General features: G+C 47.8%; 55 protein-coding genes and 1 tRNA gene (1 of these 56 running past the window's edge). 14 read left to right on the top strand and 42 right to left on the bottom strand.

Features of this window, described 5'->3' with window-relative positions; all coding sequences use genetic code 11:
• The first annotated feature begins 82 nt into the window (after positions 1 to 82).
• Positions 83 to 167: transfer RNA gene (locus FCU94_RS10230), tRNA-Tyr, on the top strand.
• A gap of 123 nt (positions 168 to 290) precedes the next feature.
• On the opposite strand, the gene treC is transcribed toward FCU94_RS10230, so the two are convergent.
• The 5 genes from treC to gmhB form a co-directional block, all read right to left on the bottom strand.
• Entirely contained in the window at positions 291 to 1,973 is a 1,683-nt protein-coding gene (gene treC, locus FCU94_RS10235; protein WP_176288448.1) for an alpha,alpha-phosphotrehalase, read from the bottom strand.
• 75 nt (positions 1,974 to 2,048) lie between these two features.
• Positions 2,049 to 3,473 carry a PTS trehalose transporter subunit IIBC gene (gene treB, locus FCU94_RS10240; protein ID WP_176288449.1) on the bottom strand — a complete coding sequence of 475 codons (1,425 nt, stop codon included), beginning with the start codon at positions 3,471 to 3,473 and terminating at the stop codon, positions 2,049 to 2,051.
• 187 nt (positions 3,474 to 3,660) lie between these two features.
• The gene (gene treR / locus FCU94_RS10245; protein WP_176288450.1) at positions 3,661 to 4,608 is read right to left on the bottom strand and encodes a trehalose operon repressor TreR; all 948 of its coding nucleotides are present in this window, start codon (positions 4,606 to 4,608) and stop codon (positions 3,661 to 3,663) included.
• Between the two features lie 64 nt (positions 4,609 to 4,672).
• Positions 4,673 to 5,014, bottom strand: a complete 342-nt coding sequence (locus FCU94_RS10250) for an MliC family protein (protein ID WP_255199256.1) — start codon at positions 5,012 to 5,014, stop codon at positions 4,673 to 4,675.
• Positions 5,015 to 5,061: 47 nt separating this feature from the next.
• Positions 5,062 to 5,613, bottom strand: a complete 552-nt coding sequence (gene gmhB / locus FCU94_RS10255) for a D-glycero-beta-D-manno-heptose 1,7-bisphosphate 7-phosphatase (RefSeq protein WP_176288452.1) — start codon at positions 5,611 to 5,613, stop codon at positions 5,062 to 5,064.
• Positions 5,614 to 5,878: 265 nt separating this feature from the next.
• Between gmhB and metN the strand changes: the two genes are divergently transcribed.
• The 3 genes from metN to metQ are packed head-to-tail and all read left to right on the top strand — an operon-like array spanning position 5,879 to position 8,437.
• Positions 5,879 to 6,913: a methionine ABC transporter ATP-binding protein MetN gene (metN, locus tag FCU94_RS10260; RefSeq protein WP_176288453.1), complete on the top strand. Its 1,035-nt coding sequence runs from the start codon at positions 5,879 to 5,881 to the stop codon at positions 6,911 to 6,913.
• Positions 6,903 to 7,580 (top strand): methionine ABC transporter permease, encoded by a 678-nt coding sequence (locus FCU94_RS10265; RefSeq protein WP_176288454.1) that lies wholly within the window; start codon positions 6,903 to 6,905, stop codon positions 7,578 to 7,580. The genes metN and FCU94_RS10265 overlap by 11 nt, the downstream gene beginning before the upstream one ends.
• A gap of 47 nt (positions 7,581 to 7,627) precedes the next feature.
• Complete coding sequence (gene metQ, locus FCU94_RS10270) at positions 7,628 to 8,437, top strand: methionine ABC transporter substrate-binding lipoprotein MetQ (RefSeq protein ID WP_176288455.1); 810 nt, start codon at positions 7,628 to 7,630, stop codon at positions 8,435 to 8,437.
• A 59-nt stretch (positions 8,438 to 8,496) separates the two neighbouring features.
• On the opposite strand, the gene FCU94_RS10275 is transcribed toward metQ, so the two are convergent.
• From FCU94_RS10275 to FCU94_RS10290, 4 genes are all read right to left on the bottom strand, one after another.
• The gene (locus FCU94_RS10275; RefSeq protein ID WP_176288456.1) at positions 8,497 to 9,273 is read right to left on the bottom strand and encodes a substrate-binding periplasmic protein; all 777 of its coding nucleotides are present in this window, start codon (positions 9,271 to 9,273) and stop codon (positions 8,497 to 8,499) included.
• A 182-nt stretch (positions 9,274 to 9,455) separates the two neighbouring features.
• On the bottom strand, positions 9,456 to 11,042 hold the full coding sequence (locus FCU94_RS10280; RefSeq protein WP_176288457.1) for an AbgT family transporter: 1,587 nt from the start codon (positions 11,040 to 11,042) through the stop codon (positions 9,456 to 9,458).
• Between the two features lie 376 nt (positions 11,043 to 11,418).
• Positions 11,419 to 11,544 (bottom strand): type B 50S ribosomal protein L36, encoded by a 126-nt coding sequence (gene ykgO / locus FCU94_RS10285; RefSeq protein ID WP_176288458.1) that lies wholly within the window; start codon positions 11,542 to 11,544, stop codon positions 11,419 to 11,421.
• Entirely contained in the window at positions 11,545 to 11,805 is a 261-nt protein-coding gene (locus FCU94_RS10290; RefSeq protein ID WP_176288459.1) for a type B 50S ribosomal protein L31, read from the bottom strand.
• 114 nt (positions 11,806 to 11,919) lie between these two features.
• Here FCU94_RS10290 and tsaA point away from each other — a divergent pair, with 114 nt between their 5' ends.
• Both tsaA and FCU94_RS10300 read left to right on the top strand, forming a co-directional pair.
• Positions 11,920 to 12,615, top strand: a complete 696-nt coding sequence (tsaA, locus tag FCU94_RS10295) for a tRNA (N6-threonylcarbamoyladenosine(37)-N6)-methyltransferase TrmO (RefSeq protein ID WP_176288460.1) — start codon at positions 11,920 to 11,922, stop codon at positions 12,613 to 12,615.
• Positions 12,616 to 12,707: 92 nt separating this feature from the next.
• On the top strand, positions 12,708 to 14,423 hold the full coding sequence (locus FCU94_RS10300) for a proline--tRNA ligase (protein ID WP_176288461.1): 1,716 nt from the start codon (positions 12,708 to 12,710) through the stop codon (positions 14,421 to 14,423).
• 79 nt (positions 14,424 to 14,502) lie between these two features.
• Here the strand turns inward: FCU94_RS10300 and FCU94_RS10305 are convergent, their stop codons facing one another.
• Both FCU94_RS10305 and lpcA read right to left on the bottom strand, forming a co-directional pair.
• Positions 14,503 to 15,348 carry a class II glutamine amidotransferase gene (locus FCU94_RS10305; protein WP_176288462.1) on the bottom strand — a complete coding sequence of 282 codons (846 nt, stop codon included), beginning with the start codon at positions 15,346 to 15,348 and terminating at the stop codon, positions 14,503 to 14,505.
• Between the two features lie 70 nt (positions 15,349 to 15,418).
• Entirely contained in the window at positions 15,419 to 15,997 is a 579-nt protein-coding gene (gene lpcA, locus FCU94_RS10310) for a D-sedoheptulose 7-phosphate isomerase (protein ID WP_176288463.1), read from the bottom strand.
• A gap of 304 nt (positions 15,998 to 16,301) precedes the next feature.
• Here lpcA and fadE point away from each other — a divergent pair, with 304 nt between their 5' ends.
• Complete coding sequence (gene fadE / locus FCU94_RS10315; protein ID WP_176288464.1) at positions 16,302 to 18,755, top strand: acyl-CoA dehydrogenase FadE; 2,454 nt, start codon at positions 16,302 to 16,304, stop codon at positions 18,753 to 18,755.
• Positions 18,756 to 18,924: 169 nt separating this feature from the next.
• On the opposite strand, the gene FCU94_RS10320 is transcribed toward fadE, so the two are convergent.
• Together FCU94_RS10320 and dnaQ are read right to left on the bottom strand one after the other, a co-directional pair.
• Positions 18,925 to 20,175, bottom strand: a complete 1,251-nt coding sequence (locus tag FCU94_RS10320; RefSeq protein ID WP_176288465.1) for a TIGR03503 family protein — start codon at positions 20,173 to 20,175, stop codon at positions 18,925 to 18,927.
• 8 nt (positions 20,176 to 20,183) lie between these two features.
• Positions 20,184 to 20,921, bottom strand: coding sequence for a DNA polymerase III subunit epsilon (dnaQ, locus tag FCU94_RS10325; protein WP_176288466.1), 738 nt, complete (start codon positions 20,919 to 20,921; stop codon positions 20,184 to 20,186).
• 56 nt (positions 20,922 to 20,977) lie between these two features.
• On the opposite strand from dnaQ, the gene rnhA reads away from it, so the two are divergent.
• Positions 20,978 to 21,445: a ribonuclease HI gene (gene rnhA, locus FCU94_RS10330; protein ID WP_176288467.1), complete on the top strand. Its 468-nt coding sequence runs from the start codon at positions 20,978 to 20,980 to the stop codon at positions 21,443 to 21,445.
• On the opposite strand, the gene FCU94_RS10335 is transcribed toward rnhA, so the two are convergent.
• Positions 21,442 to 22,185 carry a class I SAM-dependent methyltransferase gene (locus FCU94_RS10335; RefSeq protein ID WP_176288468.1) on the bottom strand — a complete coding sequence of 248 codons (744 nt, stop codon included), beginning with the start codon at positions 22,183 to 22,185 and terminating at the stop codon, positions 21,442 to 21,444. The genes rnhA and FCU94_RS10335 overlap by 4 nt on opposite strands.
• Positions 22,186 to 22,223: 38 nt before the next feature.
• Between FCU94_RS10335 and gloB the strand changes: the two genes are divergently transcribed.
• The 3 genes from gloB to FCU94_RS10350 all read left to right on the top strand — a co-directional run bounded on the left by gloB (position 22,224) and on the right by FCU94_RS10350 (position 25,301).
• On the top strand, positions 22,224 to 22,982 hold the full coding sequence (gene gloB, locus FCU94_RS10340) for a hydroxyacylglutathione hydrolase (protein ID WP_176288469.1): 759 nt from the start codon (positions 22,224 to 22,226) through the stop codon (positions 22,980 to 22,982).
• Between the two features lie 70 nt (positions 22,983 to 23,052).
• On the top strand, positions 23,053 to 24,618 hold the full coding sequence (locus FCU94_RS10345; RefSeq protein WP_176288470.1) for a lytic transglycosylase: 1,566 nt from the start codon (positions 23,053 to 23,055) through the stop codon (positions 24,616 to 24,618).
• Positions 24,615 to 25,301: a YIP1 family protein gene (locus tag FCU94_RS10350; protein ID WP_176288471.1), complete on the top strand. Its 687-nt coding sequence runs from the start codon at positions 24,615 to 24,617 to the stop codon at positions 25,299 to 25,301. The genes FCU94_RS10345 and FCU94_RS10350 overlap by 4 nt, the downstream gene beginning before the upstream one ends.
• On the opposite strand, the gene FCU94_RS10355 is transcribed toward FCU94_RS10350, so the two are convergent.
• From FCU94_RS10355 to rpsB, 21 genes are all read right to left on the bottom strand, one after another.
• Positions 25,291 to 26,142 (bottom strand): endonuclease/exonuclease/phosphatase family protein, encoded by an 852-nt coding sequence (locus FCU94_RS10355; RefSeq protein WP_176288472.1) that lies wholly within the window; start codon positions 26,140 to 26,142, stop codon positions 25,291 to 25,293. The genes FCU94_RS10350 and FCU94_RS10355 overlap by 11 nt on opposite strands.
• A 52-nt stretch (positions 26,143 to 26,194) precedes the next feature.
• Positions 26,195 to 26,533 carry a nitrogen regulatory protein P-II gene (glnB, locus tag FCU94_RS10360; protein WP_176288473.1) on the bottom strand — a complete coding sequence of 113 codons (339 nt, stop codon included), beginning with the start codon at positions 26,531 to 26,533 and terminating at the stop codon, positions 26,195 to 26,197.
• A gap of 100 nt (positions 26,534 to 26,633) precedes the next feature.
• Positions 26,634 to 26,948, bottom strand: a complete 315-nt coding sequence (locus FCU94_RS10365; RefSeq protein ID WP_176288474.1) for a c-type cytochrome — start codon at positions 26,946 to 26,948, stop codon at positions 26,634 to 26,636.
• A 50-nt stretch (positions 26,949 to 26,998) separates the two neighbouring features.
• Complete coding sequence (gene tilS / locus FCU94_RS10370) at positions 26,999 to 28,318, bottom strand: tRNA lysidine(34) synthetase TilS (protein ID WP_176288475.1); 1,320 nt, start codon at positions 28,316 to 28,318, stop codon at positions 26,999 to 27,001.
• A 93-nt stretch (positions 28,319 to 28,411) separates the two neighbouring features.
• Positions 28,412 to 29,371, bottom strand: a complete 960-nt coding sequence (gene accA, locus FCU94_RS10375; protein ID WP_176288476.1) for an acetyl-CoA carboxylase carboxyl transferase subunit alpha — start codon at positions 29,369 to 29,371, stop codon at positions 28,412 to 28,414.
• 38 nt (positions 29,372 to 29,409) lie between these two features.
• Complete coding sequence (gene dnaE, locus FCU94_RS10380; protein ID WP_176288477.1) at positions 29,410 to 32,889, bottom strand: DNA polymerase III subunit alpha; 3,480 nt, start codon at positions 32,887 to 32,889, stop codon at positions 29,410 to 29,412.
• A 104-nt stretch (positions 32,890 to 32,993) separates the two neighbouring features.
• Positions 32,994 to 33,611: a ribonuclease HII gene (gene rnhB / locus FCU94_RS10385; RefSeq protein ID WP_176288478.1), complete on the bottom strand. Its 618-nt coding sequence runs from the start codon at positions 33,609 to 33,611 to the stop codon at positions 32,994 to 32,996.
• A gap of 6 nt (positions 33,612 to 33,617) precedes the next feature.
• A complete protein-coding gene (lpxB, locus tag FCU94_RS10390) occupies positions 33,618 to 34,760 on the bottom strand; it encodes a lipid-A-disaccharide synthase (protein WP_176288479.1) in 1,143 nt (380 codons plus the stop codon).
• A 91-nt stretch (positions 34,761 to 34,851) separates the two neighbouring features.
• Positions 34,852 to 35,640 (bottom strand): acyl-ACP--UDP-N-acetylglucosamine O-acyltransferase, encoded by a 789-nt coding sequence (gene lpxA, locus FCU94_RS10395; RefSeq protein WP_176288480.1) that lies wholly within the window; start codon positions 35,638 to 35,640, stop codon positions 34,852 to 34,854.
• Between the two features lies 1 nt (position 35,641).
• Positions 35,642 to 36,094 carry a 3-hydroxyacyl-ACP dehydratase FabZ gene (gene fabZ, locus FCU94_RS10400; protein ID WP_006881546.1) on the bottom strand — a complete coding sequence of 151 codons (453 nt, stop codon included), beginning with the start codon at positions 36,092 to 36,094 and terminating at the stop codon, positions 35,642 to 35,644.
• A 97-nt stretch (positions 36,095 to 36,191) separates the two neighbouring features.
• On the bottom strand, positions 36,192 to 37,223 hold the full coding sequence (gene lpxD / locus FCU94_RS10405) for a UDP-3-O-(3-hydroxymyristoyl)glucosamine N-acyltransferase (protein ID WP_176288481.1): 1,032 nt from the start codon (positions 37,221 to 37,223) through the stop codon (positions 36,192 to 36,194).
• A 7-nt stretch (positions 37,224 to 37,230) separates the two neighbouring features.
• Entirely contained in the window at positions 37,231 to 37,740 is a 510-nt protein-coding gene (locus FCU94_RS10410) for an OmpH family outer membrane protein (RefSeq protein ID WP_176288482.1), read from the bottom strand.
• Positions 37,741 to 37,755: 15 nt separating this feature from the next.
• Complete coding sequence (bamA, locus tag FCU94_RS10415; protein WP_176288483.1) at positions 37,756 to 40,167, bottom strand: outer membrane protein assembly factor BamA; 2,412 nt, start codon at positions 40,165 to 40,167, stop codon at positions 37,756 to 37,758.
• 38 nt (positions 40,168 to 40,205) lie between these two features.
• Entirely contained in the window at positions 40,206 to 41,564 is a 1,359-nt protein-coding gene (rseP, locus tag FCU94_RS10420; RefSeq protein WP_176288484.1) for a sigma E protease regulator RseP, read from the bottom strand.
• Positions 41,561 to 42,769, bottom strand: a complete 1,209-nt coding sequence (gene ispC, locus FCU94_RS10425; RefSeq protein ID WP_176288485.1) for a 1-deoxy-D-xylulose-5-phosphate reductoisomerase — start codon at positions 42,767 to 42,769, stop codon at positions 41,561 to 41,563. Before ispC ends, rseP begins: the two co-directional genes overlap by 4 nt.
• Before the next feature lie 42 nt (positions 42,770 to 42,811).
• Positions 42,812 to 43,654, bottom strand: a complete 843-nt coding sequence (locus tag FCU94_RS10430; protein ID WP_176288486.1) for a phosphatidate cytidylyltransferase — start codon at positions 43,652 to 43,654, stop codon at positions 42,812 to 42,814.
• A gap of 12 nt (positions 43,655 to 43,666) precedes the next feature.
• Complete coding sequence (locus FCU94_RS10435) at positions 43,667 to 44,422, bottom strand: isoprenyl transferase (RefSeq protein WP_176288487.1); 756 nt, start codon at positions 44,420 to 44,422, stop codon at positions 43,667 to 43,669.
• Between the two features lie 97 nt (positions 44,423 to 44,519).
• Entirely contained in the window at positions 44,520 to 45,077 is a 558-nt protein-coding gene (gene frr / locus FCU94_RS10440) for a ribosome recycling factor (RefSeq protein ID WP_176288488.1), read from the bottom strand.
• A gap of 101 nt (positions 45,078 to 45,178) precedes the next feature.
• Complete coding sequence (gene pyrH / locus FCU94_RS10445; RefSeq protein WP_176288489.1) at positions 45,179 to 45,910, bottom strand: UMP kinase; 732 nt, start codon at positions 45,908 to 45,910, stop codon at positions 45,179 to 45,181.
• A gap of 149 nt (positions 45,911 to 46,059) precedes the next feature.
• Positions 46,060 to 46,902, bottom strand: a complete 843-nt coding sequence (tsf, locus tag FCU94_RS10450; protein ID WP_176288490.1) for a translation elongation factor Ts — start codon at positions 46,900 to 46,902, stop codon at positions 46,060 to 46,062.
• Positions 46,903 to 47,033: 131 nt separating this feature from the next.
• The gene (gene rpsB / locus FCU94_RS10455; RefSeq protein WP_176288491.1) at positions 47,034 to 47,762 is read right to left on the bottom strand and encodes a 30S ribosomal protein S2; all 729 of its coding nucleotides are present in this window, start codon (positions 47,760 to 47,762) and stop codon (positions 47,034 to 47,036) included.
• A gap of 364 nt (positions 47,763 to 48,126) precedes the next feature.
• On the opposite strand from rpsB, the gene map reads away from it, so the two are divergent.
• The 3 genes from map to FCU94_RS10470 all read left to right on the top strand — a co-directional run bounded on the left by map (position 48,127) and on the right by FCU94_RS10470 (position 52,304).
• Positions 48,127 to 49,005: a type I methionyl aminopeptidase gene (gene map, locus FCU94_RS10460; protein WP_176288492.1), complete on the top strand. Its 879-nt coding sequence runs from the start codon at positions 48,127 to 48,129 to the stop codon at positions 49,003 to 49,005.
• A gap of 156 nt (positions 49,006 to 49,161) precedes the next feature.
• Positions 49,162 to 51,783 carry a bifunctional uridylyltransferase/uridylyl-removing protein GlnD gene (gene glnD, locus FCU94_RS10465; protein WP_176288493.1) on the top strand — a complete coding sequence of 874 codons (2,622 nt, stop codon included), beginning with the start codon at positions 49,162 to 49,164 and terminating at the stop codon, positions 51,781 to 51,783.
• A 137-nt stretch (positions 51,784 to 51,920) separates the two neighbouring features.
• Complete coding sequence (locus tag FCU94_RS10470; RefSeq protein ID WP_176288494.1) at positions 51,921 to 52,304, top strand: DUF3461 family protein; 384 nt, start codon at positions 51,921 to 51,923, stop codon at positions 52,302 to 52,304.
• A gap of 135 nt (positions 52,305 to 52,439) precedes the next feature.
• Here the strand turns inward: FCU94_RS10470 and pgpA are convergent, their stop codons facing one another.
• From pgpA to ribD, 7 genes are all read right to left on the bottom strand, one after another.
• Positions 52,440 to 52,946, bottom strand: a complete 507-nt coding sequence (pgpA, locus tag FCU94_RS10475) for a phosphatidylglycerophosphatase A (protein WP_176288495.1) — start codon at positions 52,944 to 52,946, stop codon at positions 52,440 to 52,442.
• A 6-nt stretch (positions 52,947 to 52,952) separates the two neighbouring features.
• The gene (gene thiL / locus FCU94_RS10480; RefSeq protein ID WP_176288496.1) at positions 52,953 to 53,924 is read right to left on the bottom strand and encodes a thiamine-phosphate kinase; all 972 of its coding nucleotides are present in this window, start codon (positions 53,922 to 53,924) and stop codon (positions 52,953 to 52,955) included.
• Between the two features lie 106 nt (positions 53,925 to 54,030).
• A complete protein-coding gene (gene nusB / locus FCU94_RS10485) occupies positions 54,031 to 54,498 on the bottom strand; it encodes a transcription antitermination factor NusB (RefSeq protein WP_045956438.1) in 468 nt (155 codons plus the stop codon).
• Positions 54,498 to 54,968 carry a 6,7-dimethyl-8-ribityllumazine synthase gene (gene ribH, locus FCU94_RS10490; RefSeq protein ID WP_005592769.1) on the bottom strand — a complete coding sequence of 157 codons (471 nt, stop codon included), beginning with the start codon at positions 54,966 to 54,968 and terminating at the stop codon, positions 54,498 to 54,500. The genes nusB and ribH overlap by 1 nt, the downstream gene beginning before the upstream one ends.
• Positions 54,969 to 55,166: 198 nt before the next feature.
• Entirely contained in the window at positions 55,167 to 56,276 is a 1,110-nt protein-coding gene (gene ribBA, locus FCU94_RS10495; protein WP_176288497.1) for a bifunctional 3,4-dihydroxy-2-butanone-4-phosphate synthase/GTP cyclohydrolase II, read from the bottom strand.
• Positions 56,277 to 56,338: 62 nt separating this feature from the next.
• Positions 56,339 to 56,992 carry a riboflavin synthase gene (locus tag FCU94_RS10500; protein ID WP_176288498.1) on the bottom strand — a complete coding sequence of 218 codons (654 nt, stop codon included), beginning with the start codon at positions 56,990 to 56,992 and terminating at the stop codon, positions 56,339 to 56,341.
• A gap of 2 nt (positions 56,993 to 56,994) precedes the next feature.
• A protein-coding gene (gene ribD / locus FCU94_RS10505) for a bifunctional diaminohydroxyphosphoribosylaminopyrimidine deaminase/5-amino-6-(5-phosphoribosylamino)uracil reductase RibD (RefSeq protein WP_176288499.1) crosses the window boundary here: on the bottom strand, positions 56,995 to 57,671 show its 3' portion. Its footprint extends 427 nt past the window's final position; 677 of the gene's 1,104 nt are visible here — the last part of the coding sequence; its start codon lies off the right edge, out of view; its stop codon occupies positions 56,995 to 56,997.

Genomic DNA, 57,671 nt, shown 5'->3' on the forward strand with positions numbered 1-57,671 from the left:
TTCTTGTGATTATCCTAGGGATAAATTGTGAGAAACGCTTGAACAATGTGTTGGGAAAACATTGCCAAGGATAAAACACCCTGGAGGGGTTCCCGAGTGGCCAAAGGGATCAGACTGTAAATCTGCTGGCACTGCCTTCGATGGTTCGAATCCGTCCCCCTCCACCATATAAGAAAACCAGCTCATCGAGCTGGTTTTTTTGTATCTATCATCTGGTGTTCTCTTTTCTTGCAACGCATAAAAAAAGCCCCGACTAGCGGGGCGTACGTTAACTAACACTTTAAGGGGGGTTAGTTTTCTAAGAACAAGATACGAGTCTCGTACGGTCTTAAAACCTGATGCTCACTGACAGTCTCTGGCAAGAACGAATAGTTACCCAAGACATAGCGAGCTTTGCTAACCTCAAACTCACTTGGCAGCACACATTCGGTTTCTTCGCCATAATAGTTGTTCAAACAGATCAGCGTTTGCGCTGGTGATCGACGTTGATAACCAAACACAGCCTTGTGTTCAGGATAGAGATCAAGGTAATCGCCCGTTGTAATCACTTCGATTTTTTTACGCAGTTCAATCAGCTGCTGATAAAAATAGAACACGGAATTGGGGTCTTGCTCTGCTTGCAAAGCATTGAGTTCGCGGTAGTTGGCCGCCACTTCAAGCCATGGCTGGCCCATAGAAAAACCGGCATTTTCACTATCATTCCACTGCATCGGCGTACGTGAGTTGTCGCGGGATTTTTGGGCCAAAATCGCCAACATCGTCTCCTGCTCGACACCTTGTTGATTGACCATAATGTCGTACATATTGGTACTTTCAACATCGCGATACTGCTCAATTGACGTGTAACCTGGGTTAGTCATGCCAATTTCTTCGCCTTGATAAATGTAAGGAGTGCCTTGCATCATATGTATCGAGGCTGCCAACATCTTGGCCGATTCAACTCGGTACTGCGTGTCATTACCCAAGCGACTGACCACACGCGGTTGATCGTGATTACACCAAAATAGCGCTCCCCAACCTTTGCCGTTAAGGCCGGTTTGCCAGTGATTGAAAATTTGTTTAAGTTGCAAAAAGTCAAACGGCGCTTTGGTCCACTTCTCGCCATTTGGATAGTCAGCTTTTAAGTGATGGAAGTTAAACACCATCGATAACTCTTTGCCATCCAGTGATGAGTATTGCTGACAATGCTCTAAAGTTGTGGACGACATTTCCCCCACAGTCACACTGCCATATTTTTGAAACACGGCTTGGCTGATCTCCTGCAAGTACTCATGGACACGCGGACCATCGGTATAGAAGCAGCGACCATCGCCTAATTCATCATTGGGAAAATCTTGCTGTTTCGAGATAAGGTTAATCACATCTAAGCGAAAACCATCCACGCCCTTTTCCGCCCAATAGCTGATCACTTCTTTCACTTCAGCGCGTACATTGGGGTTTTCCCAATTGAGATCGGCCTGCTGCTTGGCATACAAGTGCAAGAAGTATTGCCCTGTTGATTGGTCAAGCTCCCAAGCACTACCACCGAATTTAGACTGCCAATTGTTAGGCACATCCCCTTCAACAGGATCACGCCAGATATAGTAATCGCGGTAGGGACTATTTTTGTCGCCCAACGCCGACTGGAACCAATGGTGCTCAGTCGAGGTATGATTCACCACAATGTCCATGATGATCCGCAGACCACGCTGATGCGCCTCGGCAAGCAGTTGGTCAAAATCGGCCATGGTGCCAAAATCTGGATTGATCGCGTAGTAATCGGAGATATCGTAACCATTGTCTACCATAGGTGATTGATAAACTGGCGTTAACCAGATGGCATCGACCCCCAAACGTTTCAAGTAATCCAGTTTAGAAATGATCCCCTGAATATCGCCCGTTCCTTTACTGCCGCTGTCACAAAAACTCTTAGGATAGATTTGATAAATCGAGGCGGTTTTCCACCAATTAGGATCCTGAGTGCTAACTGTCATGACTGAACTCACTTACCGAAAAATGACTGAAGAAAAGGAGCGGCAATCGCCGCTCCAAAAGAGTGCTAGTTATGGTTAAGCGCTAACGGGCTCTAACTCACCTTTCATCTGAGCGCGCTTGTAGAAGAACAAAGTTAGCGCGGCAGGAACGGCAATCGCCACCAGCATTGCAATGGCATAAATGCCCCAGAATTGTGGCTGGATAGAGAGAATACCCGGCAGACCACCCACACCAATACCATTGGCCATCACACCTGCACTACCACAAATCGCTGCGGCAATAGCACTACCTATCATGGCGCTGAGCATCGGAAACTTGTATTTAAGGTTAATACCGTACATCGCGGGCTCTGTGACACCTAGGTAAGCAGAGATCGCCGCTGGCACAGAGATATCACGCTCACCGTGCTTTTTGCTAATAATGATGATGCCGACAACGGCGGATGCTTGAGCAATATTGGATAGAGCAATCAATGGCCAGATTGGCGTGCCACCTAGATCTTGCATCAACTGCAGATCTACCGCGTTGGTCGTGTGATGAATGCCCGTGATCACCAGTGGTGCGTAGAGGAAACCAAAAATCATCGAACCGATAACGGCAAAGTCACCCGTCATCGCCGCTTTAGCGGCAAACGCCACGCCATCACCCAAGACACGACCGAATGGACCGATAATAGAGTGCGCGAGAACAACAGACACAATGATGGAGACAAAAGGCACCACCACTAAGTAAAGATACGACGGTACGATACGCTTCAGATTGGTTTCAATAAACGCGAGTGCCATACCTGCTAGCATCGCCGGGATCACTTGAGCTTGATAGCCGACCTTTTCAATCACAAACAGACCGAAATCCCACACTTCAGGCGCTTGTTTACCGATCAAATATGCGTTCATCAACTGTGGTGACACCAACGTGACCCCTAGAGTAATACCGAGAATCGGCGTACCACCGAGTTTTTTCACCGTTGACCAACAGACGCCGACAGGTAGGAAGAAGAAGATCGCCTCACCAATCAACCATAAGAAGCTGTGCACGGTTGCCCAAAACTGACTGATTTCAGTCAGTGATTGGCCATCAAACATCTTGATATCGCCAATCACATTGCGGAAACCTAAAATAAGACCACCAGTAATGATGGCAGGAAGCAGTGGGACAAAAATTTCAGCAAGATGGGAAATACCACGCTCAAGCAAGTTCATGTTTTGACGCGCGGCTAGCTTGGCTTCGTCTTTGGATGCCTCGCTCTTACCTGCCAATTCAATCAATACCTTATAGACCTCATCGACTTCAGTGCCAATGACCACCTGAAATTGACCCGCATTGGTAAAACAGCCTTTCACCATTGCCAGTGCTTCGAGCGCTTTCTCGTCCGCTTTATCCGTCTCATTTAACACAAAGCGTAACCGTGTTAGGCAGTGACTCACGCTGGCGATATTGTCACGCCCACCGACTAACTCAATCAGACGCTCCACTTGTTGTTTCGCAATCTTACTCATATCCACGTCCACCCTAATTGGATTCTCATTCTTGTTCAGTTCACACTGACAGGTTTGTTTTTATTTATGGGAACATTCCCATTTGTGGTTATTATATTGTCAGATCTATCCAGAGATAAAAATGGGAACAGTCCCATTAATTGAATAAGATCACAGTATAATTTTAAAACAGTTTGAAAATAATGACTTAAATTGAGATGGGGGCTTGAGTGAGATGAACCTTATCTATTTCGCCATTTATCTGAGATATCAAAAGCTTGGCTGCTTTTTCTCCGGCTAAAGCGTAGCCAGGATCAATACTAAAGACCTTGGGGAAAAGAAATGACAACAGCTCATTTCCCCCAACTCCCGTAACAACAACATCTTCACGATTGAGCTCTTGCAACCGCTTAATGACGCCCAGCGCTAGCGTATCACTGGCGCAAGCAATCGCTTCTGTCTGTTCGGTCAATACGTCGTCCACTAGCAAATAGGCGCTTTCATGGGTCAGTTGCCCAGTGCGATAGTTGGCCGCGATGCCTTTCTCTCGGCACCAGTTCAAATAAGCGTCTAGACGTACCTGTCCGGTCGTTTTATCACAAGGGTCCACGCCAATAAATGCGATTTGGGCAAGCTGCTTTTGCTCTAGGTATTGCAACGCTTTAACGATAACTTGGGTATTGTCGTAGTTGATCGACGAGACCTGCTCTGTATCCATCGCAATCACGACACTGTGGTTATTCCAACTAGCGAGCTTAGAGAGGTCAAAGTCACTAAAACCAAACACGATGACGCCATCAACGTTGCGTTTTTTGAGCACATCCAAGTGTTCGTTAGTCTTATCGCGGTCAAACTGACTTTCCATGATCACGACATCATAGCCAGCCGCATATAACGTCGAGAGCATACTGCCGACGGCTTTGTTTTCCGATGGAGAGTCAAGACGTGAGATAATGACCCCAACCACTTTTTGACTGCCGCCCCGCATCGATTGAGCAGATTTAGACGGCACATAACCCGACTCTTGGATCACCTGCTCAACTTTCGCACGCGTTTCGGGCTTCACCTTAGGGTCGTTAGTTAAGACGCGAGAGACCGTCGACTTACCGACACCGGACAAACGGGCAATATCAAGAATGGTTAGTTTCTTACTCATAGCTCACTGATTTTATTATAAATAGCGACAAAATATGGTGTCGTTTTTATCCATAGTAAAGTAATTACTGCGTAAGGCAATTTTTGTATGTCATCCGCCCAACCTCGAGACGTGCTTGCTGTCCTTTGGTATAAAGGGTAATGGGGTTAGGCGTTTCCGTCGTTTTATCATCGAGAATGTATTTACTCCCAGAACCAGAACGAACTTGCATCAGACGGTAATCCCCTTGCTCAGTTCGCAATAGCGCCGCGGGTGTATTGGGCATGAAAGCAACTTGAAAAGTTTGTTGAGATTCGCACTGATAGAGCAGAAAATCACCTTGAAATACCTTTTCTCTCACCACGCTATCATCGGCGCAGCCGAGCAACATTCCGGTTAAGGTTAATGCCTTTATCAAACGTACCATCTTCACCTCCAGACAAAACAAAAGCCGCATCGCGGCTTTTTCGTCAACTATTTCGCTAGAAAAGCAGGCACCTCTTTAATGCTATCTAGCACCACAGTAGCCAACGCCTGACCTTTCTCAGTCACTGGCTTGCCGGTACGGACCAATATTTTGCTCCCTACCCCTGCCGCCTCGGCAGCCATTAGGTCTTCGGCTTTATCGCCCACCATGACCGAGTTCGCCATATCAATGTTCAAAAAGTCACGCGCTGAGATAAACATTCCTGGCTTGGGTTTGCGGCAGTCGCAATCTTGTTTGTACTTGCCCACGCCATGCTCTGGGTGATGAGGACAGTAATAAATCCCATCGAACTCGACACCATTATCGACAAAGTTCCAATCCATCCATTGCGTGAGTGACAAAAAACGATCTTCACTGAACTTACCTCGGGCGATGCCGGATTGGTTGGTCACAAGAACAAGTTGATAACCCATTTGTTTCAACTGTTTAGCGGCTTCAAATACCCCATCGATAAACTCAAAGTCATGCTCATCATGGACGTAACCGTGGTCGACATTAATCACGCCGTCACGGTCTAAAAAGACTGCGGGTTTGGCCAAAATATGTATCTCATTTCACTAGCTTTAATAGTCAGATTATACCTTAGTCACTTCAAGATGCCATCTTGATAGCATCACGCTAATGGGTATATGTCATTCATGACTAACTCATTCCTATTCGTTTTAGGGCAAAAATACGTTTAGACGTCTAGACGTAAAAATATCTATTGACACTAAAAGGACAAACCCATAGCATCCTCTACTAAATGAGATGTAGCTCAACATAATCATCTGCTGCTCATCCAAACTGATAACGGGTTTCTCAATGATTGAAATTAATCAAGTAAATAAGGTTTTCTCTCAAGGCAATAAGGAAATACATGCCTTGAAAGCGATCAACCTGACCATTCCTCAGGGAACCATTTTTGGTGTTATTGGCTCATCAGGAGCAGGGAAAAGTACTCTAATTCGCTGTGTAAACATGCTCGAAGCACCAACCAGTGGCTCAATTGTGGTCGACGGTGTCGATCTGACTCAACTAAGCAAATCACAGTTGAGTGAAGCGCGCCGAAACATTGGCATGATCTTTCAACACTTCAACCTGCTCTCGTCACGCACTGTATTCGGCAACGTCGCACTGCCACTTGAACTGGCGGGTAAAGACCAAGCGCATATCACGGCCAAAGTGACAGAACTACTTAAGCTAGTTGGCCTGGCTGACAAACATGAAAGCTACCCCGCCAACCTAAGTGGCGGCCAAAAGCAACGCGTTGCGATTGCTCGGGCACTGGCATCCGATCCGAAAGTGCTGTTGTGTGATGAAGCAACCAGCGCATTAGACCCAGCGACCACGCAATCCATTTTAGAACTGTTGAAAGAGATCAACCGCAAGCTCAATATCACTATGTTATTAATTACTCACGAGATGGACGTAGTGAAAAGCATTTGTCATCAAGTCGCGATCATTGGGGATGGCGAACTGGTTGAAAAAGGCACAGTGGGTGAGATATTTGCCCACCCGAAAACGGATTTAGCTCATGAGTTTATTCGCTCAACCTTAGATCTATCGATTCCCGAAGATTATCAAGCGCGTTTGCAAACGACCCGCGTAGAGGGCAGCTACCCATTAGTTCGGCTTGAGTTCACAGGCGCAACGGTTGATGCACCACTTATGACTCAAATCGCACGTAAATATAACATTGACGTGTCCATTTTGAGTTCAGATCTCGACTACGCTGGCGGTGTCAAATTCGGCATGATGGTCGCTGAGCTATTTGGTAACGAACAAGATGACAACGCAGCCATTGAGTTCCTGCGTGACCACAACGTAAAAGTAGAGGTACTGGGTTATGTCCTTTAATGAAATTTCACAGTGGTTAAGCCTTAACAGCAAATTGCTGATTGGTGCAACGTGGGAAACGCTGTACATGGTCGCGGTCGCGGGGATCGTTGGTTTCGCAGTCGGTATCCCGCTTGGGGTTATTCTACACACCAGTAAGAAAGGCGGTTTACTAGAAAACACCCGTTTAAACAGTGTGCTGGGGGCCATTGTTAATATTGGCCGTTCAGTGCCGTTTCTGGTGTTAATGGTGGCCATCATCCCAGTGACCAAGCTATTAGTGGGCACCTTTATCGGTACCACAGCAGCAATTGTGCCATTGACGATTGGCGCGATCCCGTTTGTCGCTCGATTGATTGAAGGAGCTTTGCTCGAAGTCCCGACGGGCTTGGTAGAAGCCGCTCAATCCATGGGGGCGACGCCGATGCAAATCATCGCCAAAGTGCTACTGCCAGAAGCGATGCCAACCATCGTCAATTCCGTCACCATTACCCTAGTGACTTTAGTCAGCTATTCAGCGATGGCAGGCACTGTCGGAGGTGGCGGCTTAGGTGATGTCGCGATTCGTTATGGCTTCCACCGCTACGACGTCGTCATCATGGCAGTCACGGTCGTAATGCTGATTGTGCTAGTGCAAATCATTCAATCAATCGGGGATGCGATCGTTCGTCGTGTCGACCATAGATAAACAACAATTTATATTAAATTCACAGATTTATTCATAAGGAGATAGTGATGAAATTCAGTCTTAAAGGTCTTGTTGCGATCGCAGCCGCTGCATCTGCATTAGTACTGTCAGGTTGTGGTGACCAAGCCGCAGATACCAGCAAAATCAAAGTAGGCGTTATGGCTGGCGCTGAAGCGCAAGTTGCAGAAGTTGCAGCAAAAGTTGCAAAAGAAACCTACGGTCTAGAAGTTGAGCTAGTGACATTCACTGATTATGTTACGCCAAACGCAGCGCTTGACGATGGTTCTATCGACATTAACGCGTTCCAACACAAACCATACTTGGACCAACAAATCGCTGACCGCGGTTACAAACTGACGATTGCTGGCAATACCTTTGTGTACCCTATCGCAGGTTACTCTAAGCAAGTTAAATCTGTCGATGAAATCCAAGACGGAGCACGCATTGCAGTACCTAACGACCCAACTAACCTAGGTCGCTCTCTACTACTACTTGAGCAACAAGGCTTACTAAAGCTACGTGAAAATGTTGGCCTACTCGCGACGGTACGCGATATTGTCGAGAACCCTAAAAACATCACCATCGTTGAACTTGACGCAGCTCAGCTACCACGTTCGCTGGACGATGTCGCGCTTTCTGTTATCAACACGACTTACGCGAGCTCAATCAACCTAACTCCGCAGAAAGACGGCGTGTTTGTTGAAGATAAAGAGTCTCCATACGTCAACCTCATCGTGGCTCGAGAAGACAATGTTCAAGCTGAAAACGTGCAAAACTTTGTCAAGGCTTACCAAACTGAAGACGTTTACAGTGCTGCTTCTGATATTTTCCAAGGCGGCGTAGTAAAAGGCTGGTAATTGGCGTTTCATTGACTAACGCGATGCAAAAGGCTGACACAGCGTGTCAGCCTTTTTTGTTATAGTCGATTTTTTTCTTGGCGTAACTGTGCAAAATACTCATCGATTAACGCCTCATATCGACCGTCTCGCTTCATCTGCGCCAACACCGTATCAAAACGTGCTCGCAGCGTTTGGTGCCCACGTCGTTTGGAAAAAGCGATATAACTCGGTGTTGCCTCCAGCGCAGGAGAGAGGATCGTTAGCGCTTGCTCTAGATTCTCGGTCACTAGAATACTGCGCGCACCAAAATGGTTGTTTACCCACACATCCGCCCGTCCCGCCCTCACCAAATGAGCACACTCATCAGCGCCATCACGTTGAAATACTTCACGAAATCGATGTTCGACAAGCAATTGGTCAAACTGCTCACCATAGCTCACGCGGTTCACGACACACAGCGCCAACGAAGAAAGGTCTTGTGTAAAAAAGTTTTGGCTAGACAAAGAAGAAGACGATCGAACCACTAAACTGATGTTTTGCGTGAACAACACCTGGTGACTGAAATCGGCAAAGCGTTCTCGAGTCGGGTTTTTGAACGCGGTGAAAATCGCATCCGCCCGACCATACTCTATTAAGTTTAACGCTCTCGCCCAGGGCAGAACTTCAATAGTGATAGATTGGTTAAGTTCAGCAAACACGGTTTCCACCAGTTTAACCGCCACCCCAGACACCTCTCCCTGACGCGTCTCAATGTATGGAGGATAGTCAAGCGTCACGAGCTGGAGAGAGGTCTGGGCGAGTGAAGCTGGCCCCGCTAAACAGAGTGATAGGCATAGCAGTAACGCTCGCGTCATCTGTGCTCCCTGCCGAATGTTCCGCCACGCCAGCTTGTTGCCACCCAATTGCTTACCCTCACACCAGCATACTCATTTAATTAAAGTCGACCACTAACGCTTGTCAAACTCCCCCCCCGCTTCTAAGAGGCACAAAAAAGCCGGAGTGGTTGCTCCGGCTTGAATCATAATGAAGTCACACCTTATGGCGTGTAATAGGTTGCAGCGCCCGGTCCTACTGGTAGTCCAAACACGAAGACCCAGAGATAGAACAGCAAACTCCAACCGACAATAAAGCAGATAGAGTAAGGGAGCATGGTTGCGATCAGCGTGCCGATACCGAGATTCTTCATGTAACGTGTCGCTACCGCTAGGATAAGACCGAAGTAGCTCATCATAGGGGTAATGATGTTGGTGGTTGAGTCACCGATACGGTAGGCCGCCTGAATCGTTTCCGGAGCGTAGCCAACCAGCATAAGCATTGGAACAAAGATAGGCGCAGTAACCGCCCACTGTGCAGATGCAGAACCAATCATAAGGTTGATGAAACCACACATTAGGATAAAGGCGAAGAACAGCATTGGACCAGTTAGACCAATTTCTTGTAGGAAGCTCGCACCCGCGACGGCAAATACTTGACCAAAGTTAGTCCACTTAAAGAAAGCAACAAACTGAGCGGCAAAGAACACCAATACGATGTACATGCCCATCGAGGACATTGACTTAGCCATCGCATCAATCACGTCGCGATCTGTCTTCATTGTGCCAACCACCTTGCCGTAGACAAAGCCTGGAATCGCAAAGAAAACAAAAATAAACGCAACGATACTCTTCAAAAACGGCGAACCTGCAACCGTACCTGCATCCGAGCGTAGAATGCCGTCGGCTGGAACAATCGTCCACGCCAGTAGCGCCGACACCAACAGTACCGCAAGGCCTGCAAGCTTAAGGCCTTTTTTCTCAATGGCGGCGAGTTTACCCATCTTATCTTGCGATAGATCTTCTGATGCGTCTTCGTCGTTGTATTGGCCTAATTTTGGCTCAACGATTTTCTCGGTTACGAAAGCACCTGTAATCGCAATGAAGAAGGTCGATACAAACATGAAGTACCAGTTAACTTCAGGGCCAACGGTATAAGTTGGATCGATCATCTGTGCTGCCGTCTCGGTAATGCCCGACAGCAACGGGTCAACCGTACCAATCAATAGGTTGGCAGAGTAACCACCAGACACACCAGCAAACGCTGCAGCCAAACCTGCCAGTGGGTGACGACCCAGCGAGTGAAATAGCATGGCAGCCAATGGAATCAATACCACGTAACCCAGCTCTGACGCCGTGTTGGATATGATGCCAGCAAACACAACCGTCACCGTCACCATACGCTTAGATGCGCCCATTACCATGCCGCGCATGGCCGCAGACAGTAAGCCTGAGTATTCGGCAATCGCCACACCTAGCATGGCCACTAAAACGGTACCTAACGGTGCAAAGCCAACAAAGTTTTTAACAAGATTGGTGACAATTAGCTCTAAACCGTCTGCGTTGAGTAAGCTGACAACGTGAATCATGCCGTCTGCTGCACGGCCTTTGGCTCCTTCAGGGCGAGGATCCATTACCGATACTTCGAAATAGCCCGCAATGCCTGACAAGACTAAGATGGCAAGACAGAAGATGGCAAATAGAGTGATTGGGTGGGGTAACAGGTTCCCCAAATATTCAACTGAATCTAAGAAACGCGTAAATAATGGTTTCTTAGGGTTATTACGTTTAATCGAAGCAGATGAACTCATCTGTTCCCTCCTTGTAGTTATTCCTGGGCAAATGTGACAAAAATGTTCCAAATGCCGGCGAGAGATTACTCGACAAAACACTCAATTAGAAATGCAAAATGTTACCAAATGTGTAATAGATCATATTTTTTAACGCTATTTGCACAATTATTTAGCAAATAACACTACCAGAAAATCATTAAGTAGAATTATCGTTCGTATAAAACCATTCATACTGTTTACCTCTTGTTCGATAACTCATTGATTAATTGAACTACGATTAAATCGCTCAAACGAAAAGACGCTCAAAAAGAGAGTGAGCGCCGATGATAAAGACGTGAGGTCAATTAGATCAGATCGCTGGTAACGGTAACAACCTACTTACATGAGTTGTGGGTTATTTCTGTACCGCTTTAAACCTTGGGTTGGTTTTACAAATTACATATAGACGGCCTTTTCTTTTGACGATTTGACAATCGGGGTGACGGCTTTTCGCACTTTTGAGCGACTTTACAACTTTCATTTATTGTTCTCCCTGTGCGAAATGGCCGAACCGACGCTTAAAGTTAGCAACACGCCCTTCTTTATGTATTACGCGCTGTTTTCCGGTATAGAAAGGGTGTGACAGAGACGAAACCTCGATCGTAAAGTAGGGATAGGTTTTGCCATCCTGCCACTCTATTGTGCGCTCGGTTTGCAATGTCGAACCAATCAAAAAGTACTCATCAACACTGGTGTCATGAAAAACGACCGTCCGGTACTGTGGATGGATATTGGGTTGCATAGTGACTCCATTTAAATTGTTATGTTATAACATAATAAATGATAATCAATCTCATAAAGTTTTACTATCTTTTTTATGATACTTTTATGCCATCCAGCATTTGAGAGCCATCCTATGTATTCCGTAGAGCCGATCGGTTTTATTGAAAGCCCATATAAAGAGAAATTTGCTGTCCCTAGGCAGCCAAAATTAGTTCCCACCGCAACGGCAAGAGTACGACTCGTGGGACACGCTAACAGCCCTGAGTCCATTCGAGGGATCGAACAATTTAGCCATATTTGGCTACTGTTTATGTTTGACCAAAACTTAGCGGCAGGTTGGAAACCCACCGTGCGACCTCCTCGACTGGGAGGCAATGAGCGCGTCGGCGTCTTTGCCTCACGCTCAACGTTTCGCCCCAATGGCATCGGTATGTCTGCAGTTAAACTGACTGCGACGAGTCAACAAGGCGACCAAATATACCTAGACTTAGGCAATGTCGATTTGGTTGATGGCACCCCAATTATCGATATCAAGCCTTATATTCCATACAGTGACAGCATCAGCGATGCCTGCGGTGGCTATGCTGAGCACGAGCCAGAGACACTGCCAGTGAGCTTCTCCACTCAAGCGCTCGACGTACTCAGCGCCCGACCTCAGCGAGAAATAGAAACTCAAGTCATTGAGCAAGTGTTAGCGCAAGATCCTCGACCTGCCTACAAAAAATCCAAACCCGATAACAAAGAATACGCGGTGAACTTGTTCGATTTGAATGTGAAATTTACCGTTAGCAGTAACTTAGTGACGGTTACTGCGATTGAACGCTTTTGACAAAGCCAAATGGCTGATATTATAAGCGGCTTAACTTTATTCCCTTAACGTCTAAGGGATGTCTGTCAAACATTGAAAACGGATACCATAGAATGCGTACCAGTAACTATCTTCTTTCTACTCTGAAGGAGACTCCAAACGACGCAGAAGTAGTGAGCCACCAGCTCATGCTACGTGCAGGTATGATCCGTAAGCTGGCTTCAGGTCTTTATACCTGGCTACCTACCGGTCTGCGTGTGTTGCGTAAAGTCGAAAACATCGTTCGTCAAGAAATCGATAATGCCGGTGCAGTCGAAACCTTGATGCCCGTTGTTCAGCCGTTTGAACTATGGGAAGAGACAGGTCGCAGCGAGAAGATGGGTCCTGAGCTACTTCGCTTTACTGACCGCCACGTGCGTCCGTTTGTACTTAGCCCTACAGCGGAAGAAGTGATCACTAGCTTGGTACGTAACGAGGTAAGCTCATACAAGCAACTACCGCTCAACCTGTACCAAATCCAAACTAAATTCCGTGATGAACGTCGCCCACGTTTCGGCGTTATGCGTTCACGTGAGTTTTCGATGATGGACGCTTACAGCTTCGATATCGACAAAGAAGGGTTGCAAAAGTCTTACGATGCCATGCACGACGCTTACTGCAGGGCCTTTGACCGTATGGGCTTAGATTACCGCCCTGTGCTTGCAGATAGCGGTGCTATCGGTGGCAGCGGCTCACAAGAGTTCCACGTTCTAGCCGAAAGCGGTGAAGACCTGATCGCCTTCTCGACTGAATCAGACTACGCGGCCAACATCGAAAAAGCAGAAGCCCTAGCCCCTGCTGATGCCGCGCCAGCACCGACTCAAACCATGACTTTGGTTGATACGCCAAACGCGAAAACTATCGCCGAGCTGGTTGAACAGTTTGAGTTGCCAATCGAGAAGACGGTTAAGACTCTATTCGTTAAAGCATCTGATGATGTTGAAGCAGAGATCATCGCGCTTATCATCCGTGGCGATCACGAGTTGAACGAAGTCAAGGCAGAGAATCTTCCTCAAGTAGCGGCTCCTCTAGAAATGGCCTCTGAAGAAGAAATCCGCGCGCTTATTGGCGCAGGCCCAGGCTCACTAGGCCCGGTAGGTCTAAAACTGCCGTTCATCGTTGATCGCTCTGTCGCGGTAATGAGTGACTTTGGTGCGGGCGCCAATATCGATGATAAGCACTACTTCGGTATTAACTGGGGCCGCGACGTCGAGCTGGGTCAAGTTGAAGATCTACGTAACGTCGTAGAAGGCGATCCTAGCCCATGCGGCCAAGGCACTATCCAGCTAAAGCGCGGGATTGAAGTCGGTCATATCTTCCAGTTAGGTAACACCTACTCGGCTGCGATGAACTGTGGTGTACTCGGCCCTGACGGTAAAAACGCCATTCTCGAAATGGGCTGTTACGGAATTGGTATTACTCGCGTGGTGGCGGCGGCAATTGAGCAAAACCACGACAAGTACGGCATCATCTGGCCAGATGCATTGGCGCCGTTCCAAGTAGCGATCGTGCCAATGAACATGCACAAATCAGAAGAAGTGCAGCAAGCGGCTGAAAAGCTTTACGCTGAATTGAGCGCGATGGGCATTGATGTTCTGTTCGATGACCGCAAAGAGCGCCCTGGTGTTATGTTCTCTGATATGGAACTGATCGGTGTACCACACACGATTATCATCGGTGACCGCAGTATGAAAGAAGGCAACTTCGAGTACAAAAACCGCCGTACCGGTGAGAAAACTGCCGTTGCAATGGCAGACATCGTGGAGCACGTCAAAGCGCAACTCGCTTAAGCTAACGCTCAAAATGATAAAAGGCCGATGGAAAACATCGGCCTTTTTTATTGCAACAGAGCAGCAGGCGTTAATTGAACTATTCCAACGGCTCCGTCGGCGCTTGGCTGGCAACCTTCTTCGGAGCAAATGGCACATCCGTTAACTCGTCGGCGTTGCCATCAACAATCTCGCCAAAATGCAAAATGCCGAATTCACCCGGTTTCATACGATGCCACTGCTCATTGTCGGTAAGCGGTTGAGTGGCGATCACTGAGACAATATCATTCGGCGTGGTCTCTTCTTGAAAGTTAATTTCCACATCTTCATCAATCAGCGAAGCCTTGCCAAAAGGAGCTCGACGCGTGATCCAATATAAGTGGTTGGTGCAAAATGTCATCACATACTCACCGTCAGAGAGAAGCATATTGAACACCCCTTTCTGCTTCAAGATGTCACAACACTGAGCCACAAAACGAAACACGCCAATCATATCTTGTGGCGGCTCTGGGTAACGATCTTCCATCTGCTTTAGCAACCAACAGAACGCCAGTTCGCTGTCGGTTTGGCCAACAGGCCGATGCCGCCCGGTATTGAGGTCTTGATAATCACTCAACTGGCCATTGTGAGCAAACGTCCAATAGCGACCCCATAACTCACGTGTAAAGGGGTGCGTGTTTTCTAGATTCACTCCACCACGGTTAGCTTGGCGAATATGGCTGACCACTGCGCAACTTTTGATCGGGTAGTTTTGAACTAATTCGGCAATTTTTGAACGACAGCTTGGATTTGGGTCTTTAAAGTTACGAAATCCTTTACCTTCATAGAAAGTGATCCCCCAGCCATCGCGGTGCGGGCCAGTTTTCCCCCCGCGCTGCATCAGTCCGGTGAAACTAAAACAGATATCAGTGGGTACATTGGCGCTCATTCCGAGCAATTCACACATGGTTTACGGTTCTCCTTAGCAAACCTGAGTATCGGCACCGCTGCCGACACTCCTTCAAATGAGCGAGTCGTTACGCTTCCATCTCTTTTTCGATCAACTGAATCACGATATGGATGATCTTGATGTGGATCTCTTGGATACGGTCGGCATAGCCAAAGTGAGGAACACGAATTTCGATATCGGCGAGGCCAGCCATTTTGCCTCCATCTTTACCGGTCAGCGCGATGGTTTTCATCCCTTTCGCTTGCGCTGCCTCGATGGCTTTTAAAATGTTGCCTGAATTGCCAGACGTCGACAAACCAAACAGCACATCGCCTTTTGAACCCACAGCTTCAACGTAGCGAGAAAAAACAAACTCATAACCAAAGTCGTTACTGACACATGAAAGATGGCTTGGATCTGAGATAGCAATACCAGGTAGGCCAGGGCGATTTTCACGGTAACGCCCAGTCAATTCCTCGGCAAAATGCATCGCATCACAATGGGAACCGCCATTGCCACACGAGAGTACTTTCCCGCCCTGTTTAAAGGAATCAGCAATCATTTTTGCGGCGGCTTCAATCTGAGCGATATTGTGCTCATCACTCAAAAACTTATTGAGTACGTCGGCCGCTTCCGTCAATTCACTTTTAATTAAATCCTGGTACATAGGCTTGTCTCTAATCGTTGTAATAGGGTGGTGCTATCCATACAGAAAGCGTTATTTACAGAGTTTACCCAAACATTCGGTACTGTCGATAGCCTGTTGAGAACAAATACGCTTTTGTCACCTCTCTTCGCTCATAAATCGGGCACCACTTGGCATTTTTGGACTCATCACTCTATCTAGATCACTTTTTGAACAATTGACCATTTTACATTTCATTAATACTTTGATTACACTTAACTGGTTAGACCTCTTACTAGATATCGACGTATAACAAACCAATAATCGTCGTAAAAGGAAAACAACTATGGACATCTTGCTCTCTATACTCGGCTTTACCGTCGTCGTCGCTGCCTGTTTGTATCACCGCAGCTCACTTTTCATTTCAATCGCCGCACTCACGGCCACTATGGTACTACTGTCTATCTTTGGTAGCGCTGGCTCTGTCAGTTGGTTGCTATTTGTCGCAGCGACAGCAGTACTTACCGTCCCTTCTTTACGCCAGTCATTGATCAGCAAAAAAGCACTGGCGCTATTTAAGAAAGTGCTCCCGGCCATGTCACAAACGGAAAAAGAAGCGTTGGATGCGGGTACCGTGTGGTGGGAAGCGGAACTGTTTAAAGGGAAGCCCGACTGGAACAAACTGCACCAAATTAAAGATCCGCAATTGAGCGCCGAGGAACAAGCCTTTCTTGACGGACCAGTCAACGAAGTGTGTGCGATGGTTAACGACTACCAAGTCACCCACGAATTAGCAGACTTACCCCCACACGTTTGGCAGTACCTAAAAGACAATAAATTCTTCGCCATGATCATCAAGAAGAAGTATGGCGGCTTAGAGTTTTCGGCTTACGCCCAGTCTTTAGTATTGCAAAAACTGACCGGTGTCTCTGGCGTACTGTCATCGACGGTGGGCGTACCAAACTCACTCGGCCCAGGTGAATTGTTGCAGCATTACGGCACCAGCGAACAAAAAGACTACTACCTACCTCGCCTTGCTGAAGGTAAAGAGATTCCATGTTTTGCTCTGACTAGCCCTGAAGCCGGATCAGATGCTGGCTCAATCCCTGATTTTGGCGTGGTTTGTAAAGGCGAATGGCAAGGGAAAGAAGTCCTCGGCATGCGCCTGACTTGGAACAAGCGCTACATTACCCTTGCTCCTGTAGCCACCGTACTCGGCCTGGCGTTTAAATTGCGTGACCCTGAGGGACTACTGGGTGATACACCCGATCTTGGCATTACTTGTGCGTTGATCCCAACCGACCTAGAAGGCGTCGAGATTGGTAATCGCCACTTCCCTCTCAACGTCCCGTTCCAAAATGGTCCAACACGTGCCAACGACCTATTTGTGCCGCTGGATTTCATTATCGGTGGTCCGAAAATGGCAGGCCAAGGCTGGCGTATGTTGGTTGAGTGTCTATCAGTGGGCCGTGGTATTACCCTGCCTTCAAACTCGACTGGTGGCATCAAAACCGCGGCGTTGGCAACCGGTGCCTATGCACGTATCCGTCGTCAGTTCAAGCAGCCTATCGGCCACATGGAAGGGGTTGAAGAACCATTGGCACGCTTGGGCGGTAACGCCTACGTGATGGATGCAGCCAGTGCCCTTACCGTTGCCGGTATCGATTTAGGCGAAAAGCCATCGGTGATCTCTGCTATCGTTAAGTACCACTGTACTCACCGCGGCCAACAAAGCATCATCGACGCGATGGATATTGTGGGCGGCAAAGGTATCTGTATGGGTCCATCTAACTTCTTGGCGCGTGGCTATCAGGGGGCACCCATTGCCGTTACCGTAGAGGGGGCTAACATTCTGACGCGTTCAATGATTATCTTTGGGCAAGGCGCGATTCGTTGCCATCCTTATGTACTCGAAGAGATGAATGCCGCGTATTCTGACAGTGCCGACGCGCTAGATAAGTTTGACGCAGCGCTCGCTGGCCACGTCAGCTTTACGCTAAGTAACCTAGTACGCAGCTTCTGGCTCGGTCTAACGGATGGTCGTTTATCTAGCGCACCAACTAGCGATACGACCAAGCGCTACTACCAACAACTTAATCGCTACAGTGCCAATATCGCCTTCTTGTCCGACATTTCCATGGCCGTGCTTGGTGGCTCATTGAAACGTAAAGAGCGTTTGTCGGCGCGCTTAGGGGATATTTTGAGCCAGCTTTACTTGAGTTCGGCCACCTTAAAACGCTTCGAGAGCGAGGGACGCCAACAAGCTGACTTAGCGCTGGTTCATTGGGGACTGCAAGACAGCTTAAAGCAAACTGAACTGGCCATTGATGAGTTTCTAGCCAACTTCCCGAACAAGTGGTTGGCAAAAGCCCTGCGCGTGATGATCTTACCGTTTGGCCGTGTGCGTAAAGCGCCAAACGACAAACTGGACAGTCAAGTTGCACAAATTTTGCAAACACCAAGCGAAACGCGTTCTCGCATCGGTCGCAATCAATACTTAACCGCCAGTGAGTTCAACCCTGCGGGTAAAATTGAGCACGCATTAGGGGTTATCCTCTCTGCCGAGCCCCTATTCGATAAAGTATGCAAAGAAACCGGGCAACGCCGTCCATTCCTGCGCTTAGACGACGTCGCAGAGCTAGGTTTGGAAAAAGGCATTTTGGATAAAGAGCAAGCTGAACTGCTCAAACAAGCAGAGCAACAACGCTTATACGTGATTAATGTTGATGACTTTAGCCCAGAGGAACTGGCCGCAAAGCCGCTACCCGCGCCCTCTCCTAAGATGGAAGAAGTCGCTTAACCTGTACAACAACAATGAAAAAGGGCTGCCGATTGGCAGCCCTTTTATTTTTATCCGTTAACAGACTACTGAGCTATCTCGCGCCACTTCGGATGCTTGATGGATGCAGTGCTTTGACCACTCGGTTTGTACACTCACGCGTCGCGATAACTGCAAATAAGTCCGCGACTTATTTCTTTGGCATCTCTAACTGCATTTCTGGAATCGCTTGTTTGCTTGCTTTGAGCTTGCTGCGCACAAACCAGACGACTAAACCAAGCAACAAGGCAATAATGTTACCGACTGCGATAATAATAATGGTACGTGTGCGTTTCTCCTCGCGCATCTTGATCCGTTGCATCTCTTCCATCATTTTTTGCTGCTTGAGGCGCTCTTCTTCTTGGAGACGGCGAGTTTCTGCAATGTCGACTTCTTTAACCACGCTGTAAGTATGCTCAGTAAGCGGAAAAGTCAGTGGTCGCTCGGACCCCATCTCGGTAGCAAATACCCTTCCAGTCCAAGAGTAGAGACCGATATCTTCACTGTAAGGAATTTCGAGCTCGAGCTTGTTACTCTCTTCGGCGGCTGAGCCTTGTACTGTAACCACTTCATCATCAGGGCTAATATGTTCCACATGCCCAGCAATAGAGCCAGGTTTAATCATGCCTTGCTCGCCAGAAAAAACCAGTTTGTTACTCAAGCCTTCTTCACGAGACTGAATAAACGTCGACTGAATCGGCGACGGGTAGACCAACACTTCTTGCTCTTGGGCTCGCAGGAACACCCCATTACCTGAAGTAATCCGCACTCGGTACTTACCCGGCTCACTAGAGATGGGTAATCCAACGGTAAAAATACCATCACCGGCGACTTCGTCTAGCGCTTGACCATCATCGGCAAATTCCCCAATCACTTCAGGAATCGGTCGAGCCTCTTTGACTAAGGTGTCTTCATTCTCAATAAACTTGGTAAAGGTGACTTTCAGTTTCACTCTATCGAGAAAGTCTCTCAGCACTAGTGGCTCACCGTCAGAGGTCAAACGAGCATTAAACTTGAGGGATTCACCTTGGTACAGACGGTTAGGTAAGATATCGGTGGATAGTTCCAGATGTGAAATCAGTTTGATCTTGTTCTTTGGCGTTACCTTGCCAATTGCCTGCCAAGGTCCTGGCATCGGATTATCAATGGAAATAATGTCCATTGACGACTCTTGATACCAACGAACATTGTCTGGGCTGCGCCACGCGTAGTACTTTTTGCCATCGGGGCGCACCAATACCACCGGCTGCGAACTCTTCGCGCGGTAAATCACAAAGGTGATCTGTTTAATCGAAGGGTCAACACGAAAACGGTTGTCGAGTAAAGACATGGAGGAACCATCTGCGCTGAAAGCAAGCGCACTCCACAACAGGGCTATCACTGCAATCCAGTTCCTCAACATCCTTTCTCCTACTGACGCCAGAGACAGCTTCCGCTTTTCTCGACGATATCTAATCTATTTTGGTGGGCTTCTAATTCATCGGCAGATGCGTGCAAAACCTTTAGGGCTTTCCGTCCACTCGCCACTCGTTTTATCTCTTCGCCACCTCCGTCGTTGGCACTCCCAGCGTTAAATTGCAATGAGGTTTGCCCGCCCGTCATCAACAAATAGACGTCAGCGAGGATCTCCGCATCGAGCAATGCCCCGTGCAACGTTCGATGAGAGTTATCGATCCCATAGCGGTCACACAGTATATCGAGGTTGTTGCGCTTGCCTGGGAAGATCTTCTTCGCCATGGCCAGGGTATCGGTCACTTTGCAGTAATCGACGGTTTTACCAATGCTGGCATCGAGCTTAGCAAATTCGTGATCCATAAAGCCGACGTCGAAGGGCGCATTATGCGCGACGAGCTCAGCCCCTTTAATGAACTCAATAAACTCACTGTGAACATCGCGATAGTCTGGCTTATCGACCAAGAACTCATCGGTAATACCATGGACTTCAACCGCATCAGGTTGAATCTCACGATCCGGTTTGATGTAGACGTGAAAATGTCGCCCAGTGAGTTTACGGTTGATAATTTCAACCGCACCGATTTCTATGATGCGATGGCCTTGGTAATGAGGGCCACCTTCTCGGTTCATACCTGTGGTTTCAGTATCGAGAACCACGATGCGATGCTGGTTTGAATTGTTGCTAGTATTCATAACAAAAACTGTGTCAGACTATGCCAATAATGTGCTTAACCCAATAGTATCAAATCATGACGAAACAGGTGGAAATTTTCACTGATGGTTCTTGTTTGGGCAATCCAGGCCCTGGTGGCTACGGCATTGTCCTACGCTATAAGCAGACCGAAAAGACCTTAGCCAAAGGTTATACCCTCACCACCAATAACCGCATGGAAATGCTGGCAACTATTGTTGCCCTGCAAACCCTTAAAGAGCCGTGTAACGTCATTCTTACGACCGACAGTCAATACGTTCGCCAAGGCATCACGCAATGGATCCACAACTGGAAAAAGCGTGGTTGGAAAACGGCCGATAAAAAACCGGTCAAAAATGCCGATTTGTGGCAAGCGCTTGATGCCGAATCTCAGCGCCACCAAATCGACTGGCGCTGGGTAAAAGGCCATGCTGGTCACCGTGAGAACGAGATGTGTGACGAGCTAGCGCGCGCCGCCGCAGAAAACCCAACCGAAGAAGATAGCGGCTATATCGCGGCCAATTAACCCCTTCGATGTTGACGATTAGACACCTTGTAATTGACGCCCAGTGGCGTCAATTTTCGTTTTAGTTTCCAGTGTGGCTTTAGTGGCTTCAATGGATAGGTTCGTTTACGCGCGACGATAAAATACAAACTGCCCATCGGCGCCGCCCAGTCTCCCAAGCTGTTCTCTAGCCATGTCCACATCGTGCGATAGCGCTGCATCGGAAACAAGGCATAGCGGTCACACTCAATCACCTGATAGTTTAATAGTCCTAACCAGTCCTTGACTCGATTCGGGGTAAACATTCGCCCACTCCAGGGCAAGTTGTTTTTTCGCCACGGCATCAAACTCGCCAAACCGGTAAAACTGAGCGGGTTAAACCCTGTAATGATCAAATAGCCATCATCAATCATTACTCGGTCGACTTCACGCAATAAACGATGTGGGTCGCTACAGTAGTCAAGTTGGTGCGCAATCAATACGGTGTCAAAGCTTTTTTCAATAAAAGGGAGCTCATAACTGTCGGCAATCACGTTATGCAGCGGGTTATGGATATCGAGATGAACTTGATGTTGAATGTTGCAGTTGAAGCTGGTTAACTCACAACTGAGGCCACCCAATTTAAGTAGATGGTAACCAAACAGCTTAGGGCACCACTCGTCGATACGCGTTTGGATAGATTCACTCACCCATTGGCCATTCTTTAGCTGAGACCACGAATGAGGCTTTTCAAACTTCTTCTTGCTACGCGCTGGCTTCATAGTTAACCTGCTTCACTCTGTTAACGGGAGAAACAACCATGTTGAATATCAAAAGCATACCCGCATTTAACGACAATTACATCTGGCTAATTGAAAATAGCGATCAGCGCTGTGCGGTCGTTGACCCCGGTGATGCTGCGCCCGTACTGGCTTACCTAGAACAGCATCAGCTCAGCTTGGAAGCAATCTTAATAACCCATCATCACAACGACCATATTGGCGGCGTCGCTGAGCTGGTACGTCAGTTTCCTGATATCAGTGTTGTTGGCCCTGCCAATGAGCCTATTCCGACCTTGACCCATGCGGTTGAACCCGGGGAGCAAATCGAGCTATTCGATGAGATCTTTTTTGTCCTTGGCCTAGAAGGCCACACTGCGGGGCATATTGGTTATGTGGGTGACGGGAAACTATTTTGTGGTGATGTGCTTTTCTCTGCTGGGTGCGGTCGAGTATTTGAAGGGACCATGGAGCAAATGTACACCTCACTCGCTAAACTGGCCGCCCTACCTCAAGAGACTCAAGTGTTTTGTGCCCATGAGTACACGGCAAGCAATGTCGCGTTTGCACTAGCCGTGGAGCCCGACAATGATCAGTTGCATAAATATCGTGACGAGGTCAATCGCCTACGAGCACAAAATCAACCAACGCTGCCCACCACCATTGGCCGTGAAAAATGGATTAACCCTTTTCTCCGAACCGATCAGCCCAGCGTGATGCGTTCGGTTTCAAATCGGACCTCACAAACCGACCCACTCGCCATTTTTACTGCATTACGTGAGTGGAAGAACGAATTTTAACGATTTGCTGCTTGTCACCTCGTTATTGTGACAAGTATTATCACCAGCCAAAAAGAAAAAGGGCTGTGAAATGCGAGTACAACACAGCTGGGTATTAGCGCTTCTGTTAGCAGGTTGTCAGCTTACCCAGCCGACTGACACTGGAGAGGCCGTCACTCCAGAAACCAATCAACCAACCTCAATACATCCAACCGAGCCTCAAACTCAGGTGGTCAAGCCTGCGGCTAAGCCGCTCCCTAAGGTGACGCCTCAAACTCAGCAAGATGTATGGCAAAGAATTGCAATGCAATTGGCGTTGCCGATCCCAGAGCACAAAAGCGTCGATTACTACCGAACTTGGTATTTAAAACACCCCAATCATTTAAAAACCGTATCAAAACGCGCAGAACCGTTTCTTTTTCTGATCACAGAAAAAATTGAACAACGAGGTCTGCCACTCGAGTTGGCCCTACTGCCTGTTGTAGAGAGCTCTTTCGATGCGTTTGCCTATTCACACGGTAGTGCAGCCGGTTTGTGGCAGTTTGTGCCCGGCACCGGCGAGATGTACGGTTTAAAGCAAAATTTCTGGTACGACGGTCGACGCGATGTTGCAGCAGCAACCGACGCCGCGCTGGATTACCTGACCTATCTCAACAAACGTTTTGATGGTAACTGGAACCACGCGATTGCGGCTTACAATAGCGGCGGCGGGCGTGTCTCGCGTGCCATCCGCAAAAACACTAACCTTGGCAAGCCAACCGACTTCTTCTCACTGGATTTGCCAAGAGAGACCAGTGGGTATGTGCCAAAACTCTTAGCACTCGCTGATATCGTTGCGAATCAAGAGCACTATGGTATCGAGATCCCGGCGATTGCTAACCGTCAAGTTATCCAACTGGTTGACCCCAAAGAACAACTTGATCTCGCGATTGCGGCCAACTATGCCGGCATTTCAGTCAAACAACTGCAAAGCTTGAATCCAGCTTACAATCAATGGGCAACGGCACCCGATGGGCCGCACCAATTGTTGTTACCGGTTGAAAGTGTTGCGAAGTTTACCCAAACCGCTGAGGCCAACCGTGGTAAAGGCATGAAAGTGGTGCGCTATAAAGTCAAATCAGGAGATACGCTGAGCGTGCTGGCAAGCAAGTACAACACCACCAGCAAAGTGATCCGTCGTGCCAACAACCTCAGCAACAATACCATTCGAGTTGGCCAACACTTGATGATTCCAACCTCCACCAAAGATGACCAAGCGTACGCACTGAGCGCCACGAACCGTCTGGCTAAGACTCAAGCGACCGCTCGTGGTAAGTACAAACTAACTCACACCGTTGCCTCTGGAGAGAGTTTGTGGTCCATCGCACGCGCCAATAAAGTTTCTCACCAATCGCTCGCCAAATGGAATGGAATGGGCCCAAAAGACACCTTACGAGTGGGGCAGAAACTGGTGATTTGGAAGAACAGTTCCGATGGCGCCATTATTCGCACCGTGTTCTACAACGTACGCAGCGGTGACACCATTAGCGGTATCGCCAGTAAATTTAAAGTTAAATCTAATGACATAGTGAAGTGGAATGACCTCAGCAAGCAGAAATATCTCAAGCCAGGTCAAAAATTAAAGCTGTATGTCGATGTCACTAAGGTAAGTGTATGACCCCTTCCAGTAATCCCCTCGTTATGCTCGTCGATATTTTTCGCTCGCCGAGCGCTTGTTTCTTAGCCCTTTATCAACGTGGGGCTTGGGGTTGGCAGCCCTACATCTTTTTAATTTTGTCACCCTTTTTGTTCTGGGGAGCCTACTTTGACATGGTCAATTTTGACTGGCTCAAACAAACGCTCGAAGCCCAGTTGGCGGTCACCAACCCTGCACAACTAGAATTGCTCGATGCCAATACTCTTATGGCAAGTGAGATCATTAGTGACATTGCTGGTCGCACCTTGACGATTCTGATGCTGGCATTTTGGTTCAACCTAGCCACTAAACCAAGTCAACATCAGCACGGCTTCTGGAAGTGGTTTGCCGCTAGTGCGGTGATTACGTTTCCCGCCATTGTTGGCGATCTTGCCAGTTATGTCAGTGTGCTACTCAAGCACGGTCAAGTGTTGGTTTACGCAGCGGATCTCAACAGCCTCAATGGGCTACTTAAATTGCCACTAACTAACCCTTGGTCTCAGTTTGCGAGCTCATTTCCACTATTGCTGCCTTGGTACATTGTATTGGGCTACGCGGCAGTCGGCACTTGGACCGAATTTGAACGCGGTCAGGCGCTGGCGATTTCCGCGCTGCCTTGGGGGGCTTACTACCTGATTTGGGCGCTATATATCGTTATTGCCTAACGATACGGAAAGAGGCCAATAAAGGATTGTGATCAGAGGCGTCGGAGTTCGGCGCCTCTGCTGTATCTAGCGTTAAGCCGCGATAAAACATATGGTCGAGAGCCAACCCTGTCATAAACTGCGTACGATTATCGGGCTGATAGCGCACCTCAACTAATGCAAGATGCTCAAACGTCTGCTTCATTACCGCCAAACGCTCGTTGCTCCAACTATTAAAATCCCCTGCCACAATCATCGGCCCTTGGTGCCGTTCGAGATCGTTCGCCAACACACTCAACTGACGACGGTACTCTTTAATACCATAGGTAAAGTTAACCGCATGAATATTGACCACGGCCAACTGCTGGCCATCAGAAAGTGGATACACAGCGTATAACGCCGACTTAGGTAATCGCAACCACGGCTCAAGCTCGGTATAAGCACACGCTTTGCTCGGAGTATCGTAAGAGAGGTTAAGTACACCTGCCGAGGTTTGGAACGCTTTAAACGCATCAACTTGGCTACCAAACCACTGATGGTGAGCAATCCAGTCAATCAACTCCGGTGTCAGGCTGGCTTCTTGCAGCAACACCAACTGTGTATTTTGTGTCAGTGTCTCTAAACTCGATTTCCAACTTGGCTTATTCTGCTTGTAGATGTTCCAAACCAGTACATTTAACCGCCCTTGATCATCGAGCACTTTAGCGCTGCTATTTTCATAGCACTGCAGCGACATGTTAATGCCTTGCTCGGAAATGGAAGTAATTCGTGACTGCTCTGGGAGGGTGAACACCACTTGATAACCTATCACCACAGTGAGCGATAAAAATGCAGCCATGACAATCAGTCGAATGGTTTTCATACGCGGATAAAAGTAAAAAAAGAGCCACGAGGCTCTTTTTATCATGCTTGAATTAAATGGCGTCTTCGTCTTCTTCGCCAGTACGGATACGAACAATACGTTCAACTTCAGTGATAAAGATCTTTCCGTCACCGATTTTACCCGTTTGCGCGGTTTCGATAATAGTATCTACACATTGATCCGCTACGTCGTCGGTGACCACAATTTCTAACTTCACTTTTGGTAAAAAGTCGACCATGTATTCCGCACCACGATACAGCTCTGTGTGGCCTTTTTGGCGCCCGAATCCTTTGACTTCAGAAACTGTCATACCAGTGATCCCCACCTCCGCCAAGGCTTCGCGCACATCGTCTAACTTGAACGGTTTAATAATGGCTTCGATCTTTTTCATGTTCTTCCCTTAAACTGTGGTTATTGTTGCTATTATCCCATGATCACCCTGCAATAAAAAGCCCGAGCATCGCGGCTCGGGCTTAATTCGAATCAGAGTATTATTTCAAACTGGCGTAGTAAGCCGCCAGATTAGCAATGTCAGCATCACTGAGCATGGCCGCTTGAGCTTGCATTACAGCCGCCAGTCCACCATTACGCTGTTTCGCTTTGTAAGCATTAAGCGAGGAGATGATGTACTGCTCGTTCTGGCCTTTAAGGTGTGGGTAACCCGGGATCACAGCCATACCATCAGCGCCATGACAAGCGGCACAAACTGCGGCTTTGGCTTTCCCCGCTTCAATATCACCCGCAGCGAAAGCTTGACCACTAATTAAACCGAAACCGATGACCATTCCAATAGCGATTTTCTTCATTGCTCTTCCTTATAATTCCATGATAGTTGTACGTTTTTATCTCTATAGTTTTACACAATCAATTGCAGCTTGTCCCAGACAAGTTCACAATCTTGACCTGTAAAATGACGATCAATAAACAAATCGCCAACAGCAACGACCTGATCACCACACAGGATTATAGGTGTTCTACGTCTTAACCAACTGGGAACACCATACTCTTGGAATAATTTTTTCAGTTTGCGGCTATGACCTCGCTCAGCCGGGTGGGCCGATAAACCTTGAGGCTCGAAAACCACTCTCAACTCTGCTTGTGTAAGCGCCGCAAGCGACAATTTGCCGCTTTGAGTCGAGTGAAGGTGAATCACTCCTAGATCATCGGGAAGCTGCAATGGATGGTCCACCATCAAGCTTTGGCACCACCCTTCTAAAGATTGCCATCGACGCACAAGGTGTAAACGCCCCTGAAAGCGACGAACCTGAGCGCATTCCAGTTGTAACTGCGGATTCGCATCCGCCTGAGCGAGGGCCACTTGCAGCCAAACCAGCTTTAGCTGCTCACGAGTAGGCATGCGTACCCCATTGCGTTCAAACCACATTCTAAGTAGTCTCGTTCGCACCTTGTCGCTGACGTTAGTGAGCGCTTCGATACTTAGACTGAGGTCAGTATGCAGCGCTTGCTTAAAAGGTTCAGTCAGCAACTCATCCAGTAACGCTTCTTGCTCATAACACAGCTGGGCGGTTCTCAGGGATGCTTGCTGGATATGCGGCCAGCGTTTAGTAAGTTGAGGAACAATATGATGGCGTAGAAAGTTACGCTCAAAGCGCGGGTCTTGATTGCTCTCGTCCTCATTCCACTCAAGTTGTCTCTGTCGAGCGTATTGCTCTATATCTGCTCGTGTCGCCGACAATAGCGGACGGATCAAACGCCCAGCTGAAAAATCCATCACTTCTGCCATTGCTGCCAACCCTTTCGGGCCACTACCGCGCTTTAACGCCAATAACAAGGTCTCGAGTTGATCGTCTGCATGGTGGCCAGTTAATAACAGATCATGCGGCCGAATATGCTGAGTCAGTGCTGCGTAGCGCACTTGCCGCGCGCTCTCTTCTAGGCTTTGTCCATGAACGTCAACTATCACTCGCTCGACCACCAAAGGAACGCCCAGAGAGCGACACCACGCCTCACACCGCTGCGCCCATTGATCGGCGTTCAAACTTAGCCCATGGTGAACATGTACCGCCAGGCAATCGGCGGAACGACTTCGAGCATAATTGACCATTAATTCCAGCAGAACTCGCGAGTCCATCCCACCACTAAGACCTAAAACAAGTCGTCCGTCGGCAGCAAGATGCTGATCGATAACAGCGTTAAATGTGGCTTGTAACTTCATTATGCTCTTTCATCTATGGGAATATCGTTAGTGTATCACCGGCAACAAAAAAGGCTGAACTAAGTTCAGCCTTTACAAATTATCGCTTGCTTATCAGCAGTACCCGTAACTCATCAGACGCTGATAACGGCGCTCAAGTAGGGTGTCATTGTCAAAGGCTTCTAGCTCTTCAAGCTGACGAACTAAGGTCGCTTTCATGTTTTCCGCCATTTGACGATGGTCACGATGCGCTCCGCCTAAGGGCTCTTCAATGATTTCATCAATCAATTCAAGCTCTTTCAAGCGCGGCGCAATCAAGCCCATGGCTTCAGCTGCTTGTGGCGCTTTGTCTGAATCACGCCACAAGATAGACGCACATCCCTCAGGAGAGATCACCGAGTACGTCGAATACTGCAACATATTAACGTAATCACCAACACCGATTGCCAGTGCACCGCCCGAGCCACCTTCACCGACCACGTTACAGATGACCGGAACGCTCAGGCCTGCCATCACTTTTAAGTTGGTTGCAATCGCTTCTGACTGACCGCGTTCTTCTGCTCCCACACCTGGGTAGGCGCCGGCCGTATCAATAAAGGTAATGATTGGCATATTGAAGCGCTCAGCCATTTGCATAAGACGCAGGGCTTTGCGGTAACCTTCTGGCTTTGGCATACCAAAGTTACGTTTCACTTTCTCTTTGGTTTCACGACCTTTCTGGTGACCGATCACCATCACTGGGCGACCATTTAAGCGCGCCATACCACCCACGATAGCTTTGTCATCGGCATAATGACGATCACCTGCCAGCTCATCAAACTCAGTGAAAACATGTTCAATGTAATCTAACGTATAAGGACGTAATGGATGACGAGCAAGTTGGGCCGTTTCCCAAGCACCAAGATCGCTGAAGGTCTTTTTCTTTAGCTCGAGACTTTTCTTCTCTAACTGTTCGATCTCTTTTTCAAGGTCGACACCAGAATCACCGCCATGACGAGAGACATCACGTAGTGCTTCAATTTTTGCTTCTAGCTCTGCGATGGGTTTTTCAAATTCTAAAAAATTCAGGCTCATCTATAGATCCTTTATTATTTGGCAGCGAACCACCAAACTTAGTTAAATTCGAGTTCTACTTGGCCTTTCCCAAGTAGTTGTTTTAAATCATCTAATAAAGCGTCACTTGGCGTCACGCGCCATTCTGTACCTAACGTTAAACGTGCTCGAGCATCTGAGCGTTGGTAGTATACATGGACAGGGACGCTCCCCGCCCGATGAGGCTCTAGGATTTGACTAAAGCGCTCAAAAAATCGGTCATTAATTTGCGATTGTTCAATAGAGACGGATAAGCCACGTGCATATTTCTCACGCGCACTGCCAAGATCCATAACCTCGCGCGCCGACATTTTAAGACCACCATTGAAATCATCAAAGCTGACCTGTCCAGAAACCACCAAAATTCTGTCTTTTTCTAACAATTCAGCGTATCTATCCAGCGCATCAGAGAATAGCATCACCTCCATACGACCACTACGGTCATCTAAAGTCATGATCCCAATCCGAGTACCACGTTTGGTGGTCATCACGCGAGCTGCGATCACAAGCCCTGCAATCGTGACACTTTGATCGCGGCGAGTGGGCGTGGCGTCTTTTAGTCGACAACTGGTGTACTTGGTGAGTTCCTTTAAATAGGCATTAATGGGATGGCCCGTTAAATAAAGGCCAAGTGTGTCACGTTCTCCCTCAAGCCACACTTTCTCGGGCCACGGTTCAACTTTAGTGTACTTATGCTCTACTTCTTCTGGTGCCTCGGTTAACACACCAAACAAATCGGTTTGGCCAAAGGCTTCCGCTTGATGGTGTTGACTGGCCGCTTTGACTGCGTCGTTTAGCGAGGCCATCATCGCCGCTCGGTGAGGGCCTAATCGGTCTAGTGCTCCAGCAAGAATGAGCTTCTCGATAACTCGCTTATTGACCTTTTTCAAATCTAGTCGAGCGCAGAAATCGAACAAATCCTTAAAATGGCCATCTTTATTACGCGCTTCCAGTATCGCTTCTATCGGCCCTTCACCAACGCCTTTGATCGCGCCAATGCCGTAAACAATGGCGCCGTCATCATTAACGTTAAACCGATATAGACCCGCATTAATATCTGGCGGTAGCACTTTGAGCTTCATGCGCAAACACTCGTCGACCAAGCCAACGACCTTTTCGGTGTTGTCCATGTCAGCGGTCATAACCGCGGCCATAAACTCGGCCGGATAGTGCGTTTTTAACCACAAGGTCTGGTAGGAAACCAATGCATAGGCGGCGGAGTGCGACTTGTTAAAACCATAGCCAGCGAACTTCTCCACTAAGTCGAAGATCTTCATCGCTAGCTCGCCATCAACCCCATTTTTTTCTGCACCATCTTTAAAGATCGCGCGCTGTTTCGCCATTTCTTCGGGTTTTTTCTTACCCATAGCACGGCGCAGCATATCCGCACCACCTAACGTATAACCCGCCAAGATCTGGGCAATCTGCATCACCTGCTCTTGGTATAAGATGATACCGTAGGTGGGCTCGAGCGTCTCTTTCAGCGATTCGTGCTGCCAGGTTTCGTCCGGGTAAGAGATCGCTTCTCGGCCGTGCTTACGGTCGATAAAGTTATCCACCATGCCCGATTGCAGCGGCCCAGGGCGGAATAGGGCCACCAATGCGATGATGTCTTCAAAACAGTCTGGTTGTAGACGCTTGATCAGCTCTTTCATACCGCGCGATTCAAGCTGGAATACCGCGGTCGTCTCTGAGTTCTGGAGCAGATTAAATGACGCACTGTCTTCAAGCGGGATCGCTTCGATAGCGACGGGCGGCTTGCCCTCTTTTTCCAAGCGCGGATTGATCAGCCCCAAAGCCCAGTCGATAATAGTCAGCGTTCGCAGTCCTAAGAAGTCGAACTTAACCAACCCGGCGGTTTCAACATCGTTCTTATCAAACTGCGTGACCGGAAAGTGCCCTTCCGCGTCAGCATAGATCGGTGCAAAATCGGTAATGGTTGTAGGCGAGATCACCACCCCACCCGCGTGCTTACCGGCATTACGAGTACACCCTTCAAGGATGCGACACATGTCGATAAGCTCTTTTATATCTTCGTCGTTTTCGTACAGCTCCACCAGCGCGGGTTCGGCTTTAAACGCCTTTTCCAACGTCATCCCAGGATCGGGGGGAACGAGTTTAGAGATTCGGTCAACAAAACCGAAGCCATGTCCGAGCACCCGGCCTACATCACGAATCACCGCTTTGGCCGCCATGGTACCAAAGGTGATGATCTGCGATACCGCATCACGGCCATACATTTCAGCCACGTGATCGATCACCTGATCACGCTTGTCCATGCAGAAATCGACATCGAAATCGGGCATCGAAACACGTTCAGGGTTTAAGAAGCGTTCGAACAGCAGATCGTATTCAAGCGGATCGAGGTCGGTGATTTTCAGTGCGTACGCCACCAAGGAGCCAGCGCCCGAACCACGGCCTGGACCTACCGGAATCGCGTTATCTTTTGACCACTGGATAAACTCCATTACGATCAAGAAGTAACCAGGAAAACCCATGTTATTGATCACTTCTAGCTCGACCTCAAGTCGCTCATCGTACTCTGGTCGGCGCTCTGCGCGCACCTTAGGGTCAGGGAAAAGAAACTCCAATCGCTCTTCTAGTCCTTCCTTGGACTTCATGACCAAATACTCGGTCTCTTCCATCCCTTCAGTGGGGAAAGCCGGGAGGAAGTATTCGCCTAAGCGTACCGTCACATTACAACGCTTAGCGATTTCAACACTGTTTTGCAGCGCTTCAGGAATGTCGGCAAACAGCTCGCACATTTCTTCTTCCGAGCGCAGGTATTGTTGAGGGCTGTACAGCTTAGGGCGGCGAGGGTCTTCGAGTGTATAGCCATCATGAATAGCTACTCGGATTTCGTGGGCGTCAAACAGCGATTCTTCCAAGATCACCACCTCGTTGGTGGCAACGACAGGTAAATCCACTTGTTCTGCCAGCTCCAACGCAAAATGGAGGTAAGTCTCCTCGTCAGCGCGACCAGTACGGGTAAGCTCGAGATAAAAACGATCTGCGAAGTGAGTACGATAGAACTCGACACACTCATCAACAATCTTCTGATTGCCTTTGAGCAGTGCACGACCAATCTCGCCGCTCTTACCACCGGACAGAATGATCATCCCCTCAGACAGCTCGACTAGCCACTCTTTATCAATCACAGGTTGATGTTGAATATGGCCCCGTAGGTAGGCTTTCGAAATCAGTAAAGTTAGGTTTTTATAACCGACGTTATCAGCAGCGAGCACCGTCAATTTGGTTAATTCATCACCAAACTCTGAGGATTGCATCACAAAGTCAGCACCGATGATCGGCTTAACGCCGCAGCTATGCGCGGTGCCATAAAACTTCACTAGGCCACACAGGTTGGTAAAATCGGTCAGTGCGACGGCAGGCATGCCCAGCTCAGCCACTTTCTTAACCAAAGGCGGCACTTTGGACAGGCCGTCAATCATGGAAAAGTCACTATGAACTCGAAGGTGGATAAACTTAGGATCTGACATGAATGGTTCCGCAAATAGTGCTTAATCGGAAAGAGAATTGAAGTATTTTACGTGATATAGCTATGGAGATATACCCTAATTACAAGGCATCACCTCCAAGCCATTTATTCTAAACCCAGTGCGCGCTTTACAGGTTTGAAACTCTTGCGGTGCTCCGCAATCACACCGTGTTGTTCAATCGCGGCAAAATGAGCTTTGGTCGGATAGCCTTTATGCTGAGCGAAACCAAATTCAGGATGTAGCTTGTCGAGCGCTTCCATCTCTTGATCGCGCACGACCTTGGCGATGATGGAGGCAGCACTAATTTCGGCAACACGCAGGTCGCCTTTGACGACCGCTTGGGTATCCATTGGTAACTCGGGGCAACGATTACCATCAATCAAAGCCAGAGCGGGCTGAATCGCTAACCCTGCGATGGCCCTTTGCATCGCGACCATGGTGGCTTGCAAAATATTAAGCTCATCGATCTCTTCTGGTGTACAACGGCCAACCGACCATGCTAACGCCTTTTGTTTGATCTCAGGCAGCAGCGCAAGGCGTTTTTTTTCTGACAGTTTTTTGGAGTCGTTTAATCCTTCAATAGGATTCTTAGGGTCGAGAATAACGGCCGCCGTCACCACATCCCCAACCAGTGGGCCACGCCCAACCTCATCAACCCCGGCGATTAACTGATAACCAAAGGGGTATTCAAAAGGCGGTAGTTCTTTTATCTGTTTAGTCATTATCTTTTATGCTCGGCCAATCAATTTTAGCACCGCTTGCGCGGCTTGGTTATCGGCATCTTTACGAATCCATTGATGCATTTCTGTGAATTTCTCAATCATCTCGTCTGCCCCATTTTCAATCAGGTGGCTGACTTCGTTGGCAAGGTTATCCGCGGTGCACTCTTCCAAAAGGTACTCCTTGACTAACTCTTGATCCGCTAAAATGTTAGGCAATGATACATATTGGGTTTTCACTAAGCGGCGCGCGATAAACGCGGTAATAGCGTTAACACGATAACCGACCACCATAGGACGCTTAAGCAGCATACATTCAAGTGCCACAGTTCCCGAGGCTAACATCACGGTATCCGCCGCAGTAATCACGTTTTTAGCGGTGTCGTTAACCAGCTTAAAGTCGAGTTCTGGTGCAAGATTTTGCCAAGCTTGTTCGAACTGCTCACGACGCTTTTCGTTGACCAGAGCAACCACAAAGCCTAAATCAGGATACTGCTTGTGTATCAATTGACACGCTTTGATAAAAGGTTCTGCCAGCATCTTGAGCTCACTTCCACGACTGCCGGGCAGCACGGCCAACCACTGCTTATCTTGGTCTAACCCTAATAACTCACGGGCGGGCGCTTTTTCTGACACCATAGGAATCGCATCTGCGAGTGTATGGCCGATAAACTCACAAGGCACATTAAATTTGTCATAAAATGCTTTTTCAAACGGCAAGAATGCCAGAACCAGATTGGTTGCCGCTTCAATCTTGTGAATCCGTTTTTGACGCCAAGCCCATACCGATGGACTAACATAATGAACCGTTTTTATGCCAGCTTGCTTTAAATCGAGCTCTAAACGCAGATTAAAATCTGGCGCGTCAATGCCGACAAACACATCCGGTGGATTGTCGGTGAAATACCGCACCAACTCTGCTTTCACTTTTAGCAGACGCGGTAGCCGGCCAAGCACTTCCACCAGCCCCATCACCGCGAGCTCTTCCATGTCAAACAGAGACTCACACCCAAGCGCTTGCATTTTAGGCCCGCCAATGCCGATAAACTCAGCGTCCGGGTGCTGAGCTTTGACCGCTCGGATAAAACCTTCACCGAGCGTATCGCCTGATAGCTCGCCAGCGACAATTCCAATTGTTAGCGGTTTAGTCATTGTCCAATTACCTATTAATGGATTGCTATAAAACGCAAAAAAGACCGCAGCCAAATGACCGCGATCTTTTACAACTCACACCAATTTTGGGTTAGCGAATAACGCCACGCTCAGACGTTTCCACAAACTCAACAAAGTGTTTGATCGATGGCCAATCTTTCGCCATCTCTTCCAATACGACTTTCGCTTCAGCCTGAGTTTTACCCGCACGGTAAAACTCTTTATAGGCATTGCGTAGCGCGCGTAGCTCGGCTTTTTCGAAGCCATTACGCTGCAAACCAACGAGATTCAAACCAAATGGTGTCGCGTGGTTACCTTGAGCAAGAACGTAAGGGGGGACGTCTTTTACGACCGCAGAACAGCCACCGATGTAGCTGTATGCGCCCACTTTACAAAATGGGTGAATGGCAGAAAGCGCCATCACACCAGCGTAATCTTCAACGGTCACATGGCCGCCAAGAATAGCGTTGTTACCCACGTGGGTATGGTTACCGACGATCACATCATGTGCAATATGGGCGTTAACACACAATAGGTTGTCATTGCCTATCACAGTGGTCGCTTTATCTTGGGTGGTACCACGGTGGATCTGTACCGCTTCGCGAATCACGTTACGGTCACCAATCACCACAGTCGTTGGCTCACCGCCATACTTCTTATCTTGGTTCTCTTCACCAATGACTGCATGCGGGAAAATACGGTTTTCTTTACCAATGGTGGTGTGACCTTTGATAACAACGTGAGACATGACTTCTGTGCCTTCACCAATCTCAATCGTACCTGAGATATAAGTGAAAGGACCAACCGTCACATTCGCAGCTATGCGAACGTCCCCTTCAATAACGGCTGAAGGATGAATTTTAGCTGTTTCATGAATCATATTAAAACTCTCGACGAGCACACTTAAGCTCGGCTGAACAGACGACTTCACCGTCTACTTTTGCTGTACCTTTAAATGCAGCAATGCCACGGCGTTCTTTAATAAATTCGACTTCAATCACTAGCTGATCACCTGGAACAACTGGCTTGCGGAATTTTGCACCATCGACACTGGCGAAATAGTAAAGTTCGTTCTCTGATGGAGCACCAAACGATTTGAACGCAAGCAGACCTGTCGCTTGAGCCATAGCTTCAAGGATCAAGACGCCAGGGAAAACAGGAAGTTGAGGGAAATGACCGGTGAACTGAGGTTCATTCACTGAAACGTTTTTAATCGCTGTTAGGTATTTTTCTTCTTGAAAATCGATGACGCGATCAATCAGCAGAAACGGGTAGCGATGAGGCAATAGTTCCTGAATTTCAGTGATGTTCATCGTTTTATTTTCAGTAGTCAAAGTCATATTCCTATGTTGAATGCAATTATGTATCTGACAGGCATTATAGATGAAAAAGACCCGCGATACGCGAGCCTTTCGGTTTGATTAGAAGGCGTCAAGCGTCTGATGAACTTTCAAGCTGTTTTTCAACTGCTTTCAAGCGCTTATTCATCTCATCAATTCGATGCACGCGAGTCGCCGTCTTACGCCACTCTTTATTAGGCTGAAGAGGAATACCAGAAGAGTAGATCCCCTTTTCTTCAATACCACGCATGACCATCCCCATACCAGTAATCGTCACGCCATCAGCGATCTCGATATGACCGTTAATCACGGTGCCACCGCCGACAATGCAATATTTGCCTATAGTAGTACTGCCGGCGACAATCGTACCACCCGCCATGGCCGTACCATATCCGATGTGTACGTTGTGGGCGATTTGCAACTGGTTGTCGAGGATCACGTTATCTTCGATGACTGTGTCATCAAGCGCACCGCGGTCGATGGTGGTACACGCACCGATTTCAACTCGATTGCCAATCCGAACAGAACCGAGTTGAGGGATCTTAACCCACTCTCCTTTCTGGTTAGCATAACCAAAGCCATCGGAACCAATCACGGTATTGGCCTGAACCAAGCAATCCGAGCCTAACTGCACATCGTGATAAATACTGACGTTCGCCCACAGTTTGGTATTGGCTCCCACTTTGGCATTTTTACCGACAAAACAGCCGGCGCCAATCACCACATTATCACCCAGTTCCACGCCTGACTCGATCACTGCGTTGGCACCAACCGAGACATTGTTTCCGAGTTTCGCATCTTGAGCAATCACTGCTGACGACGCAATCTCAGTGGCAGGAGCTGGGGTAGTATCTAATGCTTGAGCAACTTTGGCAAAGGCGACATATGGGTCGTCAACCACAAGAACATTGCCAGAAGCATGCTCACGTTGCGCCTCTTTTACCATCACAACTGTCGCCTGGCAGTCAGCTAAGTGCTTCGCATACTTAGGATTCGACAGAAAAGTCACATGACCTTGCTGCGCTTTATCCATAGGTGCAACCATGGTGACAGTTGCGCTGTCATCACCATAGAGCGTCCCCCCGGTAATCGTCGCCAATTCGGCTAAAGAAAGAGTAACCATAGTCTTATTATTTTAGTTGCTTAATAACTTTTTCAGAGATGTTGAGTTCAGGTTTGCCGTACTGCATGGTTTGAATATCAACGATGATGTCGTAGCCTTCTTTTTCAGCCACTGTTTTAATCGCCTCTTGAATCACTTTGAACAGCTTTTGCTTCTCTTGCGCTTCGCGGCGCGCAGAAGATTTTTCAAACGCTTGTGCTTTGATCTTGTATTTGCTGTCTAGTTGACCGATCTCGATACGTAGCTTTTCAACTTCATCTTGGCCAAGCAGCTCACCATCACGCTCAAGTTTCTCGATCTTCGTTTTTGCTTCTGCTTGAATCGCTTTAAGCTCATCCGCTTTATCTTTGAACTCTTCTTGCATTTGCTGCAGAACCACTTCGCGTTGAGGAAGCGCTTGGAACACTTGTGCGGTATTTACATAGCCTATTTTTTGCGCCGCTTCAGCCGCGTTTGCAAAAAGAGAAGATGTCATCACTAGAAGGCCTAGACCAGCCGCTTTAATTGTTTTATTCACAGTTATTTCCTCTATTTAAAAGGTTCTTCCGATGGTGAATGTGAAGAACTCTTCATCATCACCTTCGTAAATTTCAATCGGTTTCGCTACTGAGAAGACAAGTGGACCCATTGGGGACATCCACTGCAGTGCGGCACCGTATGATGCACGATAGTTCATTGGGTCTGAATAGTCGTAATAATACGGGTCGCTTTCATACCTAGAGTCGAACACAAATTCGGTATCCCACACACTCGCAGCATCGACAAAAAGACTGGTTCGAATCTGGCTTCTCACCTCATCGGAGGCAAACGGCGTTGGAACGATCAGCTCTAAACTCGCCAAAGCCACCGCATTGCCCCCTACCGAATCATCGGTAGCAGAGACACAGCTTGCGCTATTACAAGTATCTGGGTTACCACTGGTGGTATACACCGCTTTCGGGCCAGCACTGTTTGAACCAAAACCACGCAGCGATGTAAAGCCGCCCGCGTAGTAGTTTTCGTAAAATGGGAACAAGTTATCGTTGTCATCCGTTTTACCATAACCGTTACCGTAACCGAGACGACCACGCATCAGCAAGGTAAACTCATGTTTTTTGGTTAGAGGGACATACTGTCTTACGTCGTATTGTACCTTGAAGTACTGTGCATCCGAACTTGGCACCGTCGCTTTGGCAAACGCGCGTTGGTAGTTACCCGCCGTCGGGAAATAGCCTCGGTTAAGGTTATTTCGCGTCCAAGCAATGTTGACATCAAAGTCATTGGTTAAGATGTCGCCATCAGCTTGACCAATACTCTCAGCAAAACGCTGAGCTTGATCATAGGTGGGGACATTGCCGATCTTGTTGTGGGTATAACCCAAACCAAACTCAAAACGGTTCAACTCATCATATGGGAAACCCCAAGTTAAACTCGCTCCGTAGCTTTCATTGGTATAGTCAACAATGCCCGCTTCAGAAGCTTCAAACTCGTTGTAGAAGATTTTCCCGCCCATGCTGACACCGTCTAGGTTCCAGTATGGGTCGCGGTAATCCAAGCTAATGTTCTTTTGGTAGTCATTCATCATCGCACTGACACCAACGCGATTACCACTACCGACAAAGTTATCTTGCTGTAAACCGACCTGGAAACTCACGCCTGATTCGGTACCATACCCCACACCAAAGTTGATGCTACCCGAGTTCGCCTCTTTAACGTTGTACACTAAGTCGACTTGATCATCACTGCCTGGCACGCGAACGGTTTGTACATCGACACTCTCGAAGAAACCGAGACGGTTAAGACGGTCTTTACCCGTATCAATCGATTTGGAGTTCAGCCAGCTGCCTTCCATTTGACGCATTTCTCGGCGTAACACTTCATCTTTAGTCGCGTTATTGCCGACAAAGCGGATATCGCGAACATAAATACGGTTGCCCGCTTCAATATTAACCACCAAGGAGACCGACTGATTTTCATCATCAAACTCAGGAATGGTACGAACTTGAGGATAAGCGTATCCCGCCTCACCGAGCAAACGCTTTATACGCTCTTCTAAGCTAGTTACCGCCGAGCCATTATAGGTTTCACCCATCTCAAATGGGATGATCAAGCGAAACTCTTGCTCTTTCCCCAGCAGCTCTCCGCGAAACTTCACCTCTTTGACCGTGTAAGGTAAACCTTCGTCTATGCCTAGCGTAATGTATACGCCTTTCTTATCAGGAGAAATCGCCACTTGAGTTGAATCGATGCGGAACTTGAGGTAGCCGCGATCAAGGTAGTAAGACTTAAGCGCTTCAATGTCCCCGGCTAATACCTGCTTCTGATATTTATCATCAGAAAGGAAATTCCACCACGCGACATCCACATTGAGATTAAACCGACTCAAAAGCTCTTCATCGGTATATTGTTCATTACCAATAAAGTTAATTTGCTTAATTTTGGCTGATACGCCTTCAGTGAAAACAAACTTCAGATCACTACGATTTCGAGGTAAAGGGGTCACCACCGCTTTCACTGTGGCATTGTACTTACCCACACTGTAATAAAAATCTTCCAGTCCTTTTTCTATCGTCGACAGCGTTGTTCGGTCTAACGCATCGCCAACTCGAATCCCTGACGCATCAAGGTTTTGTTGCAGTTGTTCTTCTTTTATCGCCTTATTGCCTGAGAAAGAGATACTGGCAATCGTCGGGCGCTCTTTGACTTGTACCATGAGTACACCGTCGTCGCGCAATACTTTAATGTCTTCGAAGTTACCTGTGTCGTAAAGCGCACGAATAATCTCGGCCACATCCTGGCCGTCGACAGTATCACCAATACGAACTGGCATTTTCAGCAAAGCTGCACCTAGCGCAACACGCTGTAGACCTTCTACTTGAATATCTTGAACTACGAAGTTCTCGGCACCGTTTGCACTGACACTGGTCGCCAACAAAGATGCAAACAGAATATTTTTCATCGCCATATGTGTTTTAGTTATTCCTTACTTCAACCTATGCCCTGTTACAAGCGAGCAAAGTCATTGAAAATTGCCACAATCATTAATGAGAAGATAATTGCTCCGCCCAAACGGTAGCCCACTTCCTGAAACTTCTCTGGTACAGGACGCTTGATGACAGCCTCAATGGCAAAAAACAAGAGATGCCCACCGTCTAACATAGGTAAAGGTACTAGGTTGATAATTCCTAAGTTAACGCTGATCAGAGCGAGAAAACCTAAGAAGTACACCAAGCCATAATCGGCCGTTGTTCCCGCTCCCTTTGCGATGGATATCGGCCCACTGAGGTTATTCAACCCCACATCGCCAACAATCAGTTTTCTCAACATACTGATGGTGAGATTAATCACCTGACCCGTTTTTTCAAACGCTTTACCGACAGATTCAATTACACCATATTGCAAATCGAAGCGATAATTTTCTGGCCATTCTGCGACTTCAGGAGCGATTCCCGCAAAACCGATCACACGATCTTGCGACAGCGTTCGGCTGTCGGGTATCAAAGTCAAAGGCACCTTAATACCCGCTCGTTCTACGGTCAGCTCAACGGCACGATTGGGGCTTTGCTGAATCTTGTCGACCACCTGCTGCCAATTAGTTATTTCGACACCATCAATGTCGAGCAATAAGTCGCCTACCTCAAGCCCAGCCTTATCACCAGCACCATCTTGCGAGACACTGGTGATACGCGCAATGACCTCTGGCGTATAAGGCATGAATCCGAGCGCCGACATAGCAGACTCTTTTTCGGGGTCAAAGTTCCAATTAGTTAGATCCAGTTGTTTGGTTTCTTCAACATCAATTTCATCGGCAGGCGCGACAGTTAGAGTGAGCTGACGGTCTCCGATATGAGAAATCAGCCCCATATTTACTGACTCCCAATCCGCAGTTTTGACGCCAGAGACCGCTTTAAGTTCCATACCGGACTCCAGTCCCGCCTCAGCAGCGATCGAATAGGGAGCCACTTGTCCAACAACTGGCTTGACCGCAGGGACGCCGATAAGAAAGACCAGCCAATAGGCAAAGATAGCGAATAAGAAGTTAAAGATGGGGCCGGCTGCAACAATCGCCGTACGCTTCCATAGTGGTTTGGTATCGAACGCGAACTGACGGTCATGGACAGGGACTTCGTCTACCCGAGAGTCGAGCATTTTGACATAGCCACCCAATGGGATAATCGACAAACTGTATTCCGTGCCATCTTTGGCGACTCGCTTCCAGATCGACTTACCAAAGCCGATGGAAAATCTCTCGACCTTAACACCGCAACGACGTGCAACCCAAAAGTGACCAAACTCATGCACAGCAACCAATATGCCCAACGCAACGATGAATGAGACAAAGTTCCAAATAATACCGCTCATAACTGACGCTCACTTACTATGTCGACCGCGAAATCTCTCGCCATTCTATCCAGCTCGAGTATGCTTTCCAAGTCGTGACAAGAAGACGGATTGAAACTACCACAAAGCTTTTCTGTGACTCGTTGATTCACCAGTGCGATATCGGTAAAGCGCAACCTGCGATTCAAAAACGCCTCCACGGCTATTTCATTCGCCGCATTGAGCGCTGTCGTCGCATTCTGTCCCTCGTAACACGCATCAATGGCGAGCTTTAGACACGGATAACGTTGGTAATCGGGCTGCAAGAAACTTAGGTCACCCACTTGGGTAAAATCTAATGGTGCAACGCCAGCAGAGACACGTTCAGGATAAGAGAGCGTGAGCGCTATCGGCGTCGCCATATCGGGCTCTCCCATTTGGGCAAGCACAGAGCCATCTTTGTACTGAACCATAGAATGGATTACCGACTGCGGATGAATCAGTACTTTCAGCTGTTCGCGAGTGGTGTTAAACAGCCACTTCGCTTCAATGTACTCCAACCCTTTGTTCATCATAGTGGCTGAATCGACAGAGATTTTCGGCCCCATTGACCAGTTGGGATGCGCGATAGCTTGTTCTGGCGTGACACTACTGAGAGTGTCAATATCGCTGTAACGGAAAGGACCACCAGAACCGGTAAGAAGCAGGTTCGAGATACCGTGGCTTGCCAGATCACAGCGACCTAGATTGGTCTGAACTTGATTCGGTAAACATTGGAAAATGGCGTTATGCTCGCTATCTACCGGCAGTAATTCTGCACCATACTGCGCCACTGCATCGATAAACAATTGCCCAGACATGACTAACGCTTCTTTATTGGCCAGAAGTACTCGCTTACCCGCTTTGACCGCGGCCATCGTCGGCAGTAGACCCGCTGCGCCAACAATCGCCGCCATCACAGTATCGACTTCGTCCATCGAGGCAACGTCACACATCGCATCGACGCCACACAGCACCTGAGTAGAGATGTTGAGCTCTGCGAGCTGAAGCCGAAGTTGCTTTGCGGCACCATCATCAGCCATAACCGCATACTTGGGCTGCCATTGATGACACAAGTCGCGCATTTTCGCCACGTTTCGCCCGGCGGCCAACGCAACCACTGAAAACATCTCAGGATTTTGTTCGAGTACCTTGAAGGTGCTTGCTCCAATCGAGCCCGTTGCACCTAATATCGTTAACTTACGCATAGCGAGAAACCAAAGTATGGTAAGGGCAAGCCGAAGCTCGCCTTAAAATATGAAGTATAAAAAGGCAAAAACAGGAAAAGCGGCTGTTAGGCTATCAATGCGGTCTAACACGCCACCATGACCAGGAATGATATTACTGCTGTCTTTAATGCCTGCAACACGTTTAAACATGCTCTCCACTAAGTCACCCAGCACGGAGATAACCACGGTTGCGAGAGTAATGACAATCATTGCCCAGAGGCTAGTGAACTGGATGTCAAACCATTGTGCGGTGGCCCATCCGATAATAAGCGCTGTGATCATCCCGCCAACCAAACCTTCAATGGTTTTGTTTGGACTGACAGAAGGTGCCATTTTACGCTTGCCCAAGCTTTTACCTGCAAAGTACGCACCGCTGTCGGCCGCCCATACAATCAGGCACACATACAGCACCAACCTTGCTCCGTGATACGCATCACCATCAATCCCCTCAGCCCTTAACATAATAACGCTCCAGAAAAATGGCAGCAGAGTGAGAATACCAAAGCCATAACGAAGCCAATTAGACGGTTGCCAAAGCGATGATGATTTAGGGTAAGTGATCGCCAACCCACTAGCAACTAACCACCAGAGGCAGCCGATGGCTAAAATAACAAAGTGTGCATTTTGAACTTGGTTCAAACTGAAAGCATCAAAAGGGACCAACCAAAGACTTGCCGCACTGATGGTTAAAGTAGGAATGAGCGCAGTAATACGTGAAGAGGCGCTAACAAATTGAGTCCATTCCCAGAACCCAATGACAGTGACTGCTGCAACAGCCAGAACAAACAACGGAAGCGATAGCTTGAAGATACCTACTATCACTAAAGGGGCGAGGATAAGCGCGGTTATAATTCGTTGTTTCAAACTTTAGATCCTTTATTCGCTTTCCATCAATGCCTTGATTTGTTCACCGGTGCAACCAAAACGTCGCTCTCGATTAACAAACCAAGTCACTGCTTCGATTAAGCTGTTTTCATCGAACTCAGGCCAATAGATCGGCGTAAAATACATTTCGGCGTAGGCCATTTGCCACAGCATAAAGTTGCTGATGCGACATTCGCCACTGGTTCGAATCATTAAATCAACGTCAGGTAAGTCTGCCATTGTTAGGTGCTGAGTGATGAGCTCTTCATCGATCTCATCAGGTTGCAGTTCACCCGCGGCGACTTTAACTGAAATCGCTTTTGTCGCCTGCATGATATCCCATTTTCCCCCATAGTTAGCGGCGATGTTGATCACCATACCACTATTGGCGGCGGTTAACGCTTCCGCTTGAGCTATCTTATGTTGTAAACGGTCATTGAATCGAGAGGTGTCACCGATGACCCTCAAGCGCAAATTGTTCTTATGCAGTTTTTTGACTTCGGTCGATAGCACTGAAATAAACAGCTCCATCAACACCCCAACTTCCTCTTCTGGTCGGCGCCAGTTTTCGCTACTAAACGCAAACAGAGTGATGGCCTTAACACCCAGTTTGGCAGACGTCGAGATCGCTTTGCGCACCGCGGCGACACCGTTTTTATGGCCAAAAACACGAGGTTTTCCTTGGGCTTTGGCCCAGCGGCCGTTGCCATCCATAATGATTGCAATATGTTGTGGGAGTAGTTCGGGGGAGAGTTGTGAATTTTGCATAAGACGTTGATTGATAATCAGCAGGGGACAGAGAGTAGCATAAAAAAGCGCTGTACTGCGAGCACAGCGCTTTTAAAGCGATACGTTTATGGATAAATCAGACTTCCATCAACTCTTTTTCTTTCGCTGCCAATGCTTCGTCAACTTTCTTAACGGCTGCATCCGTTAGCTTTTGGATTTCATCTTGCGCTTTACGATCTTCGTCTTCAGAAATTTCTTTATCTTTCAATAGCGCTTTTAACTCTCCGTTCGCGTCACGACGGATGTTACGGATTGCCACACGACCACCTTCAGCTTCACCACGAACGATTTTAACTAGGTCTTTACGACGCTCTTCTGTCAGTGGTGGAAGTGGAACGCGAATGATGGTACCCGCAGACATTGGGTTTAGACCTAGGTCAGACATCATGATCGCTTTTTCAACTTTTTGCGTTAGCTCTTTGTCGAAAACAGTGATTGCTAGAGTACGAGCGTCTTCTGCTACCACGTTGGCAACTTGGTTTAGAGGCGTTGGTGCACCGTAGTACTCAACATTGATACCAGAAAGTAGGCTTGGGTGCGCACGACCAGTACGTACTTTAGACAGGTTGTTTTTTAGCGCTTCAACGCTTTTGTCCATGCGCTCTTGAGCGTCTTTTTTGATTTCGTTAATCACAATATCACCTTAATGTGTAAATCTTTCTTGAAGAAAGCCTAACCTGGAGTCTTCAAAAGGCAATACCGCAGCACAAATCAACTATGCTGCGGCGATTGGAATTACTCTGCGTCGCTGATTAGCGTGCCTTCTGCTTCACCCATGACCACGCGACGAAGTGCGCCTGGTTTATTCATATTGAATACACGGATTGGCATTTTGTGGTCACGAGCCAGGGTAAATGCTGCCAAATCCATCACTTTGAGCTCTTTTTCAAGAACCGCGTTGAATGATAGCTTATCATACAGTTCTGCGTCTGGGTTTGCTACAGGGTCTGCGCTAAATACGCCATCTACTTTGGTCGCTTTTAGAACCACATCCGCTTCGATTTCAATACCGCGTAGACACGCAGCAGAATCGGTAGTAAAGAATGGGTTACCTGTGCCTGCAGAGAAAATAACCACTCGGCCTTGGCGAAGTTCGCGGATAGCGTCTGCCCAGTTGTAATCGTCACACACACCTTTTAGCGGAATGGCAGACATTACGCGCGCATTCACGTAAGCACGGTGCAGAGCATCACGCATAGCCAAGCCATTCATTACTGTTGCCAGCATACCCATGTGGTCGCCCACTACGCGGTTCATACCCGCTTCAGCAAGACCTGCGCCACGAAACAAGTTACCACCACCGATAACCACACCCACTTGTACGCCGAGTTCAACTAACTCTTTTACTTCTTGCGCCATACGATCAAGAATTGCTGGATCGATGCCAAAACCTTCTTCGCCTTGAAGAGCTTCACCACTCAGTTTTAACAGAATACGTTGATACGCTGGTTTAGGGTTCGTAGTCATGGAGTTTACCTTCCAAAAGAGAGTTGTTGATTAACAGTCATGGATAAAGACTTAATAGTCTGCATTCATCACAGCTAAACGATTACACGTTAGTCGTAAAAAGACCGCAGCCTTGGCTACGGTCTAAATAGTATGCGAGTCTCTAAGGATTAACCTTTTTGAGCTGCTGCAACTTCTTCAGCGAAGCTCATTTCTTCAGCTTTCTCGATACCTTCACCTACTTCTAGGCGAACGAAAGTAGCAACTGAAGCGCCTTTTTCTTTCAGCATTTCGCCTACAGATTTCTTAGGCTCCATGATGAACGCTTGACCAGTTAGAGAGATTTCGCCCGTGAATTTCTTCATACGGCCAACAACCATCTTCTCTGCGATCTCAGCAGGCTTACCTTCGTTCATAGCGATTTCAACTTGAACTTCTTTTTCTTTAGCAACTACGTCAGCTGGTACGTCTTCTGGGTTAACGTACTCTGGCTTAGAAGCAGCAACGTGCATTGCAACGTGCTTAAGCGTTTCAGCGTCGCCTTCACCAGCAACCACTACACCAATTTTCTCACCGTGACGGTAAGAAGCTAGTGCAACACCTTCAACGTATTGTACGCGACGGATGTTGATGTTTTCGCCGATTTTAGCCACTAGAGCAACGCGAGTTTCTTCGAATTTAGCTTGTAGTTCTTCAACAGACGCTTTAGACGCTAGAGCATCAGCAGCGACTTCTTCAGCAAATGCTGTGAAGTTACCATCTTTAGCAACGAAGTCAGTTTGGCAGTTAACTTCAAGAAGAACAGCCACGCCGTTTTCTTCTTTGATGATGATTGCGCCTTCAGCCGCTACGTTACCTGCTTTTTTAGCAGCTTTTGCAGCACCTGATTTACGCATGTTTTCGATTGCTAGTTCGATGTCAGCGTTTGCTTCAACAAGCGCTTTCTTACATTCCATCATGCCTGCGCCAGTACGTTCGCGCAGTTCTTTAACTAGAGCAGCAGTAACAGCCATTCTCTATTCCTCAGTTGATTCTGGATTTGGTAAAAAACAGGGGCCTACATTTTCGGCCCCTATTGCTAACTATAACTCAGTTTATGTGACAGCTTGTGGCACAACTAACTAAGTGTGACTTGGAGCCGCTATTATTCAGCTTCTACGAAACCGTCTTTTTCAGCAACTGCCGCTACGTCTTTGTTACGACCTTCAGTAACTGCAGTACCTGCAGCATTTAGGTACAGTTGAACAGCGCGGATAGCGTCGTCGTTACCTGGGATGATGTAGTCTACGCCGTCTGGGTTAGAGTTAGTATCTACCACAGCGTATACTGGAATACCTAGGTTGTTAGCTTCTTTAATCGCAATGTGTTCGTGATCAGCGTCGATTACGAATAGAGCGTCTGGTAGGCCGCCCATATCTTTGATACCACCAAGAGATTTCTCTAGCTTCTCCATTTCACGAGTACGCATTAGAGCTTCTTTCTTAGTTAGCTTGTCAAAAGTACCGTCTTGAGCTTGAGCTTCAAGATCTTTTAGACGCTTGATTGACTGACGAACAGTTTTGTAGTTTGTAAGCATACCGCCTAACCAGCGGTTGTTTACGTAGTACTGGTTGCTTGCGATAGCAGCTTCTTTAACAGCTTCAGATGCAGCGCGCTTAGTACCTACGAATAGAACTTTACCTTTTTTCTCGCCAACTTTTGCTAGCTCAGCTAGTGCTTCGTTGAACATTGGTACAGTTTTTTCTAGGTTGATGATGTGAACGCGGTTACGAGCACCAAAGATGAATGGCTTCATTTTTGGGTTCCAGTAACGAGTTTGGTGACCGAAGTGAACACCAGCTTTCAGCATATCGCGCATTGATACAGTTGCCATTTTAAAATCCTCTATGGGGTTAGGCCTCCACATTCCCCATAACTCCGACTAGGCTTCTGCCCAGCACCCCGGAATATGTGTCGGAATGTGTGTGATTTAAAGATAAAAGTTAGTTGGACGTAGCCAGCTTCGCCAGGTAAATAACATTTAACCAGAGAGAACAGACCACATTTCCGGCGCGCTTTATATCATATTTAGACCTAGTATGGCTAGTAAAAAAACCATCCGCAGGTGGTTTTACTCTTAATTTGAATCCGCATGTATAACCCTACGCAGATGAAGAATAATTCTCATTATGCGTTGTTCCTGTTAGAATGCGCCCAATCGTGCCCAAGGGCACAACAGAGTTAAGTAGAGAAAGCCGATGTCAATCAAGATTAAAACTGCTGAAGAAATCGAACGTATGCGACTAGCGGGGGCGCTCGCCGCTGAAATCCTAGAAATGATCGAACCTCATATCAAAGAGGGCGTGACAACCGATGAGCTCAACCAAATTTGTCACGATTATGGGATTGAAAAAGGCGCTTACTCAGCGCCGCTCGATTACCATGGTTTTCCTAAATCAATCTGTACGTCGATCAACCATATTGTTTGTCACGGCATCCCTGCCTCACAAGATGAAGTGGGCAGCAATGGTCAAGTGAAGCCAGCCGTTTTAAAAAACGGCGACATCATCAATGTCGACATTACCGTGATCATTCCAAACCAAGCTGGGGCAGATCTTAACGTTCGCCCAGAAGGCTACCACGGTGATACCTCGAAAATGTTCTTGGTCGGTGATGTTTCTCCGGCGGACAAACGTTTGTGTATGGTGACTCAAGAAGCGCTATACGTCGGTATGCGCCAAGTGAAACCTGGTGCAACCGTTGGCGATATTGGTACCGCGATCGAGAAATACATCAAAACCAATAATAAGAACAACCCACGTAATAAGTTCTCGATAGTAAAAGACTTCTGTGGTCACGGCATTGGTAACGAGTTCCACGAAGAGCCGCAAATCGTCCATTACAAAAACAATGATCGCCGTGTTCTTAAAGAAGGGATGTGTTTTACCATCGAGCCGATGATTAACGAAGGTAAGTTTGGCGTAACTGTCGATGCTGAAGACGACTGGACGGTCTACACCGGCGATGGTAAAAAATCGGCCCAGTATGAACACACGGTACTGGTCACGAAAACAGGCTGTGAAGTGTTAACCCTTCGTAGTGATGACACCATCCCGCGTCATATGAATAACGCCTAATTGACTCCCCCTATCCTCGCTTCGGCGGGGATATTTTTTATCTCCGCGCCACACGAGCGATGGTCTAAACAACGCTAAACCTGTTTAACGGTTTAGCTTGGCTAAGCTCTTTGATAGATTAGTCGCTATTAGGACTATTTTGCATGGATTCGCTGTATGCCCTTTCAATCACCTTTAACCTTTTCTGAACAACAGATCGACATCAACGAGCTTAAGAATCAGCTCGAGGCTTTCGCCGACTATCAAAAGCAAGAGTTTCTCTCTCACCACCCCGTCACCGATCTCGTACTCGGGCGAGCGGAGTATATTGACCTATTGCTCAATCGTTTGTGGCAACACTTTGGCTTTTCTCAACAGCCCAATATCAGCTTAGTCGCCGTCGGTGGCTATGGTCGTGGCGAGCTACACCCCCTTTCTGATATCGATATTTTGGTGGTTTCACGAAAATCACTGCCCGACGCTTTGGCGAGCAAAGTGAGTGAGTTTATTACCTTATTATGGGACTTGCGATTAGAAGTGGGCCACGCGGTACGCAGCGTTGAGGAGTGCGCTGCTATAGGTAAAGATGACCTGACAGTTGCAACGAACCTGCAAGAGGCCCGTTTACTGTGTGGTTGTGAAGAGACCTTCCACCAGCTCAAGGTCGTGATTCATTCTGAGTCATTCTGGCCAAGCGAAGTCTTTTACAAAGCCAAAGTCCAAGAGCAGCGTAGTCGACATGCTCGTTATCACGATACCACCTATAACCTTGAGCCAGACATTAAATCGACCCCTGGCGGGCTGCGCGACATCCACACGTTAAGCTGGGTCGCGCGTCGTCATTTCGGCGCAACCTCGCTACTTGAGATGAGCCATTACGGCTTTCTAACCGACGCTGAGTACCGCGAACTGGTTGAGTGTCAAGATTTCCTTTGGCGGGTGCGCTTTGCACTGCATATCGAACTCAAGCGCTACGACAACCGCCTGACGTTTGCTCATCAAGCTCAAGTGGCAGAAAGCCTAGGGTATAGCGGTGAAGGTAACCGTGGCGTTGAAATGATGATGAAGGAGTTTTACCGCACTCTACGCCGAGTGGCCGAGTTGAATAAGATGCTGCTCAAGCTTTTCGACCAAGCGATTTTGGATAACGGTGTTGAAGCAGAGCCAGAAATTTTGAGCGCCGATTTCTTGCGACGGGGCCACTTAATTGAGGCACGCAAGCCTGCGCTGTTTCAAGCCCGCCCGGAGACCATTCTCGATATGTTCCTGCATATCGCCAACGACTCAAGTATCGAAGGGGTCGCGCCACCCACCATGCGCCAGTTGCGCACCGCAAGGCGCAGGCTCAATAAGTTTCTACACACGATTCCAGCTGCGCGTGAAAAATTCCTCGACCTTTGCCGCCACCCGAACGCCCTGCATAAAGCGTTTGGGTTAATGCACAAACTCGGCGTATTAGCGGCCTACCTCCCGCAATGGAGTCAAATCGTCGGTCAGATGCAATTTGACCTCTTTCATGTCTATACGGTAGACGAACATAGCGTACGCCTACTCAAACACATAAATACGTTTAGTTACGCGAAAAACCACGAAAAGCACCCAATTTGTTGTGAAATTTACCCTCGACTACAAAAAAAAGAGCTCCTGATCATTGCCGCTATTTTCCACGACATTGGGAAAGGGCGCGGCGGCGACCACTCGGTCATCGGCGAAGCTGAAGCGTATGAATTTTGTATCGAGCACGGGCTATCCAAGCCGGAAGCGAAGTTGGTCTCTTGGTTAGTACGCCATCATCTTTTAATGTCAGTCACCGCACAAAGACGAGATATTTATGATCCCGAAGTGATCACTGAGTTCGCCAAGCAAGTTCGCGATGAAGAGTATTTGGAATATTTAGTGTGTCTGACAGTGGCCGATATTTGCGCGACTAACCCTGAACTGTGGAACAGTTGGAAACGTACCCTACTCGCCGAACTGTTTTATTCTACCCAGCGCGCGCTACGTCGTGGGCTAGAAAACCCTGTCGATGTCCGGGACCGTATTCGCCACAATCAACATTTGGCCTCAGCCCAACTGCGTAAAGAGGGTTTTAACGCCCGTGAAATTGAAGTGTTGTGGCAACGCTTTAAAGCCGATTATTTCTTGCGCCACACACATAAGCAGATCGCTTGGCATTGTAGTCACTTATTGCGCCATCAAGATCACTCACAGCCTTTGGTCTTAATTTCAAAAAAAGCCACTCGAGGCGGCACTGAAGTGTTTGTTTACAGCAAGGACCAGCACGCCCTGTTTGCGACCGTCGTGGCAGAATTAGACCGACGCAACCTCAACGTTCACGATGCTCAAGTCATGACCAGTAAAGACGGTTATGTGTTAGATACCTTTATGGTGCTCGATCAAAATGGTGAAGTAATTGACGAAAGCCGACACAAAGCGGTCATTAAACATCTTGTGCATGTGCTAGAAGATGGCAGACCTACCAAGATAAAAACTCGTCGTATCCCACGTAACTTACAACACTTTAAAGTTAAGACTCAGGTCGATTTTCTCCCGACCAAGAGTAAAAAACGCACCTTAGTGGAGTTTGTCGCGCTCGATACGCCCGGGTTGTTGGCAACCGTCGGCGCCACATTCGCAGATTTAAGCCTCCATCTCCACGCAGCCAAAATCACCACCATTGGTGAACGCGCGGAAGACTTGTTCATTATCACCAGCCAGCACGGGGGCAAACTCAGTGATGAGGAACAGGTAGAACTGCGAGATAAGATCATAAAAAACGTTGCAGAACTAGCACCTTAAGCGATCAAGAGCACAAGTTATAAACTTGGCCTAAAAAGCACTGTCTACCACGATCATAGGCTGCTACATTATAATTGATTAGTCATTCCCTGAGCCCGAACTCAGGGAACATTACAACAACACAATAGAGGTAGCCTATGTATCCACACCTCACAGGTTTAGGTATTCATGACCCTAAACAAATTGAGCGCTATTCACTCCGTCAAGAAGCGCACAAGGATGTGTTAAAGATTTATTTTCACAAGCAAAAAGGGGAATTGTTTGCGAAAAGCGTTAAGTTTAAGTACCCACGCCAAACAAAGAATGTCCTTATAGACAGCGGTAGTCACCAGTATAAAGAAGTAACCGAAATCAACCGCAACCTTACCTTAGTGATCGACGAACTCAACCAACTAACCAAGCCGCACAAACCCACAGAAGCGGATATCAAACAGAAAGTGCTGTCTGATTTACGTCATTTGGAAAAAGTCGTCTCGAGTAAAATTGCTGAGATAGAAGCAGATTTAGAGAAGCTGAAATAGAAGCGAGAAGCGATTAAACCTTGGAAGGCTTGGCACCCACTGCCAAGCCTTCCAAGGTTTAAAATTCAGAAAATAACATCAGGTTAGAGTCAGATACTTCCGACTAATTAACCTCGAACACCTCGCCACTTTCCTTTAAGCAAGCCAGCCTGCGTATTTGCCTACCAAATAGAGCGCAACGCCCGCCATCACACCAGCAACGATGTCATCTAACATAATGCCTAGACCACCATGGACACGCTTATCCAGCCAGCCTATTGGCCAAGGTTTTACCATATCGAAGAAACGAAACAACACAAACCCAGTTAATAGCCATTTCCAGTCAACTACAGATAAGTTGAATAGCGGCACCACTAACATGGTAAGCCAGAAGCCTGCAAACTCATCCCACACTATCGCGCCGTGATCATGCACACCCATATCATCTGATGCCACTTGGCAAATTTTCACCCCAAGAATACAGGACACCACCACCACAGTCACATACAGAGGAAGTGGTAACTGCACCAACAAAAGATAAAAAGGAATCGCTGCCAAGGTCCCCATCGTCCCCGGAATGATTGGTGATAAACCGCTACCAAACCCCGTAGCCAATAAATGCCAGGGGTTCTTCAATGAAAGGAGCGAGAGAGGATTTGTCATAATAAATTACTGCTGATTAAAATGATCGTAACCGCATAAAGACCAATCAACGGGTTGACCTTTACTATGCAACTCAAAAGTGCCTTGTGGGCGAATTTGTCCTATACAGGTGGCTTTTACGCCACAATGAGCCAGAGCACTGTCTATCGAGCCCTTATTTTGTTCCGGTATGGTAAAGCAAAGCTCATATTCTTCACCACTGGTGAGTGCGTATTGCTGAGCTTGAGTCACACTACCAAGAAATTGGACTAACTCATTAGAAAGAGGTAAAGCACTGACGTCAAGGCTTAACCCTACATCTGAGCGCTTTAAGATATGACCAATATCTGCAACCACCCCATCTGAGATATCGATCGCTGCGCTGGCCAAATTAAGCAATGCTTGTCCCACCAATACGCGAGGAGTCGCTTGATAGTGGCGCTGTTCAAGTGTGGTAGCATAGGGTCTACTGCGCAATTGGTTGTCTAACACCACATCCAGCCCTGCCTTGCTGTCGCCAAGGTTACCGGTAACGTACACCCAATCGCCAACTTTGGCGCCATCACGACGTAGCGCTTTGTCACCATCGACCAAGCCCTGCACCGTTAACGTAATGCTCAACGGTCCTTTGGTGGTATCGCCACCGATCAGTTGGATGCCGTAATAGTCAGCCAGCTCAAAAAAAGCGTCGCAAAAGGGCGTCAACCAAGTGTCATCGGAGCTAGGCAGCGTTAGTGCCAAGGAAACCCAAGCTGGCGTCGCCCCCATTGCTGCCAGATCACTGATGTTAGAAGCGAGAGCTTTGTGAGCAACCCAAGCTGGGTCTGCGTCGGTGAGAAAATGGGTCCCTGCAACCAAGGTATCGGTACTGACCGCCAAAGAGAGGTGACTCGGCACCTTGACCAAAGCGCAGTCATCCCCTGCCGCTAACAGCACATCTTTACGCTGCTTCTGACGACCAACAAAATACTTTTCTATAAGATTAAATTCACCAGCCATAGTGTGACCATTTTAACCAAATCTAAACGATTGGTATCAATTGATAAGGAAAACAATAGACATAAAAAAGGTCAGCGACTGCTGACCTTTTGCTGATTATTATCGATTATTTCTTACGAACATGCGGTGCGGCTTTATCTAGCACACCATTGACGAACTTGTGGCTATCTTCTGCGGCGAAGACTTTTGCCAGCTCGATGGCTTCGTTGATCACCACTTTGTAAGGAACATCTTCTCGACGCGTCATCTCATACATAGCAAGGCGAAGAAGCGCGAGCTCCATCATATCCAAATCTTGCATTGGACGCGCGGTGTATGGACGAATCTTACTATCTAGCTCTGTGTGACTTAGCACCACACCTGTTAGCAGGTCACGGAAGTACGCAACGTCTGTGTCTGGACTAGAAAGCGCAGGCTCTGATGCATGATGCTCTTCTTCATCATACTTACCACCTGACAAAAATTGCTCTTCAATTGTAGCAACATTTTCTTTAGTAATTTGCCAAGAGTAGATCGCTTGTAGAGCGAATCGACGTGCATTACGACGTGCGGCTGGTTTCACACTGGCCCCCATTAGGAATCGATTTCAGAAAGAACGTTAATCATCTCAAGTGCGCTTAGTGCAGCCTCTGCACCTTTATTACCAGCCTTGGTTCCTGCGCGCTCAATTGCTTGGTCAATTGTATCAACGGTGAGTACGCCAAATGCAACTGGAAGGCTAAACTCCAGAGAAACTTGCGCAAGACCTTTGTTACATTCACTACAAACATAGTCGAAATGCGGTGTACCGCCACGAATTACAGTGCCAAGCGATACGATTGCATCGTATTTGCCTGTTTTCGCAACACGCTGAGCAACCAATGGCAGCTCGACGGCGCCAGGACAGCGAACAACGGTGATGTTGTCTTCGCTAACTTGGCCATGGCGTTTTAAAGTATCGATTGCACCAGACAATAGACTTTCGTTAATAAAACTGTTGAAACGAGAAATAACGATAGCAATTTTTGCGTTTGGCGCTGGGAAGCCACCCTCGATCACTTTCATAAGCCTTCCTTTAACTATGTTCATCAAGTGAGAATCGCCGGATTCTAGCACAATTCTGTGAGCAATATCTAATAGAAATTAGCTCCAATCGATTTCCCGGCATCGGTTTTATTCAGGCGGTATTAATCGATAACCAAGCCACTCATTTGAGCGCTTAGTGAGCGTTTTTAGCGTCAACTAAGTGCGATAGACAAATGGTTAATCACAAACGTATTCAACCACATTAAGACCGAACCCACCGAGTGCGTGATACTTCTTATTTGTTGAAGAAAGTAAACGCATGTCATGCACACCAAGATCTTGCAAGATTTGTGAGCCAACACCGACGCGGCGTGACGTTCCCTGCTTTTTCGCGAGTGTTGGCGCTTGACCTTTGTCTTGTGCTTCAAACATTTTTACACGATGAATCAATAACTCAGTAGACTCTTCATTACCTAGGATCACCAACACGCCGCCATCACTGCCAATACGTTGCATTGCTTTATCCAGTGTCCAGCTGCGCTCGGCGTTACGGTCACTGTGCAACAAGTCGGTAAAGGTATCTTGCAAGTGAACGCGAACCAAAGGTGTTTGACCAGTGAGATCCCCTTTACACATTGCGTAGTGAATCTGATTGTCAATAACATCGCGATAGGTAACCAAATCGAACTCACCAAACTCGGTCGGTAGTTTACACTGTGCCACACGTTCAATCGTCGTTTCGGTGTTGTTGCGATATTCGATCAGATCGGCGATAGTGCCTAACTTAACACCATGTTTCTCAGCGAAAATCTCCAAATCTGGGCGACGCGCCATAGTGCCGTCGTCGTTAAGGATTTCAACAATCACACCAGCAGGTTCACAACCGGCTAAGCGCGCCAAATCGCAGCCCGCTTCGGTATGCCCCGCACGAGTTAATACCCCGCCCTCTTGAGCTGCTAAAGGAAAAATATGCCCAGGCTGGACCAAGTCAGCCGCTTTTGCGTCTTGGGCGACCGCCGCCTGAACGGTGCGGGCGCGATCAGCGGCTGAAATGCCGGTCGTCACCCCTTCTGCCGCTTCAATAGACACCGTGAAGTTCGTGGTGTACTGAGCATTATTGTCTTGAACCATTGGCGGCAAACCTAAACGCTCACAACGCTCTTTGGTCATGGTCAAACAAATCAAACCTCGGCCATGTGTTGCCATGAAGTTGATCGCTTCTGGCGTCACGTGCTCAGCCGCCATAATTAAGTCACCTTCGTTTTCACGATCTTCATCGTCCATGAGGATAACCATTTTTCCTAGGCGAATATCTTCAATAATCTCTTGGGGCGTACTAATTGGCATCTTGTTATTCCTTAATCGGCTTCTCGCGGCGAATATTTTTGACGTAGGGTTATAGGATTGACTTAAGCAAAACCGTTCTGTTGTAAAAACTCCATGGTGAGACGAGACTCTGACGATGGCTCGTGCTGACTCTGAAGCAGGCGTTCCATATATCGCGCCATAACGTCAACCTCAAGATTGACTTTACGCCCCAGATTAAAATCAGCCATCGTAGTTTCACCGCTGGTATGAGGAACTATGGTCAATTTGAACGCATTTTTGCGCAATGCGTTGACGGTTAAACTGATGCCATCGACAGTAATCGAGCCTTTCTCTGCGATGTACTTACTCAGTTCGGCTGGCATCGAAACCCAAAACTCAATCGCTCGCCCGACCATATTGCGCTCGACAATTTCTCCCACACCATCAACATGGCCAGACACAATGTGCCCTCCAAATCGAGTGGTTGGTAGCATAGCTTTCTCTAGATTCAATTTGTCGCCCGCTTGATAGTCAGCAAAGCCAGTTTTGTTGAGTGTTTCAAGTGAAAGATCAGCGCTGTAGCTTGTCTGGCTAAAATCAACCACGGTCAAACAGACACCGTTAGTCGCAATACTGTCGCCCAATTTGACATCGGACATATCCAGTTTGCCGACCTCAACGGTGACGCTAACATCTTCCCCTTTGGGAGTAATCGCTGTAAGCGTACCTACAGCCTCTATAATACCTGTAAACATGACTATTTTTCTTTCTTGCTAACAGTGGCAGTGATACGAATATCTTTGCCGACTTGTCTAATATCTTTAATATCGAGGTCGATGACATCAGTCATCGACTCAAGGCCCAAGGCACCAAGTAAACCGCGACCATCGCTACCCATAATCTTAGGGGCCAAATAAAGTACGATCTCATCTACCAACTCGGCTTGAATCAAGCTCGACGCCAAGGTTGGCCCTGCTTCCACCCAAAGGTGGTTGATATTATGCTCACCAGCTAACTGCGAGAAAGTGGCCGTTAAATCGACCTTCTGACCCACCTCATAAAGCTTAACATCGCCTTGCGCAGAAACGATAAGGTGTTCGCCCTCAGTGTGAAACAGTTTGAGGTTTGGCGTTAATAGACCTTGTCTATCGAGGATCACTCGAATCGGTTGGCGAAGTTGCGCTTGCGGGTAATGAGTTCGAACACAAGCGGGTAACTCTTGCCAACGCACATTAAGCGACGCATCGTCATCAATCACCGTTTTGCTGGTTGAGAGAATCGCGCCGCTGTGCGCCCGGTACTTTTGGACATCTTGCCTAGCTTGAGGGCTAGTAATCCACTGACTTTGGCCGTTGGAGAGAGCCGTTTGACCATCTAAACTGGCGGCCATTTTGAGTTGCACAAAAGGCATTCCCGTACGCATACGTTTAATAA

It is taken from the genome of Vibrio sp. JPW-9-11-11, assembly GCF_013369335.1.
GTDB lineage: Bacteria > Pseudomonadota > Gammaproteobacteria > Enterobacterales > Vibrionaceae > Vibrio.

Excerpts from the sequence above, each read along its gene's own strand:
- treC (WP_176288448.1), bottom strand. The coding sequence starts at position 1,973 with ATGACAGTTAGCACTCAGGATCCTAATTGGTGGAAAACCGCCTCGATT.
- treB (WP_176288449.1), bottom strand. The coding sequence starts at position 3,473 with ATGAGTAAGATTGCGAAACAACAAGTGGAGCGTCTGATTGAGTTAGTC.
- treR (WP_176288450.1), bottom strand. The coding sequence starts at position 4,608 with ATGAGTAAGAAACTAACCATTCTTGATATTGCCCGTTTGTCCGGTGTC.
- FCU94_RS10250 (WP_255199256.1), bottom strand. The coding sequence starts at position 5,014 with ATGGTACGTTTGATAAAGGCATTAACCTTAACCGGAATGTTGCTCGGC.
- metN (WP_176288453.1), top strand. The coding sequence starts at position 5,879 with ATGATTGAAATTAATCAAGTAAATAAGGTTTTCTCTCAAGGCAATAAG.
- FCU94_RS10265 (WP_176288454.1), top strand. The coding sequence starts at position 6,903 with ATGTCCTTTAATGAAATTTCACAGTGGTTAAGCCTTAACAGCAAATTG.
- metQ (WP_176288455.1), top strand. The coding sequence starts at position 7,628 with ATGAAATTCAGTCTTAAAGGTCTTGTTGCGATCGCAGCCGCTGCATCT.
- FCU94_RS10275 (WP_176288456.1), bottom strand. The coding sequence starts at position 9,273 with ATGACGCGAGCGTTACTGCTATGCCTATCACTCTGTTTAGCGGGGCCA.
- FCU94_RS10280 (WP_176288457.1), bottom strand. The coding sequence starts at position 11,042 with ATGAGTTCATCTGCTTCGATTAAACGTAATAACCCTAAGAAACCATTA.
- ykgO (WP_176288458.1), bottom strand. The coding sequence starts at position 11,544 with ATGAAAGTTGTAAAGTCGCTCAAAAGTGCGAAAAGCCGTCACCCCGAT.
- FCU94_RS10290 (WP_176288459.1), bottom strand. The coding sequence starts at position 11,805 with ATGCAACCCAATATCCATCCACAGTACCGGACGGTCGTTTTTCATGAC.
- tsaA (WP_176288460.1), top strand. The coding sequence starts at position 11,920 with ATGTATTCCGTAGAGCCGATCGGTTTTATTGAAAGCCCATATAAAGAG.
- FCU94_RS10300 (WP_176288461.1), top strand. The coding sequence starts at position 12,708 with ATGCGTACCAGTAACTATCTTCTTTCTACTCTGAAGGAGACTCCAAAC.
- FCU94_RS10305 (WP_176288462.1), bottom strand. The coding sequence starts at position 15,348 with ATGTGTGAATTGCTCGGAATGAGCGCCAATGTACCCACTGATATCTGT.
- lpcA (WP_176288463.1), bottom strand. The coding sequence starts at position 15,997 with ATGTACCAGGATTTAATTAAAAGTGAATTGACGGAAGCGGCCGACGTA.
- fadE (WP_176288464.1), top strand. The coding sequence starts at position 16,302 with ATGGACATCTTGCTCTCTATACTCGGCTTTACCGTCGTCGTCGCTGCC.
- FCU94_RS10320 (WP_176288465.1), bottom strand. The coding sequence starts at position 20,175 with ATGTTGAGGAACTGGATTGCAGTGATAGCCCTGTTGTGGAGTGCGCTT.
- dnaQ (WP_176288466.1), bottom strand. The coding sequence starts at position 20,921 with ATGAATACTAGCAACAATTCAAACCAGCATCGCATCGTGGTTCTCGAT.
- rnhA (WP_176288467.1), top strand. The coding sequence starts at position 20,978 with ATGACGAAACAGGTGGAAATTTTCACTGATGGTTCTTGTTTGGGCAAT.
- FCU94_RS10335 (WP_176288468.1), bottom strand. The coding sequence starts at position 22,185 with ATGAAGCCAGCGCGTAGCAAGAAGAAGTTTGAAAAGCCTCATTCGTGG.
- gloB (WP_176288469.1), top strand. The coding sequence starts at position 22,224 with ATGTTGAATATCAAAAGCATACCCGCATTTAACGACAATTACATCTGG.
- FCU94_RS10345 (WP_176288470.1), top strand. The coding sequence starts at position 23,053 with ATGCGAGTACAACACAGCTGGGTATTAGCGCTTCTGTTAGCAGGTTGT.
- FCU94_RS10350 (WP_176288471.1), top strand. The coding sequence starts at position 24,615 with ATGACCCCTTCCAGTAATCCCCTCGTTATGCTCGTCGATATTTTTCGC.
- FCU94_RS10355 (WP_176288472.1), bottom strand. The coding sequence starts at position 26,142 with ATGAAAACCATTCGACTGATTGTCATGGCTGCATTTTTATCGCTCACT.
- glnB (WP_176288473.1), bottom strand. The coding sequence starts at position 26,533 with ATGAAAAAGATCGAAGCCATTATTAAACCGTTCAAGTTAGACGATGTG.
- FCU94_RS10365 (WP_176288474.1), bottom strand. The coding sequence starts at position 26,948 with ATGAAGAAAATCGCTATTGGAATGGTCATCGGTTTCGGTTTAATTAGT.
- tilS (WP_176288475.1), bottom strand. The coding sequence starts at position 28,318 with ATGAAGTTACAAGCCACATTTAACGCTGTTATCGATCAGCATCTTGCT.
- accA (WP_176288476.1), bottom strand. The coding sequence starts at position 29,371 with ATGAGCCTGAATTTTTTAGAATTTGAAAAACCCATCGCAGAGCTAGAA.
- dnaE (WP_176288477.1), bottom strand. The coding sequence starts at position 32,889 with ATGTCAGATCCTAAGTTTATCCACCTTCGAGTTCATAGTGACTTTTCC.
- rnhB (WP_176288478.1), bottom strand. The coding sequence starts at position 33,611 with ATGACTAAACAGATAAAAGAACTACCGCCTTTTGAATACCCCTTTGGT.
- lpxB (WP_176288479.1), bottom strand. The coding sequence starts at position 34,760 with ATGACTAAACCGCTAACAATTGGAATTGTCGCTGGCGAGCTATCAGGC.
- lpxA (WP_176288480.1), bottom strand. The coding sequence starts at position 35,640 with ATGATTCATGAAACAGCTAAAATTCATCCTTCAGCCGTTATTGAAGGG.
- lpxD (WP_176288481.1), bottom strand. The coding sequence starts at position 37,223 with ATGGTTACTCTTTCTTTAGCCGAATTGGCGACGATTACCGGGGGGACG.
- bamA (WP_176288483.1), bottom strand. The coding sequence starts at position 40,167 with ATGGCGATGAAAAATATTCTGTTTGCATCTTTGTTGGCGACCAGTGTC.
- rseP (WP_176288484.1), bottom strand. The coding sequence starts at position 41,564 with ATGAGCGGTATTATTTGGAACTTTGTCTCATTCATCGTTGCGTTGGGC.
- ispC (WP_176288485.1), bottom strand. The coding sequence starts at position 42,769 with ATGCGTAAGTTAACGATATTAGGTGCAACGGGCTCGATTGGAGCAAGC.
- FCU94_RS10435 (WP_176288487.1), bottom strand. The coding sequence starts at position 44,422 with ATGCAAAATTCACAACTCTCCCCCGAACTACTCCCACAACATATTGCA.
- pyrH (WP_176288489.1), bottom strand. The coding sequence starts at position 45,910 with ATGACTACGAACCCTAAACCAGCGTATCAACGTATTCTGTTAAAACTG.
- tsf (WP_176288490.1), bottom strand. The coding sequence starts at position 46,902 with ATGGCTGTTACTGCTGCTCTAGTTAAAGAACTGCGCGAACGTACTGGC.
- rpsB (WP_176288491.1), bottom strand. The coding sequence starts at position 47,762 with ATGGCAACTGTATCAATGCGCGATATGCTGAAAGCTGGTGTTCACTTC.
- map (WP_176288492.1), top strand. The coding sequence starts at position 48,127 with ATGTCAATCAAGATTAAAACTGCTGAAGAAATCGAACGTATGCGACTA.
- glnD (WP_176288493.1), top strand. The coding sequence starts at position 49,162 with ATGCCCTTTCAATCACCTTTAACCTTTTCTGAACAACAGATCGACATC.
- FCU94_RS10470 (WP_176288494.1), top strand. The coding sequence starts at position 51,921 with ATGTATCCACACCTCACAGGTTTAGGTATTCATGACCCTAAACAAATT.
- pgpA (WP_176288495.1), bottom strand. The coding sequence starts at position 52,946 with ATGACAAATCCTCTCTCGCTCCTTTCATTGAAGAACCCCTGGCATTTA.
- thiL (WP_176288496.1), bottom strand. The coding sequence starts at position 53,924 with ATGGCTGGTGAATTTAATCTTATAGAAAAGTATTTTGTTGGTCGTCAG.
- nusB (WP_045956438.1), bottom strand. The coding sequence starts at position 54,498 with ATGGGGGCCAGTGTGAAACCAGCCGCACGTCGTAATGCACGTCGATTC.
- ribH (WP_005592769.1), bottom strand. The coding sequence starts at position 54,968 with ATGAAAGTGATCGAGGGTGGCTTCCCAGCGCCAAACGCAAAAATTGCT.
- ribBA (WP_176288497.1), bottom strand. The coding sequence starts at position 56,276 with ATGCCAATTAGTACGCCCCAAGAGATTATTGAAGATATTCGCCTAGGA.
- FCU94_RS10500 (WP_176288498.1), bottom strand. The coding sequence starts at position 56,992 with ATGTTTACAGGTATTATAGAGGCTGTAGGTACGCTTACAGCGATTACT.